The 57,125-nt window shown below is 64.3% G+C and carries 52 protein-coding genes and 2 pseudogenes (1 of these 54 running past the window's edge); 21 read left to right on the plus strand and 33 right to left on the minus strand.

Annotated features, from left to right (window positions below):
- Positions 1-306: 306 nt before the first annotated feature.
- From AC0L27_RS34600 to AC0L27_RS34615, 4 genes are all read right to left on the minus strand, one after another.
- A complete protein-coding gene (locus AC0L27_RS34600; RefSeq protein ID WP_275171214.1) occupies positions 307-564 on the minus strand; it encodes a hypothetical protein in 258 nt (85 codons plus the stop codon).
- Positions 565-675: 111 nt separating this feature from the next.
- The gene (locus AC0L27_RS34605; RefSeq protein WP_354209807.1) at positions 676-867 is read right to left on the minus strand and encodes a hypothetical protein; all 192 of its coding nucleotides are present in this window, start codon (positions 865-867) and stop codon (positions 676-678) included.
- A gap of 170 nt (positions 868-1,037) precedes the next feature.
- On the minus strand, positions 1,038-1,214 hold the full coding sequence (locus AC0L27_RS34610) for a hypothetical protein (RefSeq protein ID WP_007590638.1): 177 nt from the start codon (positions 1,212-1,214) through the stop codon (positions 1,038-1,040).
- A 105-nt stretch (positions 1,215-1,319) separates the two neighbouring features.
- On the minus strand, positions 1,320-3,056 hold the full coding sequence (locus tag AC0L27_RS34615) for an adenylate/guanylate cyclase domain-containing protein (RefSeq protein ID WP_354209809.1): 1,737 nt from the start codon (positions 3,054-3,056) through the stop codon (positions 1,320-1,322).
- Between the two features lie 322 nt (positions 3,057-3,378).
- Here AC0L27_RS34615 and AC0L27_RS34620 point away from each other — a divergent pair, with 322 nt between their 5' ends.
- Positions 3,379-5,568 (plus strand): lytic transglycosylase domain-containing protein, encoded by a 2,190-nt coding sequence (locus tag AC0L27_RS34620; RefSeq protein WP_354209810.1) that lies wholly within the window; start codon positions 3,379-3,381, stop codon positions 5,566-5,568.
- A gap of 92 nt (positions 5,569-5,660) precedes the next feature.
- Here AC0L27_RS34620 and AC0L27_RS34625 read toward each other — a convergent pair whose 3' ends face one another.
- From AC0L27_RS34625 to AC0L27_RS34635, 3 genes are read right to left on the minus strand one after another with little or no spacing between them, the layout of a single operon-like run.
- Entirely contained in the window at positions 5,661-5,960 is a 300-nt protein-coding gene (locus tag AC0L27_RS34625) for a hypothetical protein (RefSeq protein ID WP_354209811.1), read from the minus strand.
- Between the two features lie 57 nt (positions 5,961-6,017).
- Positions 6,018-6,206, minus strand: a complete 189-nt coding sequence (locus tag AC0L27_RS34630) for a hypothetical protein (RefSeq protein ID WP_007590634.1) — start codon at positions 6,204-6,206, stop codon at positions 6,018-6,020.
- On the minus strand, positions 6,203-6,574 hold the full coding sequence (locus tag AC0L27_RS34635) for a hypothetical protein (protein WP_275171219.1): 372 nt from the start codon (positions 6,572-6,574) through the stop codon (positions 6,203-6,205). Before AC0L27_RS34635 ends, AC0L27_RS34630 begins: the two co-directional genes overlap by 4 nt.
- A 727-nt stretch (positions 6,575-7,301) precedes the next feature.
- On the opposite strand from AC0L27_RS34635, the gene AC0L27_RS34640 reads away from it, so the two are divergent.
- The 3 genes from AC0L27_RS34640 to AC0L27_RS34650 all read left to right on the plus strand — a co-directional run bounded on the left by AC0L27_RS34640 (position 7,302) and on the right by AC0L27_RS34650 (position 10,877).
- Positions 7,302-9,737, plus strand: coding sequence for a PAS domain S-box protein (locus AC0L27_RS34640; protein ID WP_354209812.1), 2,436 nt, complete (start codon positions 7,302-7,304; stop codon positions 9,735-9,737).
- The gene (locus AC0L27_RS34645; protein ID WP_354209813.1) at positions 9,734-10,405 is read left to right on the plus strand and encodes a response regulator transcription factor; all 672 of its coding nucleotides are present in this window, start codon (positions 9,734-9,736) and stop codon (positions 10,403-10,405) included. The genes AC0L27_RS34640 and AC0L27_RS34645 overlap by 4 nt, the downstream gene beginning before the upstream one ends.
- Positions 10,406-10,490: 85 nt before the next feature.
- Entirely contained in the window at positions 10,491-10,877 is a 387-nt protein-coding gene (locus AC0L27_RS34650) for a response regulator transcription factor (protein ID WP_354209814.1), read from the plus strand.
- 31 nt (positions 10,878-10,908) lie between these two features.
- Here the strand turns inward: AC0L27_RS34650 and AC0L27_RS34655 are convergent, their stop codons facing one another.
- The 16 genes from AC0L27_RS34655 to eno form a co-directional block, all read right to left on the minus strand.
- Positions 10,909-11,877, minus strand: a complete 969-nt coding sequence (locus AC0L27_RS34655) for a tripartite tricarboxylate transporter substrate binding protein BugD (RefSeq protein ID WP_354209815.1) — start codon at positions 11,875-11,877, stop codon at positions 10,909-10,911.
- A gap of 87 nt (positions 11,878-11,964) precedes the next feature.
- Positions 11,965-13,206, minus strand: coding sequence for a threonine synthase (locus AC0L27_RS34660; RefSeq protein ID WP_354209816.1), 1,242 nt, complete (start codon positions 13,204-13,206; stop codon positions 11,965-11,967).
- Positions 13,207-13,329: 123 nt separating this feature from the next.
- Complete coding sequence (gene lpdA, locus AC0L27_RS34665) at positions 13,330-14,748, minus strand: dihydrolipoyl dehydrogenase (protein WP_354209817.1); 1,419 nt, start codon at positions 14,746-14,748, stop codon at positions 13,330-13,332.
- 17 nt (positions 14,749-14,765) lie between these two features.
- Positions 14,766-14,972 carry a hypothetical protein gene (locus tag AC0L27_RS34670; protein ID WP_275171225.1) on the minus strand — a complete coding sequence of 69 codons (207 nt, stop codon included), beginning with the start codon at positions 14,970-14,972 and terminating at the stop codon, positions 14,766-14,768.
- A gap of 48 nt (positions 14,973-15,020) precedes the next feature.
- The gene (locus tag AC0L27_RS34675; RefSeq protein WP_354209818.1) at positions 15,021-16,370 is read right to left on the minus strand and encodes a pyruvate dehydrogenase complex dihydrolipoamide acetyltransferase; all 1,350 of its coding nucleotides are present in this window, start codon (positions 16,368-16,370) and stop codon (positions 15,021-15,023) included.
- Positions 16,371-16,432: 62 nt separating this feature from the next.
- Positions 16,433-16,885, minus strand: a complete 453-nt coding sequence (locus tag AC0L27_RS34680) for a nucleoside deaminase (protein ID WP_275171227.1) — start codon at positions 16,883-16,885, stop codon at positions 16,433-16,435.
- 2 nt (positions 16,886-16,887) lie between these two features.
- Positions 16,888-17,190, minus strand: coding sequence for a DUF5076 domain-containing protein (locus AC0L27_RS34685; protein ID WP_007590623.1), 303 nt, complete (start codon positions 17,188-17,190; stop codon positions 16,888-16,890).
- Positions 17,191-17,193: 3 nt separating this feature from the next.
- Positions 17,194-18,582 carry a pyruvate dehydrogenase complex E1 component subunit beta gene (locus AC0L27_RS34690; protein ID WP_354209819.1) on the minus strand — a complete coding sequence of 463 codons (1,389 nt, stop codon included), beginning with the start codon at positions 18,580-18,582 and terminating at the stop codon, positions 17,194-17,196.
- Between the two features lie 29 nt (positions 18,583-18,611).
- Positions 18,612-19,634: a pyruvate dehydrogenase (acetyl-transferring) E1 component subunit alpha gene (gene pdhA, locus AC0L27_RS34695; RefSeq protein ID WP_354209820.1), complete on the minus strand. Its 1,023-nt coding sequence runs from the start codon at positions 19,632-19,634 to the stop codon at positions 18,612-18,614.
- Between the two features lie 272 nt (positions 19,635-19,906).
- Positions 19,907-21,424 carry an aldehyde dehydrogenase gene (gene adh, locus AC0L27_RS34700; RefSeq protein WP_354255361.1) on the minus strand — a complete coding sequence of 506 codons (1,518 nt, stop codon included), beginning with the start codon at positions 21,422-21,424 and terminating at the stop codon, positions 19,907-19,909.
- A 295-nt stretch (positions 21,425-21,719) separates the two neighbouring features.
- Entirely contained in the window at positions 21,720-22,682 is a 963-nt protein-coding gene (locus tag AC0L27_RS34705; RefSeq protein ID WP_354209822.1) for a helix-turn-helix domain-containing protein, read from the minus strand.
- A 148-nt stretch (positions 22,683-22,830) separates the two neighbouring features.
- The gene (locus tag AC0L27_RS34710) at positions 22,831-23,148 is read right to left on the minus strand and encodes an FtsB family cell division protein (protein WP_007590617.1); all 318 of its coding nucleotides are present in this window, start codon (positions 23,146-23,148) and stop codon (positions 22,831-22,833) included.
- A 238-nt stretch (positions 23,149-23,386) separates the two neighbouring features.
- A complete protein-coding gene (locus AC0L27_RS34715) occupies positions 23,387-23,938 on the minus strand; it encodes an NADPH-dependent FMN reductase (RefSeq protein ID WP_354209823.1) in 552 nt (183 codons plus the stop codon).
- A gap of 177 nt (positions 23,939-24,115) precedes the next feature.
- Entirely contained in the window at positions 24,116-25,114 is a 999-nt protein-coding gene (locus AC0L27_RS34720) for an MBL fold metallo-hydrolase (protein WP_354059132.1), read from the minus strand.
- 116 nt (positions 25,115-25,230) lie between these two features.
- A complete protein-coding gene (locus tag AC0L27_RS34725) occupies positions 25,231-26,364 on the minus strand; it encodes a zinc-binding dehydrogenase (RefSeq protein WP_354059130.1) in 1,134 nt (377 codons plus the stop codon).
- Between the two features lie 34 nt (positions 26,365-26,398).
- Complete coding sequence (eno, locus tag AC0L27_RS34730) at positions 26,399-27,682, minus strand: phosphopyruvate hydratase (RefSeq protein ID WP_473322229.1); 1,284 nt, start codon at positions 27,680-27,682, stop codon at positions 26,399-26,401.
- Between the two features lie 124 nt (positions 27,683-27,806).
- Between eno and queF the strand changes: the two genes are divergently transcribed.
- Together queF and AC0L27_RS34740 are read left to right on the plus strand one after the other, a co-directional pair.
- Positions 27,807-28,295 carry a preQ(1) synthase gene (gene queF, locus AC0L27_RS34735; RefSeq protein ID WP_275171235.1) on the plus strand — a complete coding sequence of 163 codons (489 nt, stop codon included), beginning with the start codon at positions 27,807-27,809 and terminating at the stop codon, positions 28,293-28,295.
- 15 nt (positions 28,296-28,310) lie between these two features.
- A complete protein-coding gene (locus tag AC0L27_RS34740) occupies positions 28,311-29,108 on the plus strand; it encodes a substrate-binding domain-containing protein (RefSeq protein WP_354209824.1) in 798 nt (265 codons plus the stop codon).
- A 13-nt stretch (positions 29,109-29,121) separates the two neighbouring features.
- Here the strand turns inward: AC0L27_RS34740 and glsA are convergent, their stop codons facing one another.
- From glsA to tpiA, 7 genes are all read right to left on the minus strand, one after another.
- Positions 29,122-30,996: a glutaminase A gene (glsA, locus tag AC0L27_RS34745; RefSeq protein WP_354209825.1), complete on the minus strand. Its 1,875-nt coding sequence runs from the start codon at positions 30,994-30,996 to the stop codon at positions 29,122-29,124.
- 104 nt (positions 30,997-31,100) lie between these two features.
- Positions 31,101-32,306, minus strand: a complete 1,206-nt coding sequence (locus AC0L27_RS34750) for an MFS transporter (protein ID WP_473322238.1) — start codon at positions 32,304-32,306, stop codon at positions 31,101-31,103.
- On the minus strand, positions 32,306-33,169 hold the full coding sequence (gene kdsA / locus AC0L27_RS34755; RefSeq protein ID WP_275171238.1) for a 3-deoxy-8-phosphooctulonate synthase: 864 nt from the start codon (positions 33,167-33,169) through the stop codon (positions 32,306-32,308). The genes AC0L27_RS34750 and kdsA overlap by 1 nt, the downstream gene beginning before the upstream one ends.
- Positions 33,170-33,293: 124 nt before the next feature.
- Complete coding sequence (locus tag AC0L27_RS34760; protein ID WP_275171239.1) at positions 33,294-33,620, minus strand: NIPSNAP family protein; 327 nt, start codon at positions 33,618-33,620, stop codon at positions 33,294-33,296.
- Between the two features lie 259 nt (positions 33,621-33,879).
- A complete protein-coding gene (locus AC0L27_RS34765) occupies positions 33,880-35,511 on the minus strand; it encodes a CTP synthase (RefSeq protein ID WP_007590604.1) in 1,632 nt (543 codons plus the stop codon).
- A gap of 166 nt (positions 35,512-35,677) precedes the next feature.
- Positions 35,678-36,064 carry a preprotein translocase subunit SecG gene (gene secG / locus AC0L27_RS34770; RefSeq protein ID WP_007590603.1) on the minus strand — a complete coding sequence of 129 codons (387 nt, stop codon included), beginning with the start codon at positions 36,062-36,064 and terminating at the stop codon, positions 35,678-35,680.
- 141 nt (positions 36,065-36,205) lie between these two features.
- Positions 36,206-36,961 (minus strand): triose-phosphate isomerase, encoded by a 756-nt coding sequence (gene tpiA, locus AC0L27_RS34775; protein WP_354059115.1) that lies wholly within the window; start codon positions 36,959-36,961, stop codon positions 36,206-36,208.
- A 222-nt stretch (positions 36,962-37,183) separates the two neighbouring features.
- On the opposite strand from tpiA, the gene AC0L27_RS34780 reads away from it, so the two are divergent.
- The 8 genes and pseudogenes from AC0L27_RS34780 (at position 37,184) to AC0L27_RS34815 (ending at position 47,145) form a co-directional block, all read left to right on the plus strand.
- Complete coding sequence (locus tag AC0L27_RS34780) at positions 37,184-39,082, plus strand: SurA N-terminal domain-containing protein (protein ID WP_354209828.1); 1,899 nt, start codon at positions 37,184-37,186, stop codon at positions 39,080-39,082.
- A gap of 14 nt (positions 39,083-39,096) precedes the next feature.
- Positions 39,097-40,110, plus strand: coding sequence for an anthranilate phosphoribosyltransferase (trpD, locus tag AC0L27_RS34785; RefSeq protein WP_275171242.1), 1,014 nt, complete (start codon positions 39,097-39,099; stop codon positions 40,108-40,110).
- A 7-nt stretch (positions 40,111-40,117) separates the two neighbouring features.
- On the plus strand, positions 40,118-40,936 hold the full coding sequence (gene trpC, locus AC0L27_RS34790) for an indole-3-glycerol phosphate synthase TrpC (RefSeq protein ID WP_275171243.1): 819 nt from the start codon (positions 40,118-40,120) through the stop codon (positions 40,934-40,936).
- Positions 40,936-41,448: a cyclic pyranopterin monophosphate synthase MoaC gene (gene moaC / locus AC0L27_RS34795; protein ID WP_275171244.1), complete on the plus strand. Its 513-nt coding sequence runs from the start codon at positions 40,936-40,938 to the stop codon at positions 41,446-41,448. The genes trpC and moaC overlap by 1 nt, the downstream gene beginning before the upstream one ends.
- A 247-nt stretch (positions 41,449-41,695) precedes the next feature.
- Positions 41,696-44,428 (plus strand): bifunctional diguanylate cyclase/phosphodiesterase, encoded by a 2,733-nt coding sequence (locus AC0L27_RS34800; protein WP_354209830.1) that lies wholly within the window; start codon positions 41,696-41,698, stop codon positions 44,426-44,428.
- Positions 44,429-44,516: 88 nt separating this feature from the next.
- The gene (locus tag AC0L27_RS34805; RefSeq protein WP_473322253.1) at positions 44,517-45,131 is read left to right on the plus strand and encodes a TetR/AcrR family transcriptional regulator; all 615 of its coding nucleotides are present in this window, start codon (positions 44,517-44,519) and stop codon (positions 45,129-45,131) included.
- Between the two features lie 81 nt (positions 45,132-45,212).
- The gene (locus AC0L27_RS34810; protein WP_473322245.1) at positions 45,213-46,064 is read left to right on the plus strand and encodes a DMT family transporter; all 852 of its coding nucleotides are present in this window, start codon (positions 45,213-45,215) and stop codon (positions 46,062-46,064) included.
- A 344-nt stretch (positions 46,065-46,408) separates the two neighbouring features.
- Positions 46,409-47,145, plus strand: a pseudogene (locus tag AC0L27_RS34815) (SDR family oxidoreductase).
- A 92-nt stretch (positions 47,146-47,237) separates the two neighbouring features.
- Here the strand turns inward: AC0L27_RS34815 and AC0L27_RS34820 are convergent.
- Entirely contained in the window at positions 47,238-48,575 is a 1,338-nt protein-coding gene (locus tag AC0L27_RS34820; protein WP_354059104.1) for a S41 family peptidase, read from the minus strand.
- Between the two features lie 304 nt (positions 48,576-48,879).
- Here AC0L27_RS34820 and AC0L27_RS34825 point away from each other — a divergent pair, with 304 nt between their 5' ends.
- The 7 genes from AC0L27_RS34825 (at position 48,880) to AC0L27_RS34855 (ending at position 55,394) form a co-directional block, all read left to right on the plus strand.
- The gene (locus AC0L27_RS34825; RefSeq protein ID WP_354059102.1) at positions 48,880-50,013 is read left to right on the plus strand and encodes an alpha-hydroxy acid oxidase; all 1,134 of its coding nucleotides are present in this window, start codon (positions 48,880-48,882) and stop codon (positions 50,011-50,013) included.
- Positions 50,014-50,021: 8 nt separating this feature from the next.
- A complete protein-coding gene (locus tag AC0L27_RS34830; protein ID WP_275171250.1) occupies positions 50,022-50,654 on the plus strand; it encodes an HAD family hydrolase in 633 nt (210 codons plus the stop codon).
- Between the two features lie 169 nt (positions 50,655-50,823).
- The gene (locus AC0L27_RS34835; protein WP_275171251.1) at positions 50,824-51,015 is read left to right on the plus strand and encodes a hypothetical protein; all 192 of its coding nucleotides are present in this window, start codon (positions 50,824-50,826) and stop codon (positions 51,013-51,015) included.
- 228 nt (positions 51,016-51,243) lie between these two features.
- Complete coding sequence (locus AC0L27_RS34840) at positions 51,244-52,455, plus strand: molybdopterin molybdotransferase MoeA (RefSeq protein ID WP_354059099.1); 1,212 nt, start codon at positions 51,244-51,246, stop codon at positions 52,453-52,455.
- A 176-nt stretch (positions 52,456-52,631) separates the two neighbouring features.
- Positions 52,632-53,333, plus strand: coding sequence for a transcriptional repressor LexA (lexA, locus tag AC0L27_RS34845; RefSeq protein WP_106945054.1), 702 nt, complete (start codon positions 52,632-52,634; stop codon positions 53,331-53,333).
- Positions 53,334-53,794: 461 nt separating this feature from the next.
- Complete coding sequence (locus AC0L27_RS34850) at positions 53,795-54,229, plus strand: hypothetical protein (RefSeq protein ID WP_354209836.1); 435 nt, start codon at positions 53,795-53,797, stop codon at positions 54,227-54,229.
- Between the two features lie 223 nt (positions 54,230-54,452).
- Positions 54,453-55,394 (plus strand): GAF domain-containing protein, encoded by a 942-nt coding sequence (locus tag AC0L27_RS34855; RefSeq protein WP_473322246.1) that lies wholly within the window; start codon positions 54,453-54,455, stop codon positions 55,392-55,394.
- A 9-nt stretch (positions 55,395-55,403) separates the two neighbouring features.
- Here AC0L27_RS34855 and AC0L27_RS34860 read toward each other — a convergent pair.
- Together AC0L27_RS34860 and AC0L27_RS34865 are read right to left on the minus strand one after the other, a co-directional pair.
- A pseudogene (locus AC0L27_RS34860) lies at positions 55,404-56,480 on the minus strand (ComEC/Rec2 family competence protein); the annotation flags it as partial.
- A gap of 32 nt (positions 56,481-56,512) precedes the next feature.
- Positions 56,513-57,125 carry the 3' portion of a tyrosine-type recombinase/integrase gene (locus tag AC0L27_RS34865; protein ID WP_473322247.1) on the minus strand. It continues 521 nt past the right edge of the window, so 613 of the gene's 1,134 nt are visible here — the last part of the coding sequence; its start codon lies off the right edge, out of view; the stop codon is at positions 56,513-56,515.

Below are 57,125 nucleotides of genomic sequence, written 5' to 3' on the forward strand. Positions count from 1 at the left end.
ACCGCAAGCCCGGCTCGCGAACGTGACGACCACAAGATCGCCCCTCAAGGATGAGCCGGGATGAGCGACACATACGCCGTTTCCGAATTTCGGTAAAGCGGAATATTTTTGCAGATGCGCATTGACACTGACGTGTCGAGGATTGGTCAGATGTTTTGCCCGACGGTCAACCGTGACAGCTTCGTGGCGCCTGGCCGTTTGGGTTCGTCGGAAACGGTCTGGACGGCAGTCGCGTTGCGGCGCTGGGTTCCATCATCGCCTTGACTCGACCTCAGCGCCTCACCCTCTTGTCCTTGAACGGGCGGGCTACGCTCGCCCTCTTGCGCGCTGGGCCTGAGCCCAGGCCGTGGTGACGTCCCGCGGCGGGACGTCGACGCGCCGGATCGGCGTCAGCTCGCCGGAGGCGGAGATGATCGCGGTCTCCTCGCGGCGGCAGCGCGGGCACACGAAGCGGACCTCGTTTGGCGAAGCCGACCAGCTCGAACGTTTCACATTGGCCGCCATCGGCCAGGCCGCGCAATGCGAGCATGACACCAGGAACCGACCGGGATCGAGCATACCCATTCCAAAGGACTCCGCGTCCTGCCATCCCTTCAATGATTAATCCATGTGAATCGTTCCGGTGCCAAAACACCGTCAAGGCACCGTCGGCCCCAAATTGGGGGGCGGAGCGGCTCAGTGGGCGCCCTTGAGCGTGCACGACGTGCTGCAGGTGACGGTGTTGCCGTGGTCGCACGCCTTGCAGGCAGCGACGCACTGGTTCATGTCGCGGGGATTGAAGGACGTGTAGTTCCGCATCGCGTAGACCGGGGTCGAGCCGGTGATGTCCTGCTCCTGGTTGCAGGCTGCCGTCATGAGTCCAAACATGATGACCGCAAGGCGCGCATGGGATCGCCCTGTGAGGCACGACAAAACAATCTCGCGAGGCGCGCTGCACCGCAACGTGCAACGGCATTCCCTCAGCGGAGAAGCACAGTAAGCGTCCCCCGCATCTGCATTGAGGATGCGCGCCAAGTGTTAAGAACGGATTGCCGGCGTCAGGCCGCAGCTTTGCTCGCGATGGCCTGCCGCATGTCCACCGCCAATTGGCGGTACTGCTCCGATAGCTTCAGATAAAACTCGCGCTTGGTGCTGTCGGTGGCAAGCCTGGCGATCAGCTCGCATTCGGCGGTGAGCGTCTCGAAGCGTTCGAGCCTGTTCTCAAGTTCTGTCATCGGCGTGTCCCCATCAAACGCCTCAAGGACACCAAACCTAAGCCCGGGAAATAGGTCACGGCGAACATCGTTATCAAGTAGAATCAATTTTTCCCGCGGAGCTGGCTATTTCTGCTCAAGCCGCCACGCGCCGTCCCAGCCCTCGCCCGGCGGATTGGCCTCGAACTGCGCAATGCGCGCGAGCAGCGCGCGCGAGGGGCCGTCGCCGGGGACGGCTTCGAGTGCTGCGTTGAAAGCGGCACGGGCCTCGTCGAAGCGACGGGCGCGATAGGCGGCGAGGCCCTCGGCGTAGTGCGAACGCAGGCTCTTATGTGCGGCAGTGAGCGCGCCTGCCCGGCCCATCACCTCGAAGATCGTTTGCGGCGCGCTCTGGCCGGCGACCGCAAGACGGTCGACCTCGCGCAATTCGAGCTGCGAGCCGATCGCATCCGCCGTTGCCTGCGAGATGAGGATACGCGTGCCATAGGTCTTGTTGACGGCCTCCAGCCGCGAGGCGAGGTTCACGGCATCGCCCATCACGGTGAAGCTCATCATCAGCTCGGAGCCGATGCTGCCGGTCAGGACCTCGCCGGTCGCGATGCCAATCCGCAAATCGCACAATGCCGGCATGGCGCGGATGCCGAGCAGATCCGGCAATTGCTTCTGCAGCGCGGGCACCTGATCAGCCATGTCGATGGCGGCAAGGCCTGCGAGCAACGCCGGCTCGTCCTCCTCGATGAAGGGCGGGCCCCAATAGGCCATGATGGCGTCGCCGATATATTTGTCGATGATGCCGCGGTTGCTCCTGATCGGACCGGACATCATCGTGAAATAGTGGTTCATCACCCTGACCAGGCCGCGCGGGGTCATGCCCTCGCTCATCGCGGTGAAGCCGCTCATGTCGCAGAACATGATGGTCATGACCCGGCGCTGGCCGTCGATGGCGACCTCCGGCCGGTCGATCAGGCCCTGCACGACCTTGGGATCGATGTAGCGGCCAAAGGTCTCGCGGATGCGCTCGTTATGCCTGAGCTGTTCGGTCATGCGGTTGAAGGCTGCGGCCAGCTCGCCGATCTCGTCCTGGGTGGAGACGGTGATGGTCTTGTCGAAGCGGCCGGCCTCGACCTCGCGGGTGCCGGCGAGCAGCAGCCGCACCGGGCGCGTAATGCCGCTGGACACCAGGAGCGCAAAGGCAAATCCGAGCACCGCTGCCAGCAAGGTCACGACTCCCGACACGATAATCGCCTGGTATTGCCGACTGATCACCTGCGACGTCGAGAAGAAGACCTGCGTCAGCATGTCGCCGCGGATCGCGTCGACCTTCCCGTTGAACGCATCGCGCATCGAGTCGAGCTGTTCCAGCGTGCCGCGGGCCTCGGCCATGTCCTTGGCCTCGATCTGCTTGAGCAGTTTCGTATTGCCCTCGTCCAGATTGCGCCGCAGCTCGGTGACAGCGCTCTCGATACGAACGTCGAGCCGTGCCAGCGCGGCGTTGTCGGAAGAGGTCCTGGGGTCGTCGATGATGGCGTTGATGAGCTTGCGCGCGGTCTCGGCCTCCTCCTCGAACTTGCGGTCCAATGCTTCGAAGTCGCGAAGCCGCGCCGCGTAGGCCTCCTCGTCCGACGCCGATCCCATCCTGGTCATGACCATTCGCCGCAGCGCCAGCGCCCGCTCCAGCGAGCGGATATTGGCGCGGGCGAGATGGCTGTACGCCGGGATGTAACGGTTGGTCAGCTCGTCCAGGAGGACGCCGACCTGGCTCGACATCACCATCGACAGGATCGAGGTGACCAGCATCAGGACGATCAATCCGAGGGCGATGCCGACGATTTTGCGCCGGATCGACTGATTGAAAAGGGGCATGGGTGTGAGGCAATGGGCTGCAGGAATGGCTATGGACCCCAATACACCGTATTTGGACCAGGGAACACGCACAATCAGGCCGCTGTGGCGCCAAGGAGCCGCCCGCAACCACCGCGCGAGCCAGAATGGTTAACAGAGGTTAAGAGCCTTCTCTATCCGCCGTTGCACAAGTTCCCTCGCTCCATCCGTATTTCGCCGCATTGTTGGAACAGCTTGAGGATGCGAAACGACGTCGTGTCACCGTTTTTGACGCCGTTTTGATTCTCGAGCCGCATGTCGTCGCGGACTTTGGTTTGTACTGGTTTCGCAGGGGGACCACGGAATGAACCAGTGCCTACGCTCGCTCGCGTGTGTCGTTGCCGTGGCCGCCTTGGCCTTCATCCCTACCGAGCTGGCAGCGAAGAGCAGTCACAAATCATCCGCGCCGAAGAAGACGCATGAGGCGAAAGCCGGCAAGCAGCGCCACGCCTCCACCGGCAAAGCGCGGCACGGCAAGCATGCCGAGGCCAAGCGCAAGTCGAAGAAGCAGGACGACGCGCCATCGGACAAGCCGGCGGCCCCGCCGCTGACCGGCGACCTCGCCGCGCTGAAGGATGCCATTGATCTTGCGCGGAAGGGCAAGACCGAAGACGCAAGTGCGGCGCGCGACCGCATTGCCGACCCAGCCGGACAGAAACTCGCCGACTGGTTCATGCTGCGCCATTCCGAGAGCACGGCGAATTTCAAGCGCTACGCCGCCTTCCTCGCCGCCAATCCGGACTGGCCGAGCAGCGCGCTGCTCCGCCGCCGGGCCGAGGCGCGGCTGTGGCAGGAGAAAGCCGACGCGGCGACCGTGCACAAATTCACGATGGACCGGCCGACCAGCGCCAAGGGCAAGTTCGCGCTCGCCCGCGTGCTGATGACTGAGGGCGACAGCGACAGGGCCGCGCGTCTGGTGCGCGAGGCCTGGCGCACGGACGAATTGTCCGAGCGCAGCGAGGAAGATTCCTACGAAGCGTTCCGCGATCTCCTGACCGCCGAGGATCATCGCGCCCGCATGGACAAGCGTCTCGGCGCCAAGGACTATTCGGGGGCGCGGCGCGCAGCCAAGCGGCTCGGCGAGGATGCGCTCGCGATCGTCAAGGCCTGCGCCGCCGTCACCGGCAAGGCCAGCAAGGCCAAGGATTATCTCGAGGACGTCTCAGCCGAGGCGCGCCGCGACCTCGGCTATGTGCTGTGCCGCGCGCAATGGCATCTCCAGAATGACCGCATCGACGACGCTGCCGAGGTGATCCTGGCCGCCGCACCCGATATGATGGCGGCGCAAGACACCGACGCCTGGTGGCGCGAGCGCCGCCTGCTCGCCCGAAAGCTGCTCGACCAGGGCAAGTTCAAAACCGCCTATGATTTGGTGCGCTCGGCGGCCGTGCCCGCGATGGAAGTCTATCGCGTCGACTATCACTTCATGTGCGGCTGGATCGCGCTGCGCTATCTCCAGGATCCCAAGGCGGCGATGACGCACTTCGCCGCGATCGACGAAGGCTCGGCCAACCCGATCGCGCTGTCGCGCGCGCATTATTGGCGCGGCCGCACGGCCGAGGCGATGAACGCAACCGCCGATGCGCGCCTGAGCTATCAGGCCGCGGCGCGCTATCCGACCGCCTATTACGGCCAGCTCGCCCGCGCCAGGCTCGGTCTCGACCGCATCGAGCTGCGCGCGCCCTCGCCCGTGCTGGCAGCAGTCGATACGCTGCCCACGGACGAGCGCGTACGTGCCGCCGACATGCTGTACGGCGTCGGTGAGCGCGACATGGTGTTTTACTACGCCGAGGATTTCGCCAGGGAGAGTACCGACGTGGCGGCACTCGAAGCGCTCGGCGAGCTCGCCGGCCGGCGCAACGATGCGCGCGTGATGCTGGAGGTCGGCAAGTCGGCGCTGGCGCGCGGGCTCGCGCTCGATCACTACGCCTTCCCGACCATCGGCATCCCTGAACATAAGCAGGTCGCGCCGGCGATCGAGCCCAGCGTGATCTATTCGGTGGCGCGCACCGAAAGCTCGTTCGACCAGCGCGACAAATCGGCCGCCAACGCAGTCGGGTTGATGCAGGTGACCCCGGAAGCGGGCCGCGACACCGCAAAGCGCTTCGGCCTGACCTACGACTGGGACAAGATGGTCTCCGATCCCGTCTACAACACGCAGATGGGCGCGGCCGAGCTCAGCGCGCTGATGTCGGAATACCGCGGCAACCAGATCATGACCTTCGCCGGCTACAATGCCGGCCGGGGCCGCGTGCGCGAATGGGTGCAGGCGCGCGGCGACCCCAGGGATCCCAAGGTCGATCCGGTCGACTGGGTCGAGCGCATCCCGCTGTCGGAGACGCGCAACTACGTCCAGCGCGTGATCGAGAACGTGTTGGTCTATCGTGCGAGGTTTGAGGCCAGCAGCGTCGTCGCGGCGAAGTCCGAACAGCGCGTTACGACGCCGAACGTGGGCGCGATGCCGACGGCATCGGCCGCAGCCGCCGCGCCCTAGCTTCGCGACGCCGGGGCTGGACGCGGCGTGAAGCTGGATGCAGTGACTGCGACCGACCTCTCTGCGCGGGGTCCGCATCGTTTGGCGAGCCGTCACCTCCTTCCGTGGTCAGAGGGTTCGTACGCGCGCAGAAATGCTTCCGTCAGCGAGCGCGAGAGCGCGCCCGTCTGCAGTATCCAGTTCCAGCTCGACACCGTGATCGCTTCGAGCGAACTGCGGTAAGGCCAGAGCATTTCCGCCGTTGTCTGCTGATATCGACGGTAGCAATCATAGTCGCAGTACCGCCGCTCAGCGGGCACATGGCGGACGTAACTCGCGCCCAGCGGCTGCGCGCACGCGCTGCAGGTACCGCCGTGGCGAGGCCCTTCCTGATTGACGAGCATGAATCTCATCGCGATGTCCTCTCACCCGGACGGCAGATCCACCGCCCGTTTCGCTCTCCTCTCCGCTCAAGACGCCGCTCGTGTGCGCCCCTCGATCAGCGGCGCAGCTTCGCCATGAAGCGCGTAACACTCGTAGCCGCAGTAGGGCAGCAGCGTCTTCGCATCGCGCAGATAGCCGCCGCTGATCTCCTCGCAGCACCAGAGGCAGAACGTTTTGCGGAAAGGGGTCCTGCCGTTCACCAATATGAACCTCATGTGGCACCTCCGAGCGCAAAGCAGTAGACTGTGTCGACGAGAGAGGCGGACGGCGGCGGCGCGCAAAGATGGTTGCGGCCGTCGGGATTATCCCTGTTTCGCTCGACCTTCTGAGGCGGAATGAGGATGTATTTCCCGTCTTCCCGGCGCAGCGCGTAGATGCTCCCCTCGACTCGCCGTATCTCGGTCGGGTAGCAGTCGGCGTTGTTGCAGCAAGTCAGCACCGGATTGTCCGGCATGTGCCAACTCGAATAGAACTGCTCGTGCAGCAGCAGATCCCGAGGCGGATGACGACGATGTGCGCCATCCTGTCCGGCCTCGTCCGCCTCCGCTCCCGTCATCAACGAAAGCGGCAGCGTGATCGCCAAGAGGAGCTTGCAACTACGGTTCAACGCGCAGCCTCCCGATACAGAATTGCCGAACGCAGCGGATCCGGTGACTGGTGCTTACGCCGCCTGGGACCGAAACAGCCATCGGCGATCGCGTTCGCGGCGCGCCCTGAAGCGATCGAGACATTTCCGGGAGCAAAGCGGCGCTCGCCAGGAATAATACCGGATCAGGCCGAACTTCCCGCTGCAGACGGCGCAGCTTTTTGCGGCGGAAGGGCGCTCGGAGTGTTCGGGCTTATCGCACATGACCTCTCCTCCTGGCCTCTGATGGGCGCCTCTGGCGGTCGAGGATCCCCACGGGCGCTGATGCACAATCATCACGTTCGTCGACGAAATGCGGCTTCTCAATCGTGACCAGCCACATCATCGGCAAGCTGGCCTCTTGAGTGCACGACGCCGCGCTACTCGACTGTTCATGCGTCGCGATCGACACCACTGGATTGCCGGTGAGACTAGTCCCCATGTGACGGGCCGCTCAATTGTACGGAGGTAAATGCAGCGTATGACTAGGATTGCGCGACCTATACATAGGTTTGTCCGGTGATTTACCGGAGTTTCGTCCGCTCGCAACGAGACGGCGCAACGCTGGCAAGCTGCACGGAGCCCGCGAACTTTCGATGCGGAATCCTGCTTTGATCAGGGAATTGCCCCTGCTGTCGCAAAGTGCTCTACTCGCCCCTGCCCCACGCGGGCCGGGACGCTTGCGATGATGCCTGGCCAGATCGCAAAACTAGGGAATTCGGCCGCGCAATTCCTGCTCGGCGGCCTTGCGGCGCTTCGATCTCTCGGCAATGCGGCGAAAGACGAGCCCGCGACTGGAGAAGGCTGGCGGCAGGACAATGCCGACCTGCGCGACGCCGTGAAGCAATGGCGACAAGTGTTCGAGCACAATCCGGTCATGTATTTCATGGTCGATCCGGCCGGAACGGTGCTCAACGTGAATACATTTGGCGCCGCGCAACTGGGCTACACGGCGGCCGAGTTGACCGGCCAATCTGTGCTGAACGTCTTTTTCGAAGAGGACCGCGATTTCGTTCGTCGCTGTGTCGGGCTGTGCCTGGAAACCGTGGACCAGTCGCACACCTGGGAGATTCGCAAGATCCGGAAGGACGGCTCGGTTCTCTGGGTCCGTGAGAACGCCAAGGCCATGCGGCGCGGCGACGGCACGCCGATCGTGCTGGTCGCCTGCGAAAACATCACCCAACGCAAGGAGGCGGAGGATGCGCTGCGGCAGAGCGAGGCCTACCTTGCCCAAGCGCAGGAGTTGAGCCGCACCGGCAGCTTCGGCCTGAGCCTGGCAACCCGCGAGGCCGTCTGGTCCAGGGAGACCTTTCGCATCTTCCAGCGTGACCCGCAGGTCAAACCGACGCTCGATTTTGTTTTCCAGCGCATCCATCCGGAAGATCGCAATGCGGTCAGCAAGACCCTTGATCGGGCCTTCCGTGACGTCGGCGATTTCGACCATGAATATCGCCTGCTGATGCCCGATGGATCGATCAAATATCTCCATTCCGTGGCACGCGCGGTGAGACATGGATCCGGCCACATCGAGTTTGTCGGAGCGGTCACTGACGTCACTACGGCAAAGGAAACCGAACAGCGACTGCGTCGCAGCGAAGCCTATCTGACCGAAGCCCAGCGCCTCAGCCACACGAGCAGCTGGGCCTGGGACGTGCGCCGTCAGGAATTCGCTTACCGATCGGCCGAACTCTATCGCCTGTTCGGATTTAACCCGGACCAGATTGATCTGTCGGCGCAGGCTTTCCAACAACGGATCCTCGCCGAAGACTTTAAGCGGATCGTCGACGTGGAACGTCAGGCAATCCGGCAAAAGCAGCCTTTCGAAGTTGATTTTCGGATTGTGCGTCCGGACGGTTCGGTACGACACGTCCATACGGAGGGGCATCCCGTCGTCGGCGGCGACGGCGATGTGACGGAGATCATCGGCACCCACGTCGATGTCACTGAGCAGTTTGCCGCAAGACAAGCGCTGCAAAAAGCCTTTGACGAGCTCAAGCTGTCCGAGCAGCGATTTCGCGACTATGCCGAAACCGCCTCGGACTGGTTTTGGGAGAGCGGGCCGGACCACCGTATCACACGGATTTCGGAACATGCCGACACGGCCGGTCCCGTGCCCACGGGCGTGATCGGCCTCGCCCGTTGGGACATTCCGCCCGACGCCGAGCTCGAGCCAGAGAAGTGGGAGCGGCATCGCGCCACGCTCGATGCCCACCTTCCGTTTCGCGACCTGGTCTACCGAAGCAAGGATCGCAACGGATCTCCGATCTACGTGCGCACCAGCGGCAAGCCCTTGCACGACGCGAACGGCAACTTTCTCGGCTATCGTGGCGTCAGCAGCGACGTGACGGCGGCCATCCGCGCCGAGCAGGCCGAGGAAGCACTGCGCAAGGCGCAAGCCGAGCTTGCTCACGTTACGCGCGTCACGATGCTCGGCGAACTTACGGCCTCGATCGCCCACGAGATCAATCAGCCCTTGGCCGCCGTGATCTCCAATGCGGATGCCTGCATCGGATGGCTCGATCGCGAACCGGCCGACCTGAATGCCGCGCGCCGTTCCGTGGAATGGATCGTCGAGGACGCCAATCGCGCCAGCGAGGTGATCCGCCGGATCAGAGCGCTTGCGAAAAAGACCGAGATCGAGATGGCTCCGGTCGACATGAACCAGCTCGTCAGGGAGACCGTGGCGCTCGTCCGGCGCGAGCTTGCCACCCATGCCGTGTCGGTGCGAATGGAGCTGGCGTCCGCTCTGCCCAGAGTCTGCGGCGACCGGATCCAGCTCCAGCAGGTGCTGATCAACCTGGTCATGAACGGGATTGAAGCCATGCACGCCAATGCGGAACGCCCGCGCGAGCTTGCGATCCGCTCCAGCCAGGTGAGCGAGCACGGCGAAGGTCGCATGCTCTTGACCGTGACAGATCGCGGGGTCGGCCTTGGCAACAGCGCGACGGAGCGCATCTTCACACCGTTCTTCACGACAAAGCCGAGCGGGCTGGGGATGGGACTGTCGATCTGCCGATCGATCATCGAGGCTCATGCGGGCCGGCTCTCGGCCCTCCCCAATGACGGAAGCGGAGCAACATTCCAGATTGCCCTGCCGTTGCCGATCGAGGACACGTCGTGACCGACATTCCCAAGGCGGCGACGGTGCAGACGAGTTCCGACGATCCGATCGTCTTGATCGTCGACGACGATCCATCGATGCGCCGTGCGCTCACCAACCTCTTTCAATCCGTCGGTCTCAAGGTCGAGGCTTTCGGCTCCGCGGCGGAGATCATGGAAGCCAAGCCACCAGCGGTCCCCAGCTGCCTTGTGCTCGACATCCGCCTGCCGGGCTCAAGCGGCTTTGACCTGCAGTCGGACCTAGCGAAGGCGAACATTCACACGCCCATTATCTTCATCACCGGTCATGGTGATATTCCGATGACCGTCAGGGCCATGAAGAGCGGCGCGATCGATTTTCTGACCAAGCCGGTGCGCGACCAGGACATGCTGGATGCGGTCCGGGCCGCGATCGAACGGGATCGCAAGCGACGCAATGCAGAGGAGTCGGTCGCGGGAGTGCGGTCCCGCTTCGAGGTTTTGAGCGCGCGCCAGCGCGACATCCTCACTCTGGTGGCATCCGGCCTGATGAACAAGCAGGTCGCTGCCGAGCTTGGATTGGCCGAGATTACCGTCAAGATCTATCGTGGGCAGATCATGCGGAAAATGGGCGCCAAGTCGTTGGCCGATCTCGTCAGAATGGTGGAGGCGCTCGGAATCTCACGCCCGGGCGGAAAGGTGCAAACCTAAGTATGCTTTTCAAGCTCGCTCCAAGGGCTCACTTTCGCCAAGTGCGGCACCGTGATCGGCGGCTCCCCGATCAGGAGCGATCATCTTGTCAATCCCGTTGGCCATTTCCGTCATTGACGATGATCGATCGGTCCGCGTTGCGACCAATAATCTGCTGACGTCGCGGGGATACACGGTCAACATCTTTCGCTCCGCTGACGAATTTCTTCAATCGGCCGAACTGAAGACGACGTCCTGCGTGATCGCGGATGTGCAGATGTCGTTGATGGGCGGCCTTGAGCTCTTGACGCACATGCGCAGCCTTGGTCACCACACGCCCTTCATCTTCATGACGGCTTTTCCCGACGATGCCGTGCGCGACCGCGCGCTGAAAGCGGGCGCTATCTGCTTTCTCGCGAAGCCGTTCTCCACGCCCGCTCTGCTTGAATGTCTGCGGATGGCCCTGTCCGGCTCCGATCAAACCGAGACATGATACGCCGGCGCCGAGCCCTGCGACACGGCGCTCAATCCACCTTGATGTTCGCCGCCTTGATCATCGGCCACCACTTCGCGATCTCAGCCTTCTGGCGGGTGCCGAGGGCCTCGGGCGTGAGCTGATCCTGGGGTGTCATCTCCAGCCCCTGGCTTTCCAGCTGCTTCTTCACGCCGGGATCGTTCAGTGCTTCCACGGCCGCGGCATTGAGTTTGGCGACGATCGCCTTCGGCGTGCCCTTCGGCACCCACATGCCGGACCAGAGCGTCATGTTGAACCCCTTCAGGCCCGCCTCCTCCGCCGTTGGGATGTCGGGCGCCGACGCGAGGCGCTTGTCATCGGTGATGGCGTAGGCGCGAATGGTGCCGGCGCGGACCTGGTTGATGGAGTTCGAGGTCTGGTCGACGATGACGTCGATCTGGCCGGCGATGAGATCGTTCAGCGCGGGCGCGGTGCCGCGATACGGTACGTATTGCAGCTTGAGGCCGCTGACGCTCTCGAAATAGACCCCGGCGATGTGGCTACCCGAGCCCGCGCCCGCGGTGCCCGCGGTCGGCGGCGACGGCCGCGATTTCAGCCAATCCAGCAGCTCCTTCAGCGAGGTCGCGGGCACCGCGTTCTTGCTGACGACGATCATCGGATTGCTCGGCAGCAGCACCACCGGCTCCAGGTCCGCGACCAGGTCGTAATTGAGCTTGTAGACGGCGCCGTTGGCGACGTGGGTGCCGAGATGGCCGAACGAGATCGTGTAGCCGTCGGGGGCCGAATGCAGGGCACGGCCGACGCCGATCGAGCCGCCCGCGCCAGTGACGTTCTCGATCACCAGCGGCTGGCCGAGCGCCGTGCGCATCCGCTCAGCGAGCACACGCGCCATCGCATCCGACGGCCCGCCGGCGGCAAAGGGCACGATGATGGTGATCGGACGCGAGGGATAGTCGTCGGCGCGCGCGGCGCCCGCAACAGTGAGAATAGCAAACAGCGCAGCCCAGGCGGCTTTCATTGTCTTCTCCCCAGCAATGTCATTGTTGTTTTTGTCTCTTCCCGCGTACGGGAAGAGGGATCGTTCGTGAAGAGGCGAATTGACGCGCTAGAACTGCGAATAGTCGATCGGCTTGTGGCGATCGAGCGTGCGGTCGACCTTCGGCAACGGGTATTTCAGGCCGGTGGCGCAGTTGAACAGCATGACGCGATCGGACTTGCTGACGCGGCCGTCGGCGAGGCTGTCCTTGTAGGCAGCGTAGGTTGCAGCGCCTTCGGGGCAAAGTAGCAGCCCCTCCTCGCGCGCGACCTCGTTCAGCGCGGCAGAGATCTTGTCATCGTCGACCGCAATGGCAAAGCCCTTGCTCTCGCGCACCGCGCGCAGGATGAGGAAGTCGCCGATCGCCTGCGGCACGCGGATGCCTGACGCGATGGTGTGGGCGTCCTCCCAGCGTGTCGCATGCTCGGTACCGGCTTCGTACGCACGCACCATCGGCGCGCAGCCCGAGGCCTGCACCGCGACCATGCGCGGGCGCTTGCTGCCGATGAAGCCGATCTTCTCGAGCTCGTCGAAGGCCTTCCACATCCCGATCAGGCCGGTGCCGCCGCCGGTCGGATAGAAGATCACGTCGGGTACGTCCCAGCCGAGCTGCTCGGCGAGTTCGAGGCCCATCGTCTTCTTGCCTTCGATGCGGTACGGCTCCTTCAAGGTCGAGGTGTCGAACCAGCCGACTTTCGCCTTGCCCTCGCCGACGATCTTGCCGCAATCGTCGATATAGCCGTTGACGCGGTAGACGGTCGCGCCCTGCAGCTCGATCTCGCTGACGTTCACCTCCGGCGTATCGGCCGGGCAGAAGATCGTGGTCTTGATGCCGCAGGAAGTCGCGTAGGCCGCGAGCGCCGCGCCGGCATTGCCGTTGGTCGGCATCGCCATGTGCTTGATGCCGAGCGCCTTGCCCATCGACACCGCCATCACGAGGCCACGCGCCTTGAACGAGCCGGTCGGCAGCCGCCCCTCGTCCTTAACGATGATCTCGCCGCCGCCGAGTTTGGCACCAAGCTTCGGCAGGCGGATCAGCGGCGTCGTGACCTCGCCGAGCGAGACGATGTCCTTGCATTTGCGCACGGGAAGCAGCTCGCGGTAACGCCACATGTCGGCGGGGCGTTGGGCGAGCGCATCCTTGGTCAGCACCTTCTTCACGCCCGCGAGGTCGTAGCGGACCAAAAGGGGCTTGCCGGCCTTGGAGAGGTTGTGGACCTGATCGGCCGCGTAGTGATCGCCCTCCATCGCGCATTCGAGATGGGTGACGAAGGTCGGGCGTTCGATGGTGAGGTTGTCGTTGTCGTGCATGGGGTGGTTTCCTTCTTGTTTTACAGGTCTACTGCTCGTCATGGCGAGCGTAGCGAAGCAATCCAGACTGCCGCTGCGGAAAGACTCTGGATTGCTTCGCTGCGCTCGCAATGACGGCGGCGATCAAATGTTCAGCACCCGTCCATACGCATCCAGCACGGCTTCCTTCATCATCTCCGACAGGGTCGGATGCGGGAACACGGTGTGCATCAGCTCTTCTTCCGTTGTCTCCAGATTCATGGCGACGACGTAGCCCTGGATCAGCTCGGTCACCTCAGCGCCCACCATGTGGGCGCCGAGCAGCTGGCCGGTCTTCTTGTCGAAGATCACCTTGACCATGCCCTGGTCCTCGCCGAGCGCGATCGCCTTGCCGTTGCCGACGAAGGGGAAGCGGCCGACGCGGATCTCGCGGCCGCTCTCCTTGGCCTTGGCTTCGGTCAGACCGACCGATGCGACCTGCGGGTTGCAATAGGTGCAGCCGGGGATCATCAGCTTGTCCATAGGGTGCGGATGCAGACCCTTGATGGCCTCGACGCAGATCACGCCCTCATGCTCGGCCTTGTGGGCCAGCATCGGGGGACCCGCGACGTCGCCGATGGCGTAGATGCCGGGAATGTTGGTCTTGCCGTAGCCGTCGATCACGATGCAGCCGCGGTCGGTTTTGACGCCGAGCTTTTCGAGACCGAGATTCTCGATGTTGCCGACGACGCCAACCGCCGAGATCACGCGCTCGAACTCGGCGGTCTGCTTCGCCTTGCCGTCGTCGAGCGTCGCGACCACGCTATCGCTCTTCTTCTCGAGCTTCGTCACGCCCGTGTTGGTGAGGATCTTGATGCCCTGCTTCTCGAGGCGCTTGCGGGCAAGACCGGCAATCTCGGCGTCCTCGACCGGCAGTATCTGCGGCAGCACCTCGACCACCGTGACATCGGAGCCCATCGTCTTGAAGAAAGATGCGAACTCGATCCCGATCGCGCCCGAGCCCATCACCAGCAGCGATTTCGGCATCCGCTCCGGGACCATCGCTTCGAAGTAGGTCCAGATCAGCTTCTTGTCGGGTTCGAGGCCCGGCAGCACCCGCGGTCGCGCGCCAGTCGCGACGATGATGTGCTTGGCCTGATAAGCGCCCTCGCCGAGCGCACCCTTGGGCCCTTCGACGTCGGACTTCTTCACCGTGACCTTGCCAGGCGCGTCGATCGAGGCTGCGCCCCAGATCACGCTGACCTTGTTCTTCTTCATCAGGAAGCCGACGCCGTCATTCAGCCGCTTGGAAACGCCGCGCGAGCGCTGCACCACCGCCTTCGGATCGAACGAGACGTTGTCCGCCGACAGGCCGTAGTCCTTGGCGTGCTGCATGTAGTGGTAGATCTCGGCGGAGCGCAGCAGCGCCTTGGTCGGGATGCAGCCCCAGTTCAGGCAGATGCCGCCGAGATAGGATTTCTCGACGATCGCCACCTTGAAGCCGAGCTGGGCGGCCCGGATCGCGGTGACATAGCCGCCGGGACCGGAGCCGATGATGATGATGTCGAAGGATGTATCGGCCATGGCGGCTCCCGTTCAACTCAAGAGGCGCCGCGGGCGCGGCGCTTGATCAGAAAAGACCTCACCAGCCATTCGAGCGTCGTCACCAAAGCCATCACGGCCAAGGCAATCAGCACGATCGGCTGGGCGATGTTCCGTGCCAATTGTTCGCCGGCAAAGAACGCGGAGTAAAGAAAATCGAGCCCAATCGGGTTGAGCGCGACGACTGTTCCAAGCAGCAGCGACATCCATGGCCAGCGGGTACGGACATGCAACGTTGCCCCCTCTACCCCGGGTCACACCATCATCATGACGGGGTTTTCGATCAGCTGCTTGAAGGCACCGATCAGCTCGGCGCCGAGCGCGCCGTCGATGGCGCGGTGATCGCAGGACAGGGTCACGCTCATCATGTTCGCGATCTCGATCTTGCCGCCGCGGACCACAGGCCGCTCCTCGCTGGTGCCGACCGCGAGGATGGTCGCATGCGGCGGATTGATCACGGCGGTGAAGTGGCTGATGCCGAACATGCCGAGGTTCGAGACGGCCGTCGTGCCGCCCTGGTACTCTTCGGGCTTCAGCTTGCGCGAGCGGGCGCGTGTCGCAAAATCCTTCATCTCGTTGGAGATGGTCGACAGCGTCTTGGTCTCGGCCTTGCGGATAATCGGCGTGATCAGGCCGCCGGGCATCGCCACCGCGACGCCGACGTCGGAATGGTGGTGCTTGACCATGCCGGATTCGGTCCAGCTCACATTGCAATTCGGGATCTTCTGCAGCGCCACCGCCATCGCCTTGATGACGAAGTCGTTGACCGAGATCTTGTAGAGCGGCTTCTTCTCCTTGTCCTTGGGAGCAGCCGCATTGATCTCCTCGCGCGCGGCAAGCAGCTTGCCGATGTCGCAGTCGATGGTGAGGTAGAAGTGCGGGACGTTCTGGATCGACGCGGTTAAACGTTGGGCAATGGTGCGGCGCATGCCGTCATGCGGGACGACCTCGTAGGAGCCCGGCTCGAACAGCGACAGGATCTGCTTGTCCGACATGGTCGGCGCGGTCGAGGGCGCGCCTGACGGCGCCGCCGCGGGTGCCTTCAGGCCCTTGCCAGACTTGGCCTGCTCGACGTCGCGAGCGACCACGCGGCCATGCGGGCCAGTGCCTGTCACCATTGACACATCAAGGCCGGATTCCTTGGCGAGACGTCGCGCGAGCGGCGATGAGAACACGCGGCCGGCATGGCCGTTGCTTTGCGCAGCCGGTGCTGCGGCCTGCGGCGCTGGTGCGGCGGCGGGCGCCGGCGCGGCCTTGGGTGCAGCAGGCGCGGGAGCCGGTGCAGCCGCGGGAGCTTCAGCAGCTTTCGGAGGCGCGGCCGAAGCGCTGGGCTTGGCGGCACCTGCCGCTTTCACGTCCTCGCCCTCGCCGGCCAGCACCGCGATCACGTCGTTGACCGGGACATCCTGCGTGCCCTCGGGCACGAGGATCCTGGCGATCGTGCCCTCGTCGATCGCCTCGACCTCCATGGTCGCCTTGTCGGTCTCGATCTCGGCGATGACGTCGCCGGATTTGACCTTGTCGCCTTCCTTCTTCAGCCACTTGGCGAGGTTGCCCTTCTCCATCGTCGGCGAAAGAGCGGGCATCAGGATGTTGATGGGCATGCTGACCTCACGAAGAACTTCTCAAAACGTCGGCCCCGGGAGCGAGGACGAACAGACCAGGTTTAGTTGCCGATGTCGCCCTGCCACAGGCGCTCATTGGCAGGATTGGAACGCCAGTTCTTCATCATGGTGATGGAGCGGTCGTCCGCAAGATCGATCCAGGGGATGCCGAACTTGTCGAGGATGTCCTTGGAGCCCGGGAAGGTGACGGATTCCCCGATGACCACCAGTTGGACCTTGAACAGAGCGAGCGCGCCGGCGCACATCGAGCACGGCGACAGCGTGGTGTACATGACGGTGTCGTGGAACGAGATCACGCCGGCCTCGCGCAGGCAGCTCATCTCGCCGTGCAGGATGACGTTCTTTTCCTGCACGCGGTTGTTGTGGCCGCGGGCGATCACTTTGTTCTCGCGGGTCAGCACGGCGCCGATCGGCAGGCCGCCTTGCGCGATCGAGGCTTCCGCCTCGCGGATCGCCTCCAGCATGAAATCGAAATGATAGGATTCGATCGCCACGGTCAGTGCCCCTTCCCGCGCGGCGTCGTGGTGCCGGTGTCGGTGGGACGCTCGATCTCGGCCTGGAACATCTCGATGATCCGGTTCAGCGCGTCCTCCTCGGTGTATTCGCTCTCGCGCGCATAGGCACGCGCGGCGTGACGGGCGAGATCGACGAGCAGCAGCCCCCACATGTCGGGCTCGTCGAAGGCCCGCTGGAACGCCATCGACAGCCCGCCGTCCAGCACGAACACGCGCAGGATCTCGACCGCGTCATCGCGGACGAGGACGTCGGGTGGCAATGGCTGCTCTTTCGGACCCGCCATGCTCTACCTGTAGCAGACGGCTTTGGCGGCCTCGACCACTTCGGCAGCCGAAGGCAGCGCGAGCTTTTCCAGGTTCGCGGCATAAGGCATCGGCACGTCCTTGCCGGAGACGCGGGCGACCGGCGCATCCAGATAATCGAAGGCATGCTCCATGATCCGCGCGGCGATTTCGGCGCCGACACCGCTCTGGGCCCAGCCCTCTTCCACCGTGACGGCACGTCCCGTCTTCTTGACGGAATTGACGATGGTCTCGGTATCCATCGGACGCAGCGTGCGCAGGTCGATCACTTCGGCCTCGATGCCATCCTTGGCGAGTTCGTCGGCGGCCTTCAGCGCGTAGCTCATGCCGTTCGACCACGAGATGATCGTGACATGGCTGCCGGAACGCACGATGCGCGCCTTGCCGATCGGAATCACGAAATCGTCGAGCTTCGGCACCTCGCCAGTGTGGCCGTAGAGCATTTCGTTCTCGAGGAAGATCACCGGATTGGGATCGCGGATCGCAGCCTTGAGCAGGCCTTTGTAATCAGCGGCCGAGAACGGCGCGACGACCTTGAGGCCCGGGACGTTCGAATACCAGGACGAATAATCCTGGCTGTGCTGGGCGGCCACGCGGGAAGCGGCGCCGTTGGGCCCGCGGAACACGATCGAGCAGCCCATCTGGCCGCCGGACATATAAAGCGTCTTGGCCGCGGAGTTGATGATCTGGTCGATTGCCTGCATGGCAAAGTTGAAGGTCATGAACTCCACGATCGGCTTCAATCCGCTCATCGCGGCGCCGACCCCGATGCCGGCAAAGCCGTGCTCGGTAATCGGTGTGTCGATGACGCGCTTGGCGCCGAATTCCTGAAGCAGCCCCTGCGTCACCTTGTAGGCGCCTTGGTATTCGGCGACCTCTTCGCCCATCACGAAGACGTCTGCGTCGCGGCGCATCTCTTCGGCCATGGCATCGCGCAGGGCTTCGCGGATGGTCTGCGTCACCATCTCGGTGCCGGCGGGCACTTCCGGGTCGGGCTCTGCGACGGCCTTCGGTGCGGGCGCAGCTTTGGGAGCTGGAGCCTCGGTCTTCGCGGCGGCAGGGGCTGCGGACTCGGCGGCCTTCTGCTGCTGGGCAGGCGCCGGTGCCTTGGCGAGATCGGCGGCACTCTCGCCATCGGCGAGAATCGTCGCGATCGGCGTGTTCACGGCAACGTCGGCGGTGCCCTCGGGGATCAGGATCTTGCCGAGCGTACCTTCATCGGTCGCCTCGACCTCCATGGTCGCCTTGTCGGTCTCGATCTCGGCGATGACATCGCCGGACTTGATCGTCTCACCCTCTTTTTTCAGCCATTTGGAGAGGTTGCCCTTCTCCATCGTGGGCGACAACGCGGGCATCAGCACTTGAATTGGCATATCGACTCCAAGAGAAAGCTTGCGCGCGTTCAGCGGTAAATATCAGTCCAGAGCTCGGCGGCGTCCGGCTCGGAATCATGCTGGGCGAAATCGGCGGATGCGTTGACGATGTCGCGCACCTCGGCGTCGATCGCCTTCAGATCCTGCTCGCTGACCTTGGCGGCCAACAGGCGGTTGCGCACCTGCTCGATCGGATCCTGGTCGTGGCGGACTTTTTCGACCTCCTCGCGCGTTCTGTACTTTGCGGGATCGGACATCGAGTGGCCGCGATAACGATAGGTCTGCATCTCCAGGATGAAGGGTCCCTTGCCGGCGCGGCACCACGCCGCCGCCTCGTCGCCGGCAGCCTTGACGGCGCGAACGTCCATGCCGTCGACCTGCTGGCCGGGAATGTTGAAGGAGGCGCCGCGCTTGGAGAAATCCTGCTGCGCCGAGGCGCGCGAGACCGAAGTGCCCATGGCGTAGCGGTTGTTCTCGATGACGTAGATCACCGGCAGCTTCCAGAGCTCCGCCATGTTGAAGCTCTCATAGACCTGGCCCTGGTTGGCCGCGCCGTCGCCGAAATAGGTAACGCTGACATTGTCGTTGTCGCGATAGTGATTGGCGAAAGCGAGCCCGGTGCCGAGCGAGACCTGGGCGCCGACGATGCCGTGGCCACCGTAAAAGTGCTTCTCCTTGCTGAACATGTGCATGGAGCCGCCCTTGCCCTTGGAATAGCCGCCACGACGACCCGTGAGCTCGGCCATGACGCCGTTGGCCTCCATGCCGGTGGCGAGCATATGGCCGTGATCGCGATAGCCGGTGATGACCTGATCGCCCGGCTTCAGGGCCATCTGCATCCCGACCACCACGGCCTCCTGGCCGATATAAAGGTGACAGAAGCCGCCGATCGCGCCCATGCCGTAGAGCTGGCCGGCCTTTTCCTCGAACCGCCGGATCAGGAGCATGTCGCGGAGCGCCTTGAGCTCCTGCTCTCTGGTGAATTCCGGGGGCGAACCGCCGTCGGTCTTGTCTTGTGCAGTGCTTGCGGCGGCTTTCTTGGGTGCGGCCATGGGAATTCCGGGTCAGAGAAAACTTCAGCCCTCTCTAACCCAAGTCAAACGCCCTTGGAAAGCACCGCGGCGGCATGGCACGACTTTCATTATGCCGCACTGCAACGTGATCGTAATATTGCAAAATCTTTGACGCGGATCGGGCAACAAATCGACACGGTCGCCGCACTCGCAGATTCGTGGCCGGGTCAAGCAACGTTGAGCCAAACGCGGTCCCGACATTTGGAATGGGCGGCGCAGAACAGCGCCGCCCTCTCCGCCCGGCCGCCCGATCAGAAGAAGCCGAGCTTCTTCGGGCTGTAGCTGACCAGCAGATTCTTGGTCTGCTGGTAGTGATCAAGCATCATCTTGTGGGTCTCGCGCCCGACACCCGATTGCTTGTAGCCGCCGAACGCCGCATGCGCGGGATAGGCATGGTAGCAGTTGGTCCAGACCCGGCCAGCCTGGATCGCCCGGCCGAAGCGATAGCAGCGGTTGGCGTCGCGGCTCCAGACGCCGGCCCCCAAGCCGTAGAGCGTGTCGTTGGCGATCTCGAGCGCCTCTTCGTCGCTCTTGAAGGTCGTGACCGAAACGACGGGGCCGAAGATCTCCTCCTGGAAGACGCGCATCTTGTTGTGGCCCTCGAACACGGTCGGCTGGACGTAGAAGCCGCCGGCGAGATCGCCGCCGAGCTCGGCGCGTCCGCCGCCGGCCAGCACCTTTGCTCCCTCCTGTCTGCCGATATCGATGTAGGAGAGGATTTTTGCGAGCTGCTCGCCGGAAGCCTGCGCACCGATCATGGTGTCGGCAGCGCGCGGATCACCCTGCTTGATCGCGGCGACGCGCTTCAGCGCCCGCTCCATGAAGCGGTCGTAGATGTCGGCGTGGACCAGCGCCCGGCTCGGACAGGTGCAGACCTCGCCCTGGTTCAGCGCGAACATGACGAAACCTTCAATCGCCTTGTCGAAGAAGTCGTCGTCTTCGGCGATGACGTCGCTGAAGAAGATGTTGGGCGACTTGCCGCCGAGCTCAAGCGTGACGGGAATGAGGTTCTGGCTGGCATATTGCATGATCAGCCGGCCCGTCGAGGTCTCGCCGGTGAAGGCGATCTTGGCGATGCGCGGGCTCGACGCGAGCGGCTTGCCGGCCTCCAGGCCAAAACCGTTGACGATGTTGAGGACGCCGGGCGGCAGCAGATCGCCGATGATTTCGGCCCAGACCATGATCGAGGCCGGGGTCTGCTCGGCCGGTTTGAGCACGATACAATTGCCTGCGGCGAGCGCGGGCGCGAGCTTCCAGCAGGCCATCAGCAGCGGGAAGTTCCAGGGAATGATCTGGCCGACCACGCCGAGCGGCTCGTGGAAATGGTAGGCGACGGTGTCGTGATCGATCTCGGAGAGGCTGCCTTCCTGGCCGCGGATGGCACCGGCGAAATAACGGAAGTGGTCGATCGCCAGCGGCAGGTCGGCGGCGCGGGTCTCGCGGATCGGCTTGCCGTTGTCCCAGGTCTCGGCGATGGCGAGACGCTCGAGATTGTCTTCCATGCGGTCGGCGATCCGGTTCAGGATCGCGGCGCGCTCGGCGACGCTGGTGCGGCCCCAGGCGGCCTTCGCGGCATGCGCTGCGTCGAGCGCTGCCTCGACGTCCTGCGCATCGGAGCGCGCGATCTTGCAGACGATCTGGCCTGTCACCGGCGAGGCGTTGTCAAAATACTTGCCGGAGATCGGCGCGACGAATTTGCCGCCGATGAAATTGTCGTAGCGTTCGGCGAAGGGAATTTTGGTGACGCTGAGGAATTCTACCTTGTTCATTGATCACTCCCGATGTTTGCTGTTTGCGCAATTCGTCGCGTGGTCGCGACTTGCGCCAACGATGTCGCGGGAGGCGACTTCTGTCAGCCCTGATAGGAGCGATCACTGAGCCGACCTGTCGCAGTTCTGCGACAGGTGACGAGGCTGCACGTCGTGCCGCCGCACATACTGACCTCATCCTGAGGAGCGCGCTCTTGCGCGGGTCTCGAAAGGATGGCTGGGGATGACAGCAGGGCCTCTTGTGGTTCGAGAGGACCGCTTCGCGGTCTCCTCACCATGAGGATCTACCAGCAGCTCAATGCGCGTTCAGCTCGAACCGCTTGAGCTTCCTGTGCAGCGTAGCGCGGCTGACGCCGAGGGCCTTGGCGGCCGCCGAGACATTGCCGCCCGCGCGCAGGAGCGCCCGCTGCAACACTGCGCGCTGACCGCCGGCAAGATGGTCGCGCGCGGTGTCGCCGCCAAGGAGATCGGCGGCGGGCATCGGCTGCAACGCCCGGCCGGGCGCAATCCCGAGTCCCGCTCGGGCGGACCGGGTCGCGCCGATCACGAGATCGTCCGCATCGACCGCAACGAGGCCGCCGCACTGGCCGTCCGCACCTTGCGCCAGCACGATCCGGGCATGGGCGAAGGCCCTGCGAAACAGATCGGCCTCGATACGCTTGGCCGCCTCGCCGGCCGCGAGCGCGATCAGACTGGAAAACACGTCGGTACGGTCGGCGCGGCAGGAGGAGACGTCGAGCACGCCCGCGAACGCAGCCTCATGGTCGTAGATCGGAACGGCGGTGCAGCTCAGAAGCGTGTTGCGGGTGAAGAAATGCTGGTCGCGGTCGATCGTCAGCGGACGTTGCTCGACGAGGCAGGTGCCGATGCCATTGGTGCCCTCATGCTCCTCGCTCCAGAGCGCGCCGGTCCAGAGTCCCCAGGACTGAAATGTGGCGTCGTCCGCCGGGGTGCCGCGGCGATCGACCGGCACGCCTTCGCCGTCGGCGAGTAGCACGCAGCAGCCGCTGGCGCCGACCGCCTGGTAGAGCCGGTCCATCGCACCTCGCGCAGCGGCAAGCAGCGGCGCGATGCGCTCGCGCGCGCGGTGCAGCTCGGCTTCGCTTAGCCGGTTCGGCGAGCTGCGGCCTGCGGGATCGAGACGATGCAATCTGGACGAACGGCGCCACGAGGCCACGAGCGACGAGCGTGCCGCCTGGCCTGACGTGATGGCGGCCTCGACACGGGCCGCGTGATGCCGGGGGAATTGCCCATTCATCACTGTTTCCTCCGGGTGGCAATTTAGAGCGTGCCGGCACGGCCCGGTTGATCTGCGTCAACCCAGGCCATGGCGCTGCAAGCCATGAGCCGGTTGCGGCGCTGCCGTCAAGACGGCAGTCCGGTTCCAGGCCTTCAAGGAAGAACTGTCAGTTCGCCGGGATCGTCCGGACGAGATCGCGCGGATTGACGTAGTCGAGCTGGAAACGCGCCCGCTCGTCCAGCATGTCGGGGTCGATCTTCGCGGAGCGCAGCAACGAAACGCGTTGCTCGCTCCTGGCGCGCTCGCGCTTGAGCTGGGCCAGCTCGCTGGTCAGCGCCACGATCTCCTGGTCGAGCTCCTGACGGGCGTTGAGGCCGTATTTGCCGGTATAAGCGTTGACGCCGAAATAGCCGACGATGGCGGCCGCCATCGCATAGAGGGCAAGACCGGTCAGGATCGATTTCAGCCGCGCGCGGGAGACCATCCTGGGAAGATGGGACAGGTTGGTTAAGGGCGTGCTAATTTCGGGCGGCTGGGCCCCGCGCGCGACGCTAGTGGACCCTCATGGTGAGAAGGCGCAAAGCGCCGTCTCGCGGACGATGCTTCGCATCGCCGCGAGAACCATGAAGGCCCGCAATTTCCCGGAGCCATCCTTCGAGACGAACGCTTCGCGTTCTCCTCAAGGATGAGGGCCGTAAGCTGCGGCTGCGGGCGATTTAGCCTCAGCCGTGATGCTTCGCCACGTGCACCGCAAACGCGTCGATATAGGCCTGGAGTACGGGCTTCAGGGACTCCTTGGTCAGATTGCCGTCGGCATCGAAGGCATCGCCCACCCCGTTCAGATAGGCCTCGGGCTGCTGCATAATCGGGCCGGAAATCCCCGGCAGGATGTTCTGCAGCGTCTTGGCGGCGCTGACGCCGCCGAGCGGGCCCGGCGAGTTCGCGATGATGCCGACCGGCTTGCCGTTGAACGAGCTCTTCCCATAGGGCCGCGAGGCGACGTCGATGGCGTTCTTCAGCACGCCCGGGATCGCGCGATTGTATTCCGGCGTGACGAAGATGACGCCGTCTGACTGCTGGAGTTTTTCGCGGAAGGACAACCAGTCGGCCGGCGGCGCGCCCTCGAGGTCCTGGTTGAAGAACGAGATGCCGGCCGGCGTGACGACCTCGAGCTTGAGCGAGGCCGGCGCGAGCTTGGCGAGCGCATTGGCGATCTTCAGCGAAAAGCTGTCCTTGCGCAGGCTGCCGGCGATCGTGACGATATTGTAGGCCATGGAGTGTCCTCGAAATCTTCAGCGGGAGTGCCGGGTCGGCACTTAAGCGATCCCGAGTGATGGATGCAAGTGCATGGAACCGGTCGGATTTGGAAACGCTGCGTTTCTGAACGGTCGCCCCAACAATCAGGCCGCCAAGTGGCGGCCTGATTCCTTGGTACAAATCTGCAAATCGGCTCAGATCGTCGGATTCCATGCCGACGGGATCAGGCGATATTTGGCGCCGTCCTTCTCGACATGGCCGACCGAGGGGAAGGTGAAGTGGAAGCCGATCACGGTCGCCTTCTCGGCCGCCGCCATGTCGTAGAATTTGTGGCGGGTCTCCTGCGCCAGCGCAGCATCGGTGTCGAACACCACATGCCAGTCCGGATTGCGCAGGAAGAACTCCGGGATGTTGGTGACGTCGGACTGGATCAGCACCTTGGCATCGCCAGAGGCGACCGCGAACGAGGTGTGCCCGGGGGTGTGGCCGGGCGTCGCGATCGACGTGATGCCCGGCGCGACCTCCTTGCCCCACTCGTACTTCGTGACCTTGGATTCGAGGCCAGCAAAGGTCTTCTTCACGTTGGCGAAGTAGTTCTTCATCATCCCGTTCGACTCGGCCTTGGCGGCGTTGTCCTCGCTGGTCCAGAACTCCCAGTCCTTGCCGGGCACCATGATCTCCGCATTGGGGAAGGCAAGCGCGCCGTCGGCGAGACGAATGCCGTTGGTGTGGTCGGGATGCAGATGCGAGAGCAGCACGACGTCGATGCTCTTGGGGTCGACGCCGGCGGCCTGGAGGTTCTGCAGCGTGCGGCCGACCGCACCCTTGCTGGGCTCGAGATTGGCGACACCGTTGCCGGTATCGATCAGCACGAGCTTGGAGCCGGTGTTGATGAGCTGCGGGTTGAACGGCACCGTGACCATGCCCTTCGGCATGTAGGCCGCCTCGCCCGCGGCCAGCGCTTCCTCCTTCGGCGCGTTGACGACGAACTTGTCCGGCATCGGGAACGTGCGCGCACCGTCATTGATCGAGGTGCACTCGTAGCTGCCGACCTTGTAGCGGTAGAAGCCAGGCGCCTGTGTGCCGGCTTGCGGCACCGAGGCATTGGCGGCGGTCGGCCCAAAGCCGGTCACGGCAGCCGCACCGAAGGCGGCGGCGCCTGCAAGCAAATGGCGGCGATTAAGATCGGTCATGAGGTCCCCTTCTGAGCGCCCCGCGGTTTTCCCGCGTGCAAATGGCGGCGGAATAATCCCCGGCTCCGCTCAGAAGGCAAGACCTTCTTTGGGTGACGTGCCGTCGCACATCACGATTATTTATTTGGGTTGATGAGGAATTTTTCGCCGGTGGCGCGTTTCGCATAGACCGCGATATTGGCGGGATCGAGCGCCTCGGAAAGCGACACCACCTTGGTGTAGTGGCTGGCAAACGTGGTCTTCAGTTCGTCGACCACGCGCTGGCGCAGCCTGGCCCCGTCCGCCTGCCCGATCTTCATCAGGAACGGAAACAGCAGCCAGCCACCGACGCCCCAGGCCATGCCGAAGCCGCGCGGCAGCTCGATCGGGCGGACGTCGAGCGCGCCATAGACATAGACCTGCTTGTGCACGTTGGAGCCGTAGCGGCTGTATTCCTTCGCGGTCTTGTTGATCGCGACTTCCATGCAGTTGAGGATGTCGCCGGCGAGCTTGCCGCCGCCGATGGCGTCGAAGGCGATGGTGGCGCCGGTCTCGACCAGCGCGTTGGTGAGATCGCCCAGGAAGCTCGGTGCGGTGGAATCGACGACGTATTTGGCGCCGATCTTGTGCAGGATGTCGGCCTGTTCCTTGCTGCGCACGATGTTGACCAGCGGGATGCCGTCCTTGATGCAGATCTTGTTCAGCATCTGGCCGAGATTGGAGGCGGCCGCAGTGTGCACCAACGCCTTGTGACCCTCGCGCCGCATGGTCTCGGTCATGCCGAGCGCAGTCAGCGGATTGACGAAGCAGGAAGCGCCTTCGGCCGGCGTGGTGCCTTCCGGCAGCGGCAGGCACTCGCGCACTTTCAGCGTGCGATACTGCGTATACATCGCGCCGCCAATCATGGCGACGGTCTTGCCCATCAGCGCCTTCGCGGCATCCGAGGAGCCGGTCCTGATCACGACTCCCGCGCCTTCGTTACCGACCGGCATGGACTCGTCGAGCCGGCCTGCCATCGCCCGCATCGCGCCTTCCGGCACCTTCGCGGTGATGATGGGAGCGCCCTTGTCGCCGGAAGCCTTCGCAGTGCTCATATCGGCCGCGCCGATCAGGAGCCCGAGGTCGGACGGATTGATCGGAGCGGCCTCGACGCGAACGACGACCTCGTCCGCGGCGGGTTCGGGGGTCGGCACGTCGAGCAGCGAGATCTCGAGCTCGCCGCTCTTCTTGATCAGCGAACGCAATTGCAGGCCGTTTTTGCCGTCGCTCATGTCGATCCTCCCCTGTTTTTGTCCGAGAGCTGGCTTATGCCAGCGCCTTCAGTGCCGCCTTGCCGCCGTAGAGCGCCTGCTTGCCGAGCTGCTGCTCGATGCGCAGGAGCTGGTTGTATTTGGCGGTGCGATCGGAGCGTGCAAGGGAGCCGGTCTTGATCTGTCCGCAATTGGTGGCGACCGCGAGGTCGGCGATGGTGGAATCCTCGGTCTCGCCGGAGCGGTGCGACATCACCGAGGTGTAGCCGGCCTTGTGCGCCATCTCGACGGCGGCGAGCGTCTCGGTCAGCGTGCCGATCTGGTTGACCTTGATCAGGATCGAGTTGGCCCGTCCGGCCTTGATGCCTTCGGCGAGCCGCTTGACGTTGGTGACGAAGAGATCGTCGCCGACGAGTTGGCACTTCTTGCCGACGAGGTCGGTCAACTCCTTCCAGCCGTCCATGTCGTCTTCCGACATGCCGTCCTCGATGGTCACGATCGGATAGCGCGCGACGAGGTCAGCAAGGTACTTGGCCTGCTCGGAAATCGAGCAGGTCTTGCCCTCGCCTTCGTAAACATACTTGCCGTCCTTGAAGAACTCGGTCGAGGCGCAGTCGAGGCCCATCACGATGTCGGAGCCCGCCTTGTAGCCGGCCTTGCCGATCGCGTTCATGACGAATTCGAGCGCGGCGTCCGCCGATGGCAGGTTCGGGGCAAAGCCGCCCTCGTCGCCGACATTGGTGTTGTGGCCGGCCTTCTTCAGCTCCGACTTCAGGGTATGGAAGACCTCGGCGCCGTAGCGCAGGCCCTCGGCGAACGACGACGCACCGACGGGCAGGATCATGAACTCCTGGAAGTCGATGGGGTTGTCGGCATGCATGCCGCCATTGATGATGTTCATCATCGGCACCGGCAAGAGACGCGCCGAGGTGCCGCCGACGTAACGGTAGAGCGGCATGTCGAGCGAGTTCGCGGCCGCCTTGGCGCAGGCGAGCGAGACGCCGAGGATGGCGTTGGCGCCCAGCCGGCTCTTGTTCGCGGTGCCGTCGAGGTCGATCATGATCTGGTCGAGCTGGGCCTGCTGCTCGACATCGAGGCCGCTCAGGGCCTCGAAGATCTCGCCGTTGACGGCGCCGACCGCCTTGGTGACGCCTTTGCCGAGATAACGGGCTTTGTCACCGTCGCGCAGTTCCACCGCCTCGTGGGCGCCGGTGGAAGCGCCGGACGGCACGGCAGCACGGCCGAGCGCACCATCTTCCAGCACGACGTCGACCTCGACGGTGGGATTGCCCCGGCTATCCAGGATTTCGCGTCCGATGATGTCGATGATGGCGGTCATGAGGGCCTCTTTTCGGGGGACTAAGCAGTCAGTTGGGGTGCTTCTACCGCAATGCATCGAAGCGGAAAAGGCCGGGTGACGGCCGCACGATGATTGGCTAAGAGGGCGCCAAGGAGGCGGCCTGATGTCGAAAAAGCCAAGCAAATCGAAGAACTCAAGCTCGGATTCACCTGCCCTGCAGCTTGGCCGCGCGGTGGAATGGCCGGATGCGCCCGAGAAAGCAAAGCTCGACCGCGTGCCGAATCCGCAAGGAGGCACCGATTATCTGGTGCGCTTCACCGTGCCGGAATTCACCTCGCTCTGCCCGGTCACGGGACAGCCGGATTTCGCGCATCTGATGATCGACTACGCCCCCGGCCAATGGCTGCTGGAGTCGAAGTCGCTCAAACTCTACATCGCGAGCTTCCGCAATCACGGCGCCTTCCACGAGGACTGCACCGTGATGATCGGCAAGCGCATCGCGAGCGAGATCAAGCCGAAGTTCCTGCGCATCGGCGGCTACTGGTATCCGCGCGGCGGCATCCCGATCGACGTGTTCTGGCAGACCGGCCGCGCGCCGAAGGGCCTGTGGGTGCCCGAACAGGGCGTCGCACCCTATCGCGGGCGGGGCTAGTTGGACCGAACGCCGATGGAATCGACTGCAGCAACATTCCGAAATCTTGGATTGGGCCTTCTGGGCATGCTGTGGCTGACCGGCGCGGCCGAGGCTGCCGAAGTCCGGGTGATGATCTCGGGCGGCCTGACGGCTGCCTACAAGGTGCTCGTGCCGGAGTTTGAGAAGGCCACCGGCAACAAGGTGCTGACCGAATATGGGCCCTCGATGGGGACCACGACCAACGCTATCCCGGTCCGGCTGGAGCGCGGCGAGGCGGCCGATGTCCTGATCATGGTGGGCTACGCCCTCACCGATCTCGCCAGCAAGGGCAAGGTCGTTGCCGGCAGCCAGGTCGACCTGACGAGATCGCCGATCGGGGTCGCCGTGAAATCGGGCGCGCCGAAGCCGGACATCAGCTCGGTGGAAGCGGTCAAGCGCGCGTTGCTCGCGGCGAAGACGATCGCCTATTCCGACAGCGCCAGCGGCGTCTATGTCTCGACCGAAATGTTTGGAAAGCTCGGCATTGCCGATGTCATGAAGGACAACGCCCGCAAGATTCCGGCCACGCCGGTCGGCGAGATCGTCGCCCACGGCGATGCCGAGCTCGGCTTTCAGCAGATCAGCGAGCTGAAGCCCGTGAAGGGCATCGATATCGTCGGGCCGCTGCCGAACGAATTGCAGCAGATCACGATCTTCTCAGCCGGCATCGCAAGCGTTTCCAAAGAGCCCGAGGCCGGCCGGGCCTTGATCAAGTTCCTTGCCTCCCCGGCAGCCCGCGACGCGATCATCGCGAGCGGCATGGAGCCGATCGCGGCCGGTGGAGCGAACTAAAACCCTCTCGCATCTAGTACGCGCTCAGCAGATCGACCTTCGCATTCGCCAGCACCAGACGCCGCGCCAAGATGGCAGCGAGATTGCGCATGATTTTGAGCGAGGTCTCGGGATGCACGCGACGATAATCGGCAAAGCTGCCGAGCGGCAATTCGAGGCAGGCCACCGGCGTGTCGGCGAAGACGTCGGCGCTGCGGCTTCCCTCCAGGATCGCCATCTCACCGAAAGCCATGCCGGGGCCGAGTGAAGCCAGCCGCACGCCGCTGCGCAGCTTTACACTGACCATGCCGCTCTGAAGGAAGAACAGCGAATTGGCGGGCTCGCCGGCGGCGATGATGCGCTGGCCGGCCGCGTAGTGCCGCGTGGTCGACAGCTTGACGATGGCGGCGATCTCGTCGGCATCGAGCTCGGCCAGCAGTGCCTGCTCGCCGAGATGCGCGCTCTCTTTCACGTCGGTGAAGCCGCCGAAGCGGTAGATCACCTGATCCTCGGCCCATTCGATCGCATCGTCCAGGAGTGCAAAACGCCGTAACCGGCGCGGCTCGGACGTGCGCGCCGAGATCGCCGTCCACACGGCCGAGGTCTCTTCGAAGCCCGACAGGATCGTGATGATGCCGGCATTGCCGAGCGCCGCCAGCGTCTCGCCCAGAAGCTCAGCGCCCGCTGCGGTGATATCGGGGACGCGACGAAAATCGATGATCAGGAGCGGCGCATTCGGCGGCTCGCTGGTGAGCCGTCGCGTGACATAGTCGATGGTGCCGAAATTCATGGCGCCGACCAGCTCGAGCACGCGGATGTCGCTGTGGCGCTCGTCGAGAATCTGCTGCTCGCGCGGCGGGCGGCTGCGGCGCGAGGAGATGCCGTAGACGTCGTAATCCGCCATGATGCTGGTGCGGACGTCGGCATTGCGGTTGAGCATGTGCAGGTCGAACCGCGCCGACAGCGCTTCGCACACTTTCAGGCCGCGCGCGCTGTTGAAGTGGTTATCCAGCAGCGGCGAGAAAGTGCCGAGCCCGAGTTGCGAGGGTAGCGCCGCGACGATACCGCCGCCGACGCCGCTCTTGGCGGGGATGCCGACCCGGTAGGTCCACTCACCGGCATAGTCGTACATGCCCGAGCTCGTCATCACCGACAACGTGCGCGCGACGATGTGCGGAGTGATCACCTGCACGCCCGTCACCGGATTGATGCCGCGATTGGCGAGCGTGGCCGCCATCACCGCCAGATCGCGCGCAGTGACCAGGATCGCGCATTGACGGAAATAGACGTCGAGCACGGCGTCGACGTCGTCTGGCAGCACGGCGTAATTGCGCAACAGCCAGGCAATGGCCCGGTTGCGGTTGCCGGTCGCAGTCTCCGACGCGTGCACGGCGTCGTCGACGCCAAGCTCGCGGCCGGCGAACTGGCTGAGCTTCGAGCGGACGCGCTCGAAGGCGCCCCTCCCGTCCACCTCGTAGATGAGGCCCGAACAGGCGATGGCGCCGGCATTGACCATCGGGTTGAAAGGACGGTTGTCGTTGGTAAGCCGGATCGAATTGAAAGCTTCGCCGCTCGGCTCGACGCCGATGGTGGCTGCGACCCGCTCTTCGCCGACCATCTCCAGCGCCAGTGCGAACACGAAGGCCTTCGAGACCGATTGGATCGTGAACGGCACCGCGCTGTCGCCGACCTCGTAGATATGGCCGTCGATGGTGACGAGCGCGATGCCGAAATGGTCGGGGTTGGCGCGCTTCAGCTCGGGAATATAGTCGGCAAGCTCGCCCGAATTGTCGGCCTGGAATTCTTCGTAACAAGCGGTCAGGAAGCGCCGGAGCGGGGGCTTGGTGGGATATCCCGTCGATCGGGTCACGCTGGCTGCGCTGGGCGAGCGGCTGGTCTGGGCGTCCACGATCTCACACCTCGATTTGCCCAAAATCGAAGCAATTCGTGTGCCATGTATACGGGACCGACGGTGTCGTGGTGGGGCCGATCCCCTTCAGGGACCGAATAGCCTCAGCGCGCGTCGGACGGCGCGCGCTGTTTCAGCAGGCGCGCGCAGACAAAGCCCAATACCACCATGATCGCGGCGCTCACGAGCAGCGTCGGCACCTTGCCGCCATGCTGCAGGCCAAGGCCATAGGCGAGCGGCCCGACCGTCTGCCCCATGAAGAAGAAGAACGAATGCAGCGATAGCGCGGTCGCGCGTGCCTCGACCGAGAGCTCGCTGGCAAACATCTGCAGGCAGCCATGGGCGATATAGAAGCCCCATCCCATCACGACAAGATTGAGCGCCTGCACTTCCCAGCGCGGGCCGAAGCCGACGAGAACGAGTTGCGAGGCCACCAGCGTCATGCCCGCGATCATCATTCCCTTCATGCCCAGCCATGGCAGCAGGCGCGACACCGTCAGCGTGTAGAACAAGCCGCCGACTGCAAAGCCCGCGATGACGAAACCGGCGATCGAGAGCGAGGTCTGACCGAGCTCGAACAGGAACGATGCGATGTAGGGAAACAGGCCGAGCACGCAGCAGCCTTCGATGAACACCGCCGAATAACAGACATAAGCGTTCGGGTTGGTGAAGATGGTGCGATAGCCGGCCTTCAGCGCCGACAGGCTCGTCTTCGGCGGATGCTTGACCTTGGCGCCACGAAAACCGGCGGCGACTGCGATCGACGCAACGATCACGAGCCCGCCGAGCACTGCCAGCACGCCGCGCCAGCCGAGGAAATCGCCGATCAGGCCGGAGGCCGAGGCGCCGAGCAGATTGCCCGTCATCGCGCCGGCAAGCGTGCGGCTGATCGCGATCTGGCGTTTCTCCGGACCGACGAGATCGCTGGTCAGGCTGAGCGCCACGGGAAACACGCCGCCGGAGCCGATGCCGGCGAGGATACGGGTCGCGAACAGAACCGAGAACGAGCTCGAGAGCGCCCCCAGGATGTTGGCAAGGCCGAGCAGCGCGAGGCAGCCGATCATCAGCCGCGTCTTGCCGAACAGATCGGCGGCGGCGCCGACGATCGGCTGGATGATGGAGAAGGTGAAGGCGAACACCGCGGCAAAGCCGGCAGCGGTCGCGATGCTGACGCCAAAGTCCTCGGCGACGTGCGGCAGCACCGGATCGAGCGCGCGCGCGGAGAGCGCCGCGGCAAAGCTTGCACCGGAGATGACGTAGAGCGCGGCCGGCAGGCCGTGATCGTGCGGCCGCGCCTCGCCTTGCTGCATCAGCGCGGGTCGGCTTTGGTCGAATCTTTGGCGAGCGCGTCGAACGCCATCAGCCTTCGGATCAGCCCTTCGAAGTCGCGCAGCGGCACCATGTTGGGTCCGTCGGACGGCGCGCTATCGGGGTCGGGATGAGTCTCGATGAAGACACCGGCAACACCGACAGCGACGGCTGCGCGTGCGAGCACCGGCACGAATTCGCGCTCGCCTCCGGAAGACGTCCCCTTCCCGCCCGGCTGCTGCACCGAGTGAGTGGCGTCGAAGATCACGGGTGCGCCGGTGGTGCGCGCCAGGATCGGCAAGGCGCGCATGTCGGAGACTAGGGTGTTGTAGCCGAAGGACGCGCCGCGTTCGGTCACGAGCACATTGGGATTGTTCGCGCTCGTGATCTTGGACACGACATTGGCCATGTCCCAGGGCGCGAGAAACTGACCCTTCTTGACGTTGACGACCTTGCCGGTTGCGGCGGCCGCCAGCAGCAGATCGGTCTGGCGACACAGGAAGGCGGGGATCTGCAGGATGTCCACCGCCTGCGCCACCTCGGCGCATTGCGCGGCGTCATGCACGTCGGTCAGAACCGGCAGGCCGAGCGACGATCGGATTTCGGCGAAGATCGGCAGCGACTGGGCAAGCCCGAGCCCACGCGCGGCCGACGCGCTGGTGCGATTGGCCTTGTCGAACGAGGTCTTGTAGACGAGGCCGATCTGCAGCCGCGCGGCGATCTCCTTCAGCGCCGAGGCGACCTCCAGCGCATGCTGGCGGCTTTCGAGCTGACACGGTCCGGCAATGATCGAGATCGGCAGATCGTTGCCGAATTTGACCTTGCCAATAGTGACGACCGGCGCCGCTGACGTCGAAGAGCTCAAGGCAAATCCCTCGCTTCGGCGCGACCATAGCCGCGATGAAGGGCGGATCAACCCCATTCGGCCTGGGCTCCCAGAATATCAGGGTTGCGCCAGGCTCCCCGCGACGCCCTCGCGCCGGCCGTCTCTACTTCACCGCCGAGAAGGCGGTCGGCGCCAGGATCTGGCTGACGATGTTGCCGACGATCTGGCCGTCCGCCTCGCTCTCGGCGCGCGCTTTCATCCAGTCTGGATCGCTCATGAAGCCGGCCCACTTCTTCTCGCGCTCGGCGAGCGACTCCCAGGCCAGGAAGTAGGTCAACTCCTGGTTGGATTCGCCGATCAGCGTGGTGAAGAAACCGGCTTGGCGAATGCCGTGCTTTTCCCAGATCTTCAGCGTCGCCGTCTCGAACCGCTTCAGCAGCGCCGGCAAACGGCCGGGCACGCAGCGATAGATGCGCATTTCGTAGATCATTCTTGTTTCCTCCCTGAACAGGTCCGGCGGTTATAACGGCTGGCCCTGACGGTGTCTTGAGGCCCGCTCGACCGCCCCCCGTGGCGTTCCGCGCATGGCTCTGCCCCCCTGCTGAACGTGCGCCGGCCGCCGTCTACAAGCTGACGCGCCGGCCGCAGATGAAGCTCGTTACGGGATCGCTTGCGCCTGATAGGTCAATGCCGCTCGCGGCGGAGCGGATGCATCTTGCACGTGACTGCACCGCCACGTGCTGAGCCGATTACACCAGGCGGCTCTGCACCATCGCCGCGCGAATGAACGACGCGAACAGCGGATGCGGCTCGAAGGGGCGCGACTTCAGTTCGGGGTGGAATTGGACGCCGATGAACCAGGGGTGATCCTCGTACTCGACGATCTCCGGCAGCACGCCGTCGGGCGACAGGCCCGAGAATTTCAGCCCGTGCTGCTCGAGGCGATCCTTGTAGGCGGTGTTGACCTCGTAGCGATGGCGGTGGCGCTCGGAAATCTCGGTCGCGCCGCCGTAAACCTCCGAGACGCGGCTGCCGCGATTGAGCGCCGCGGGATAGGCGCCCAAGCGCATCGTGCCGCCGAGATCGCCAGCGTTGGTGCGCTTCTCAAGCTCGTTGCCGCGCAGCCATTCCGTCATCAGGCCGACCAAGGGCTCCTTGGTCGGGCCGAACTCGGTGGAGTTGGCCTCCTCGATCCCGACGAGATTTCGCGCGGCCTCGATCACCGCCATCTGCATGCCGAAGCAGATGCCGAAATACGGGACGTCGCGCTCGCGCGCGAACTGCGCCGCGCGGATCTTGCCTTCGGCACCGCGCTGGCCGAAGCCGCCGGGCACCAGAATGCCGTTGACGTGTTCGAGGAACGGCGCGGGATCTTCCTTCTCGAAGATCTCGCTTTCGATCCAGTCGAGATTGACCTTCACCTTGTTGGCGATGCCGCCATGCGAGAGCGCCTCGATCAGCGACTTATACGCATCCTTCATGCCGGTATACTTACCGACGATGGCGATGGTGACGTTGCCCTCGGGATTGCGGATGCGCTCATTGATCTGCTGCCAGCTGCGCAGCTCCGGCGGAATCCGCGAACCGATGCCGAAGGCGGCAAGCACTTCGTCGTCGAGGCCTGCGGCATGGTAAGCCTGAGGGACAGCGTAGATGCTGTCGGCGTCGCGCGCCTCGATGACGGCGCTCTCGCGCACGTTACAGAACAGCCCGAGCTTGCGCCGTTCCTCCTTCGGGATCTCGCGATCGGTACGGCAGAGCAGGATGTCCGGCTGGATGCCGATCGAGCGCAGCTCCTTGACGGAGTGCTGCGTCGGTTTTGTCTTCAGCTCACCGGCGCTGGGGATGTAAGGCAGCAGCGTCAGATGAATGTAGATGGCGTGATCGCGCGGCAGCTCGTTCTTGAGCTGGCGGATCGCCTCGAAGAACGGCAGCCCCTCGATGTCGCCGACGGTGCCGCCGATCTCGACCAGCACGAAGTCGTAATCATCGTTGCCGTCGAGGACGAAGTCCTTGATGGCGTTGGTGACATGCGGAACCACCTGGATGGTCGCGCCGAGATAATCGCCGCGCCGCTCCTTGGAGATGATGTCCTGGTAGATGCGCCCGGTCGTGATGTTGTCGGCCTTGGTCGCAGGCCGCCCGGTGAAGCGCTCGTAGTGACCGAGATCGAGGTCGGTCTCCGCGCCGTCATCGGTCACGAACACTTCGCCGTGCTGATACGGCGACATCGTTCCGGGATCGAGATTGAGATAGGGGTCGAGCTTGCGGAGGCGGACCTTGTAACCCCGGGCTTGCAACAGGGCACCGAGTGCCGCTGAAGCCAGACCCTTGCCGAGCGAAGAAACCACGCCGCCGGTGATGAATATGTACCGCGCCATGGGGCTTAACCTCTAATCCCTCGAATTCGATTCGCCAAAGCGATTCGTATTCCGCCCCAAACATTTTGCGGGGCTGTGGGTGAGCCAGAACTAAGAGTGGTGACAGAGCCTTGATGGGGATTGTTGATGCAGGACGGTAGAAGCCGCCCTGCATGGCCCCCCTGCTTTATTGCGAACGCGGTACCTGCGGGCCGCTCGGTGCCGGAGCCTGCTGCTGCTCGTCGGCCTTCTTCAGCGAATCCAGGATGCCGCCGGAGGTCGGCGGCGCGATCGGTCCGCCACCGGCCGGCTGGGTCTGCGACGCCGGGGCGCCGATGATCGACGACGGCTTGCGGTCGTAGCCGGCATACCAGGACAGGAACAGGCTGGTGAGAAAGAAGCCGACGGCCAGGATCGCGGTGGTCCGCGTCAGAAGGTTCGCGGTGCCGCGGCTCGACATGAAGCCGGCGCCACCTCCCATGCCGAGGCCCCCGCCTTCCGACTTCTGGAGCAGGACGGCGCCGATCATGACGGTGACGATCATGAGGTGAATGACGATGACAACAGTCTGCATAGTGTCCTTCCGTCACAAGCCGACAGCGCCGAGACGGCGGCCAATCGTGCTTCGCGGGGTTTTCCTGAAGTTGCGCGGTGTTACACGATCAGCCGGGGCATTGCCACCCCCGATCGGGCGGGTCGTAAGGTTTGGAGCTAGCTAGGGACAGCCCTGCGCAATCACAAGGAAGTCGGCCGCCTTCAGGCTGGCCCCGCCGACTAGCGCGCCATTGACGTTCTTCACGGCCATCAGCTCGGCCGCGTTCGAGGGCTTGACCGAGCCGCCATAGAGGATCCGCATCCCGGCGCCGTCGGCCTTGAACCTGGAGGTCAGGAATTCCCGGATAAAGCCATGAATCTGCTCGACATCCCGGGACGTCGGGGTCAGGCCGGTGCCGATTGCCCAGACCGGTTCATACGCCACCACTAGATTGGCGGCGGTCGAACCATCCGGCAGCGAGCCGTTGAGCTGGCCGCGCAGGATATCGAGGGTCTGGCCGGCGTCGCGCTGGCCCTGCGTCTCGCCGATGCAGACGATCGCCGTCACCCCGGCGCGCCAGGCGGCCTCAGCCTTCTGCCGGATCAGGGCATCGCCTTCGCCATGGTCGGCACGGCGCTCGGAATGGCCGACGATGATCGCGGTCGCACCCGAATCCGCCAGCATTTCAGCGGCGATGTCGCCGGTATGGGCGCCGGAGGCCTTGGGGTGGCAATCCTGGGCCCCCACCGCGACCTTCTTGCCGCGTGCCTTCTCGGCAAAGGCTGCGATCAGGGTCGCCGGCGGGCAAACCAGCAGGTCGGCTTTGCCGGCCACCTCTGCCGCGCCATTGAGCATGGCGTCGAATTCGGCAGTCGAGGCCTTCAGGCCGTTCATTTTCCAGTTGCCGGCGATCAGGGGGCGGATGGCATCGGTCATGTCAAATTCCAGCAAATTCGGTTTGTGCATGCGCTAGCAGAGGTCCCGTGGCAGTTCCAGAGACCAGGGGCTTTTAACCGCAGGGATCGAAAGCCTGCCGGACCCGAGGTTGCGGGGGGAAAGCCACCACTTTATGATGATTGATCAATTTGGTGACGCGCTTTTGCGGAATCTGCATTAAGACGCGCTCCCGTTCCCCTCCTGCCAAACAAGTTGGACCAAATGCTTCGAGGAATGCGCAAGGCCTCATCAAACTGGCTCGGCAAGACCATTATGGCCATTGTGATGGGCGTGCTGATCATCAGTTTCGGCGTTTGGGGCATTGCCGACATCTTCAAGGGCTTTGGGCAATCCACCGTAGCCAAGGTCGGCGGCACCGAAATTTCGCTGAACGAGTTCCGCCAGATTTACACCGATCGCCTGCAGCAGATCAGCCGCCAGTTCGGCCGGCCGCTGTCGCCTGAACAGGCGCGCGCCTTCGGCCTCGACCGTCAGGTGCTCCAGCAGACGATCGCGGAAGCCGCCCTCGACGAAGAGGCGCGCCGGCTCGGGCTCGGCCAGTCCGACGACCAGATCCGCCAGCTCATCATGAACGACCCGAACTTCAAGGGCGTCGGCGGCAACTTCGATTCGAACCGCTTCCAGTCCGTGATCCGCAATTTCGGCTATACCGAGCAGCGCTACGTCTCGGAGCAGCGCAAGGTCTCGCTGCGTCGGCAGATCACCGGCACGATCGGTGCCGGCCTCGAGCCGCCGAAGGCGATGCTCGACGTGCTGACGCGCTTCCAGAACGAGCAGCGCGCCATTGAATTCGTCAGGCTCGACGCAGCCCAGGCAGGCACCATCGACGCGCCCTCGCCCGAGGCGCTCGCCGCCTATTTCGAGGATCACAAGGTCCAGTTCCGCGCGCCCGAATATCGCAAGATCGCGTTCGTCGTGGTCTCGCCGGAGGAGATCGGCAAGTGGAGCGAGGTGTCGGACGAGGACGCCAAGAAAGCGTTCGACCAGCGCAAGGATCGGCTCGGCACGCCGGAGAAGCGCCAGATCCAGCAGATCGTATTCCCCAACGCCGCCGAGGCGCAGACCGCACGCGAGCGGCTCACCAGCGGGACGTCGTTCGAGGACCTCGGCAAGGAGCGCGGACTGAGCGCGTCCGACGTCGATCTCGGGCTCGTGACCAAATCCTCGCTCGATCCCGCGGTTGGAGACGCCGTCTTCGCGCTTCCCGCCGGTGAAATCAGCCAGCCGATCCAGGGCCGTCTCGGCACGTCGATCGTCAAGGTCGACAAGATCGAGCCGGGCACTGAGGCGAACTACGCGAGCGTTGCCGCCGACATCAAGCGCGAGATCGCCACCGAGCGTGCGCGCGTCAAGGTCGCCGATCTCCGCGACAAGATGGAAGACGAACGCGGCGGGGGTGCCAGCGTGATCGACGCGGCGCAGAAGCTCGGGCTCACCGCCGTAACCATCGACGCCGTCGACCGTTCCGGCCGCGCCCCGAGCGGCCAGCCGGTCTCCGGCATTCCGCAGGGCCTCGACGTGGTGTCGCAGGCCTTCAACACCGATGTCGGCGTCGACAATGACTCGATCTCTTTCAAGGGCGGCTATGTCTGGTACGACGTGCTTGCCATCACGCCGTCGCGCGACCGCAATCTCGATGAGGTCCGCGACCAGGTCGAGGCGCGCTGGCGCCAGGACCAGATCGCGACCAAGCTGAAGGCCAAGGCGACCGAGATGGTGCAGAAGCTCGAATCCGGCGGCAAGCTCGCCGACGAAGCAGCCGCGATCGGCGCCAAGGTCGAGACCGCCACCGGCTTCAAGCGCGACGACTCGCCCGCCAGCGTTCCCGCAACGGTCGTGTCGGCCGCCTTCCGCGTCGCCAAGGACGGCGTCGGGCAGACGGCAGTGACAGGCGGCACCGAGGTGATCGTGTTCCGCGTCACCGAGATCATCGATCCCACGGTCGATGCCGCTTCCGAGGCTGTCAAGAAGCTGAAGGACAGTCTCGACCGCGCGCAGACCGAGGAGCAGGTCGCGTCCTACGTGAACAAGCTTGAAACAGACATCGGAACCAGCATCAATCAGGCCGCCTTCGCGCAGGTGACCGGCGCGAACCAGTGAGTTGAAAGCACGCGATGGACGACCTGAAATCGATCATTGGAAAAGTGGCGACCGGCGCCAGCCTGTCGCGTGACGAAGCGGCCTCCGCCTTCGACGCCATGATGTCCGGCGAGGCTACGCCATCGCAAATGGGCGGCCTCCTGATGGCGCTGCGGGTGCGCGGCGAGACCGTGGACGAGATCACCGGCGCGGTCTCGGCCATGCGCTCCAAGATGCTCACGGTCGATGCGCCCGCGGATGCGGTCGACATTGTCGGCACTGGCGGCGACGGCTCCGGCTCGGTCAATGTCTCGACCTGCGCCTCCTTCATCGTTTCGGGCGCCGGTCTGCCGGTGGCCAAGCATGGCAACCGCGCGCTGTCGTCGCGCTCGGGCGCCGCCGACGTGCTGGCTTCGCTCGGGGTGAAGATCGATCTGAGGCCGGAGCAGGTCGGCCGCTGCGTGCGCGAATGCGGCATCGGCTTCATGTTCGCTCCCTCCCATCATCCCGCCATGAAGAACGTCGGCCCGACCCGGGTGGAGCTTGCGACACGCACGATCTTCAACCTGCTCGGTCCGTTGTCCAATCCGGCCGGCGTGAAGCGGCAGATGGTCGGCGTGTTCTCCCGGCAATGGGTGCAGCCGCTGGCGCAAGTGCTCAAGAACCTTGGCTCCGAATCCGCCTGGGTCGTGCACGGTTCCGACGGCCTCGACGAAATCACCCTCACCGGCCCGACCTTCGTCTCCGCGCTCCACAATGGCGAGATCCGGAATTTCGAGGTGACGCCGGAGGACGCGGGCCTGCCGCGCTGCGACGCCGGTGAACTCAAAGGCGGCGACGCCGACGCCAACGCGATCGCCTTGCAGGGCGTGCTCGACGGCAAGCCGAGCCCCTACCGTGACGTCGCGTTGATCAACGCCGCTGCCGCATTGGTCGTAGCGGGGCGTGCCAGGGATCTCAAGGAAGGTGTCGTGATCGGCGCAAAATCGCTCGACAGCGGCGCGGCGAGCGCGCGGCTGAAACATCTGATCGCGGTCTCGAACGGCTGAGCCTGACATGTCGGACATCTTGACCAAGATCGAAGCCTACAAGCGCGAGGAAATCGCGGCGGCCAAGCGCGCGCAGCCGCTGTCGGCGGTGGAAGCGAAGGCCAGGGCGCAAGCAGCACCGCGCGGCTTCGTTCGCGCGATCAGGGCCAAGCACGCCAATGGCGACTACGCGCTGATCGCGGAGGTCAAGAAGGCCTCGCCGTCAAAGGGCCTGATCCGCGCCGATTTCGATCCGCCGCTGCTTGCCCGTGCCTATGAGGCCGGTGGCGCCGCCTGCCTGTCGGTGCTGACGGACACGCCCTCGTTCCAGGGCCATCTCGACTTCATGGTGGCGGCCCGCGCGGCAGCGTCACTGCCGGTGCTGCGCAAGGATTTCATGTTCGACACCTATCAGGTAGCGGAGGCCCGCGCGCACGGCGCCGACTGCATCCTGATCATCATGGCGGCGCTCGATGATGCCACGGCCAAAGAGCTCGAGGATGCCGCCATCGCCTATGGCATGGACGTGCTGATCGAGATCCACGACCGCGCCGAGCTCGACCGCGCGCTGAAGCTGCGTTCGCCGATGATCGGCGTCAACAATCGCAATTTACGCACCTTCGAAACCACGCTTGCGACCAGCGAAACATTGGCGCCGCTGATCCCCGGCGACCGGCTGATGGTCGGCGAGAGCGGCATCTTTACGCCCGCCGATCTGGCCCGCCTCGAGCGCGTCGGCATGTCGACCTTCCTGGTCGGCGAGAGCCTGATGCGGCAAGCCGACGTTACCGCTGCGACGCGCACGCTGCTGGCGCGCGAGACCGCGCGCGCCACAGGCACGAACTGATGGCGCGTAAGCCCGCAAAGGCCAAACCGACCAAGACCGGCCCTGCCCTCACCCATATTGGCGCCTCCGGCGAGGCGCGGATGGTTGACGTGTCGGACAAGCCCGCGAGCGAGCGGCTCGCGGTCGCGGAAGGACGCGTCGTCATGAGCAGGGCGACGCTTGACCTGATCCTGTCCGGCAACGCCAAGAAGGGCGACGTGCTCGGCACCGCCCGCATCGCCGGCATCATGGCCGCCAAGCGCACCTCGGAGCTGATCCCGCTCTGCCATCCGCTCGCGTTGTCGAAGGTAACGGTCGAGATCGAGCCCGACGCAACGCTGCCTGGCTGCCTCGTCCGCGCCAGCGTGAAGGTCACGGGCCCGACCGGCGTCGAGATGGAAGCGCTCACCGCCGTCTCGGTCGCCTGCCTCACCATCTACGACATGATCAAGGCGGTGGAACGCGGCGTGCGCATCGAAGGCATCCACCTGGTCGAGAAGCTCGGCGGCAAATCCGGCCATTACCGCGTCTGATTGCCGCTGCTACTTCAGCGACGCGCTGATCGAGCCGAATTTTGCATTGAGCTTGCCGCGCGGGCCGTTCACCACGGATGATCGCAAGCCCGATGCCGGCGCGCCCGCATATTGATTGCTTTTGCGAGCCTCCGTTCACGGCGCATTAACCCAGCTTGCTAACTTCGCCTCCACTCCGTTCCCGTAAACCAACGGATGTTTCAGGGGTCAAGGATTGACCCTGACGTGTGCACGACAACGATCGATCATGATGACGGGATTCGGCAGTCGCCTTTTTGACCAGGCCTTCGTGCGCAGCGGACCGATCCGCTGGCTGGTGGTGGGCGGCACGCTGCTGATCGCGGCCATCGCCGTGGGCGCGACGCTGATGGCGGAGAATTTCCGCGAACGTGCGCTGCGCAACGCGGGCCGCGAGCTGGAAAACACCGTGCTGATGTTGGCCCATCATTTCGACCAGCAACTGCAGGATTTCGCGGTCATCCAGAAGGATTTCGTCGACTACGTCCGCGCGAGCGGCATCACCAATGCGGCGGACTATCGCAAACGCCTCGCCGGCCACGACCTCCACCGGATGCTGCGTTCGAAGATCGAGGCACTGCCCTACATAGGCGGCGTCAATATCATCGATGCCGAAGGCAATTTGATCAATTCGTCGTCGGCATGGCCCGCCCCGAGCGTGAACGTTGCCGATCGCGCCTATTTTCGCACCTTCCGGTACGATCCCGACGCTCCCGACGTTCTGATCGAACCACTTTACAGTCGCATCTCCGGCGCCTGGACGATCCTGATCGTGCGCAAGGTCGTGGGACCGAACGGCGAATTCATGGGTGTGGTCGGACGCGGCATCGAGCCGGCAAATTTCGAAAAATTCTTCGAGTCCGCCGTGCTCGGCGAAAGTGCGACGATCTCGATGCTGCACCGGGACGGCACCATGCTCGCCCGTTATCCCCATTCCAGCGAATTGATGGGGCGCAATTTCAAGAACGGCCCGTTCGCACATCAAAAGGTTTTCGGGCTCGACCATTTTGCCGGCCGCTTCATCAGCCCCGTCGACGGTGAGGACCGGCTGATTTCCTCACACGCCCTGCCTCACTTCCCGATCCTGATGATGGCCACCACGACGCGCGCGACGGCACTGACGGATTGGCGCGAGCAGATCGGCATCCTGATCTCGGTCGCCGCCTCTTCCGCGCTCGCCATCGCGGGCGTGCTGATCGCGATCGTACGCAAGCTCCTGGAGCAGCATCGTCTTTCGCGGGAACGGTTGACGCTGGAAATGCAGCGTCTCGACCGCGCCGTCAACAACATGACTCAGGGTCTGCTGCTGTTCGACGCCGCGCAGCAGCTCGTGATCTGCAATCAGCGCTACATCGAGATGTACGGGCTGTCGGCCGAAATCGTGAGACCCGGCTGCAGCTTCCACGACATCATTGCGCACCGCAAAGCCACCGGCTCGTTCACCGGCGATCTGGACCAGTATGTCGCACGGGTCCTGCGCGACGTCCATCTGCGCAATTCCATGGTGGTCGACACCTCCGACGGCCGCTCGATCCAGATCGTCAACGAACCGCTCACGGACGGCGGCTGGGTGGCGACGCATGAGGACATCACGGAGCGCCGGCGTATCGAGGAGCGCATCACCCATCTCGCTCACTACGACGCGCTGACCGACCTGCCCAACCGCACCATGTTCCACGAGCATCTGCGTCAGGAACTCGATCTCGTCGCCGGGGGCGAACAACTCGCGGTGCACTACATCGACATCGACGAGTTCAAGGGCGTCAACGACGCGCTCGGGCATCTCGTCGGTGACGAGCTTCTGAAGTCGGTTGCGCAGAGCCTCCAACGGTGTGCGGGTCCGGCGGACTTCGTGGCGCGGCTCGGCGGCGACGAATTCGCCATCGTCCAGAGCGCGGTGACATCGCTGGATCAGGTCAACGAGCTCGTCGCGCGCGTGTTCGAAGCCATCCGCGCGCCGTTCGACTGCATGGGACATCATCTTGCCACCGACGCCAGCATCGGCATCGCGCTGGCGCCGGAACATGGAACGGCGCTGGACCAGATCCTGAAGAACGCGGACATGGCGATGTACGCCGCCAAAGCCGCCGGGCGCCGCACCTATCGCTTTTTCGAGCCAGAGATGGACGCCAAGGTCCACGAGCGGCGGCAGCTCGAGATCGACCTGCGCCACGCCATCGCCCAAGGCGGGCGCGAAGGCGGCCTCGAGGTGTACTACCAGCCCTGCCTCAGCCTGAAGGACGACCGCATCACCGGCTGCGAGGCGCTGGTGCGCTGGCGCCATCCCGAGCGCGGCATGGTCTCGCCGGCCGAGTTCATTCCGATTGCCGAGGACACCGGCCTGATCAACGAAATCGGCGAATGGGTGCTGGCGACCGCCTGCCGGGACGCGGCGAACTGGCCTGACGACATCCGCCTCGCCGTCAACGTCTCGCCGGTGCAGTTCAAGAGCGGCACGCTGGCGCTGAAGATCATGGCAGCGCTTGCCGCCTCCAATCTGCCGGCGAGCCGGCTCGAGCTCGAGATCACCGAGGCGGTGCTGATCCGCGACGACGACACCGCGCTTGCGGTCCTGCATCAACTCCGCGCCATCGGCGTCCGCATCGCGCTGGACGATTTCGGCACCGGCTACTCCTCGCTGAGCTATCTGCATCGCTTCCCGTTCGACAAGATCAAGATCGACCGCTGCTTCGTCAACGACATCGCCGGCCCCGACGGCTCCGCCAGCATCGTGCAGGCCGTCGTCAATCTCGCGGCCGCCCGCCGCATGACCACCACGGCCGAGGGTGTCGAGACCGAGGAGCAGCAGCGTCTGCTGCGCGCACTCGGCTGCTCCGAGATGCAGGGCTATCTGTTCAGCGCCGCGAAACCCGCCGACAAGGTGCTGGAGCTGTTCGCAGCTCATCGCAGCCGTCTCGCCCAGCGCGGCGGCAACGAAAGCCGCCGCCGCGAGGCAAGCTAGGGATCTACCACCACACACGCGGGAACGTCAGCTCACGGGACAAGGGTGCCCACTTGGAATTATCGACCAATTGGTCTATATATCGGTAATGCGTCGCCAAATCCCTGTGCAGTTGCCCCGTGGCCGTCCCCGAAGTTTCGACGTGGAAGCCGCGGTCGAGCGGGCGATGGGCGTGTTCTGGTCGCGCGGTTATCACGCAACGGCCCTACCGGACCTTCTTCGTGCGACGAAGCTCTCGCGCGGCAGCCTTTATGCGGCTTTCGGGGACAAGCACTCGCTGTTCTTGCGTGCGCTTGATCGCTACATCGCCGATGCCCTGACACGCATGGATGTCGAACTCGACCCCCGCAGAGATCCGGTCGACGGCCTGCGCGCCTACCTCGCCGGCTACGTTGACCGAACGAGCGGCGCCAATGGCCGACGCGGATGCCTGCTGGTGGCCACAGCCATGGAGCTGGCTGGCCGTGACGCCGAAGTTGACCGCCGCATCGGGAGCTTTTTCAATGCCATGGAGGCCAGGGTGGCTGATGCACTGTCCCGTGCGAAGGCGGCGGGCAAGCTGGCCGATGCCGTCGAGCATTCAAGTGCCGCGAAAATTCTCGTCTGTTTCGTCGAGGGGCTGCGCGTCGTCGGCAAGGCGGCATCGACGCGGATCACGTCACAAGCCACCGCTGACGCTCTCCTCGACCGCTTCATCAGGTAGACAACCGTTTTATCAGGTTCGGCCGCTTCCGCTGCTGGCGCGTCGAAATATAGACCGAACGGTCTTGAAAGGAAGAATGTCATGTCGGCCATCCAGATCGTCTGTGCGGTGGCCGTCCCCCTGCTCTGGGGTTACCAGTTCGTGGCCATCAAAGTGGGCGTTACGGAGTTTCCCCCTCTCTTCTTCCTCGCGCTGCGCTTTTTGGCCATCGCGCTGCTGCTCACTCCCTTCGTCAAACGGCCCACGCGTCGGCAGCTCGGCCCGATCGCAGCAATTTCGCTTTTCCTCGGTGGGCTGAACTTCGGTCTCTTCTATGTCGGCCTCGGGCTCGGCTCGGGCAGCATGTCGGCCGTCGCCTATCAACTCGCCACGCCCTTCACGGTCCTGTTAGCTTGGCCGCTGCTCGCGGAGAGGCCATCTCTCACCACTTCCGCTGGAGTAGTGCTTGCATTCGTCGGTGTGGTCATGTTGGCGGCGGAGCCCGGCGTGTCCGCAAAAACGCTTCCACTGCTGCTCGTGGTCGGGGCAGCCTTTGCATTCGCGATATCCAACGTCTTGACGAAACGCTACGGGCCTTTTGATCCCCTGATGTTGATGGGGTGGTCCTCGCTGCTCACGGTGCCGCAAGTCATGGTGATGTCGCTGCTCCTTGAACATGGACAACTCGCGAGCCTCGTTACTGCGGATGGACGTGGTTGGCTGGCGCTCGCCTACACGATTTTTATCGGGGGAATTGTCGGGTTTGGCCTATGGTTCTGGCTGATCGGGCGTTGCTCCATGGGCCGCGTCGTGCCCTTCGGTTTGCTGCTTCCAGTGTTCGCCTTGACGTCCAGCGTGATGTTCCTTGGCGAACACATGACTTCAAAGTTGATTTTCGGCGGGCTGCTCGCGATCTCCGGCGTCGCCATCACACAGTTGAGACCGAGCGCTTGATTGATTTGAACGGCCATAGCTCTTGAGCTGTCGGCCCGTGAGGACTTGACCGTGGTGACCCGCCAAGCTATCCCGCCCTCGCAGCTCCTCTGGCGCTGCCGTAGGCGTTACCGTCATCCAACGCGTCCTTTGTCGAGAGGATCCCAGCTGGGAGATCTCGATTCACGAGACGCCACGGTCATGCCATCACTCTCCCAGCTTGCGGACGCTTTCCCGTTCAAGACGTCATTTCCGGCACGGCTTATCCGCGCCTGGATGTTGCTGTCGCGCCGGGATTGCTCGCCGGCAGGGTTTTCCTGGATTGCCGTGGCCTTCACCTCCACAGAAAGGCAGCAACCATGAAGATGACCGGCAACACGATCCTCATTACCGGCGCCACCAGCGGCATCGGCCGCGCATTGGCCGAGGCTTTCCACGACCGCGGCAATCGCGTCATCGTTACCGGGCGACGGCAGTCCTTGCTCGATCAGATCACCGCTGAACGCCCGGGCCTGATCGGCCTGACGCTTGACCTCGCCGATCCCTCAAGCCTGCCGCGCTTCTCGGCCGAAATCCGAGCAAGCTTTCCCAGGCTCAACGTGCTGATCGCCAACGCTGGCATCTCGCGGCCGGAGGACATGACGGCAGACGGCTGGGACGCCGCGGACGCGGAAGCCATCGTCGCGACCAACATTCTGGGCGTGCTGCGCGTCACCGCGGCGATCCTGCCGCTCCTGAAAGGGCAACCGAACGCGACGATCATGGCGACCAGCTCGAACCTCGCCTTCGTGCCCGCGCTGACTTCCCGGCCTACTGTGCCAGCAAGACGTTCCTGCACTCCTGGCTTCAGTCGCTGCGGCGTCAGCTTCGCAAGATCCCCGTCGAAGTGCTGGAGCTCGCACCGCCCTATGTGCGGACCGAACTCACCGGCTCGCAACAGGCGAGCGATACGCGCGCGATGCCGCTTCCCGCCTATATCGCTGAGGTCATGCAATTGCTGGAGTCGCGGGTCCATCCCGGCGGCGAGGTGCTGGTCGCGCGCGATCGCGCCCGGCACTGGTCGAGCGCGACGGCCGCTACGAGGCCACCTTCGCGGCTATGAACCCGAGCTGACACAGCGTCCCGAAACAAGTTCGCCCGGGAACGGCTATCCATTCCCGGGCGATCAATACCTTACCGTCGCGAGGGCCTAGGCTAGTTCGGCACCGCAGCCTTCAGCGCCGGCTTGGCGGCGACGGCATTTGCGGTTTGGCCGTGCAGGAAGTCGTAGGCCGTATGCAGGGCCTTGTCGTCTTTCGCTTCCGGCGGGACATAGGACTGCGATCCGGTCTGCTCGGTGCCATCGGCCGCCTGGAGATGGCCGCGCATCTGGGACTCCGCCATGGTGTCCATCCGGCCCTTCAGCTCGGGCGGCACGTCCTGGAGGATCTCGATGTCGGGCGCGATGCCCTGGGCCTGGATCGAGCGGCCCGAGGGTGTGTAGTAGCGCGCCGTGGTCAGCGCCAGCGCGCCGTTGCCGGTGCCGAGCGGAATGATGGTCTGCACCGAGCCCTTGCCGAACGAGCGCGTACCGATCAGCGTGGCGCGCTTGTGGTCATGCAGCGCGCCGGCCACGATCTCCGAGGCCGAGGCCGAGCCGCCATTGACCAGAACCACCAGCGGCTTGCCCTTGGTGAGGTCGCCACCATGCGCGGTGAAGCGCTGGGTCTCTTCCGGATTGCGGCCGCGGGTCGAGACGACCTCGCCACGCTGCAGGAACGCGCTCGACACCGACACGGCCTGGTCGAGCAATCCGCCCGGATTGTTGCGCAGGTCCATCACGTAGCCCACCAGCTTCTCCGGCGGAACGTCCTTGGAGATCGATGCGATCGCCTTCTTCAGGCCATCGGTGGTCTGCTCGTTGAACGAGGTGACGCGGATATAGCCGATATCGCCATTCTCGACGTGGAAGCGCACTGGGCGCACATGGATGATCTCGCGCTTGATCGCGACGTCGAGCGGGGCGTCGGCCCCCTTGCGCACGATCGTGAGCTTGGTCTGGGTCTCGACCGGCCCCTTCATCTTGTTGACGGCCTGCTCGAGCGTCATGCCCTGCACGGCATCGCCATCGATCTTGCTGATGAGGTCGCCCGACATGATGCCGGCCTTGGACGCCGGCGTGTCGTCGATCGGCGAGACGACCTTGACCAGCCCCTCCTCCATCGTGACCTCGATACCGAGCCCGCCGAACTCGCCGGAGGTGGTCTCCTGCATCTCGGTCCAGGCCTTGTCGTTCATGTAGCGCGAGTGCGGATCGAGCGAGGTCACCATGCCGGTGATCGCGCCTTCGATCAGCTTGGCATTGTCGGGCTTCTCGACATAGCTCGCCTTCACCCGCTCGAACACTTCGCCGAACAAATTGAGTTTGGAATAGGCGTCATCCGCCCTCGCTGCCGCCCGTGCCGCCCATACGCCGCCATGCGGACTGGCTACCAAAAGGGTCAGACACGCTCCAGTGAGCGCGCCCAGTGGAAACAGCAGGGTTTTCCGCATGGATAGGCTGGCCTTTTTGCTTCGCGGTTCGGTGGGGCTGGGGAGCCGCCATCCAAATGGCGATCCAGCCTGCTTCTCACAATACCATTCCGGTTTCTTCAAGGCCGGGATGCCACGCCGGCGGGTACCCCGTAAAAATCCCTTCGTCCGGACCTAAACTTTCGGCAACGTTGCAGGACCCGGTATGAGCGCAGCGGGACGGCCGGCCGGCCCACGCCTTGCAGCCATGCCATTTTAGGATGGTTTTGGCGACGCGGACGGGTTAGGCGATGAGGTAAGGCTTCAAATTCTCGGGAGGATAACAATGAACGAAGCACCCCGCATCCAAGCGGAAAGGAACGTCGAGCTCGGCGCCAGCACCGAGCCGTTCCAGAATCTGCATGAATTCATCCGGAAAGCGCGTTCCAACCTCAACCAGAATGCCTGGGATTATATCGTCGGCGCAGCCGAGACCGAGACCACGATGCGTCGCAACCGCATGGCGCTGGACGAGATCGCCTTCCGCCCGCGCGTGCTGCGCGATGTCCGCAAGGTCACAGGTTCGGTCGAGCAGTTCGGCCGCAAGATGCGCCTGCCGGTGGTGCTCGCCCCCGTCGGCGCGCTCGAGATCTTCGACCCGGATGGTGCGGCGAGCGTAGCGCGCGCCTGCGGCACTTTCGGTGCAGCGCACATGCTCAGTTCGGTGTCCGAGCCCGGCCTCGAAAAGACCGCCGAAGCTGCGCCCGACGCCCTGCGCCTCTACCAGCTCTATGTGCGCGGCGACGACGCGTTCGTCGCCGACGTCGTCAGCCGGGCCGAGAAGAATGCCTATGCCGCCTTCTGCCTGACCGTCGACACCGCTCATTACAGCCGTCGCGAACGTGACATCGCCAAGCGCTACGTTCGCGAGAGCCGCCTGCGCGCCACCGGCGGCGATTACCAGAAGGGTCTGGAGTGGCGGACGGTGAAGATGATCAAGGACAAGTTCAAGATCCCGCTGATCCTCAAAGGCATCGCGACGCCGGAGGACGCGCTGATCGCGATCGATCACGGCGTCGAATGGATTTACGTCTCCAACCATGGCGGCCGTCAGCTCGATCACGGTCGCGGCGCCATGCATGTTCTGCCCGAGATTGTCGACGCCGTGAACGGCCGCGCCAAGATCATGGTCGATGGCGGTGTCTGTCGCGGCACCGACATCGTCAAGGCGATCGCGGCGGGCGCCGACCTCGTCGGCATCGGCCGGCTGCAATGCTGGGCGCTGGCGGCGGCCGGCGAAGCCGGCGTGGCGCGCATGCTGGAGCTGCTCGAGGACGAAGTGCTGCGCTGCCTCGGCCTCTTGGGTGCAACCTCGTTCGCCGAGGTCAACAAATCCTGCCTTCATCAGGCGACCGCAACCAACGCGCCCAGCGTGTTCAGCGCGTTTCCGCTGTTCGACCACGAGCCATATCGATACTGAATGAAAGGGTGCAGGTGACATCGCTCTCTCCCGGCAGCGCGGATGCGCTTCTGTTCGATCTCGGCCGCGTGGTGCTCGATATCGATTTCTCCAAGGCCATCGCCTGCTGGTCGGGACATGCCGGCTGCAAGCCCGAATCCCTCGTCGCGCGCTATGTGCGGGACAGCGAAGCCTATCGGTTGCACGAGATGGGGAAGATCAGCGATGAGGACTATTTCGCCTCATTGCGAGCCTCGCTCGGAATCGGCATTTCGGACGCGCAGTTCCTGGAAGGCTGGAACGCGATTTTCGCCGGCGAAATGCCTGACATCGCCGAGCTGCTGCCGCGGGCAGCGAAGCAGATGCCGCTCTACGCTTTCTCCAATACCAACCGGCCGCACGTGGACCATTTCTCAAGGGAATATGCCGACCTCCTCGGCCATTTCCGCGAGCTCTATTTGTCGTCCAGCATCGGCTTGCGCAAACCGGATGCGGAGGCCTTCGACCACGTCGTTGCAGCGATCGGCGTACCCGCCGGGCGCATCGTGTTCTTCGACGATCTTGCCGAAAACATCGAGGGAGCGCGGGCGCGCGGCTTGACGGCCGTGCATGTGACTTCGCCGCGTGACGTCGGGAACGCATTGAAGGCATTGGGCATTTGACGAGGAGCCCTTGTCGCGAAACCCACGGCGGCACGGCCCGACGGGACCAATTTTGAAGGAATTGAGGAACCCGATCACTTTGTGCATTTTTGTACAGAGTTCCGGGAACGGAATACCGCCTTCCGGACTCTTAGAGTCCGTTGGGACTTCTACGGACGGATGCATCATCGTGCTGGGCAAAACCTACCTCACCAAGCAAGCCTCTCTTCTTCTTGAATTCGCCAGGACAACTTCAGATTCGGACCTTTCCGCCAAGCTTGTGAGCAAGGCCGCCGACCTGAAATCCCAAGCCGATCCGCTACCCGACAAGGATCAAGGACCCAAGGCGCCCGACGTAACTCCCGGGCAGGCAGGGAGCTGATCGATACAGGCCGGGGGGCGCACGTCGTTCTCGTCTTACCATGACCACTATCCTGCCGATCTGTAACCTCCTTCGGATCATGGCGCGACGCGCTTGATCCCGGCTTCCGGAACAACATGAAGCGGCGGGAATGACTGCGCCCGTTCAGCCGTTTTTGCCTCCGCGCCCGCGCTCGGCTAGAAGACTTGCGGAACATTCGCCCGAACGTGCCGAGCAGGAGTTTTCGCCGTGGCCTTGATGCCGGTTTCTGACGCGCTTGCCGCAGTGCTGGCGGGTGCAGAGCCGCTGCCGGAAGACATGATTTCCCTCGACGAGGCCTACCATCGCGTGCTCGCGCGTGACGTCGCGGCGCGACGTACGCAGCCGCCGCAGGCGATGTCCGCGATGGACGGCTACGCGGTGCGCGCGGCCGATGCCGCGACGATCGATTCGGAGCTCACCGTCATCGGCGAAGTCGCGGCAGGCCGACCGTTCGCGGGGACGGTCGGCGCCGGCGAGGCCGTGCGGATCTTCACCGGCGGCGTCGTTCCCGGTGGCGCGGACGCCGTCGTGATCCAGGAGGACACGGTCGCCGCCGGCAAGCGTATCACGATCAAGGAAGCCGCGATCGCCGGACGGCACATCCGTCCCGCCGGCGTCGATTTCCGCGAGGGCGACGTGCTCCTGCGCAAGGGAAGCCGTCTCACCGAGCGCGACCTCGCGCTCGCCGCCGGGATGAACCATCCGCACCTTGCCGTTTTCAGGCGTCCGAAGGTCGCGATTCTCGCCACCGGCGACGAGCTGGTGATGCCGGGCACCACGCCCGGTCACGGCCAGATCGTCTATTCCAACGGCTACGCCCTGCACGCACTCGCCCGCAGGGAGGGCGCCGAGACCATCGACCTCGGTATTGCCGCCGACACGCTGGAGGCCACCACCGCCGGCATCCGCCGCGCCCGCGAGAGCGGCGCCGACATCCTGATCACGACCGGCGGCGCATCGGTCGGCGACCACGATCTGGTCCAGCAGGCACTGAGGGACGAAGGCATCGCGATGGCGTTCTGGAAAATCGCGATGCGGCCAGGCAAGCCGATGATGCACGGTCGGCTCGGCACAATGGGTGTGATCGGCCTGCCGGGCAATCCCGTGTCGTCCTACGTGTGCGCTTTCCTGTTCCTGGTGCCTCTGATTCGCGCCCTGTCTGGCCGTTCTGTGATTCACCATCGCCGTGAAAGCGCCGTGCTCGGCCGCGACGTCGGCGCCAACGACCAGCGCGAGGACTATCTGCGCGCGCATCTGGAGGAGCGTGACGACGGCACACGCGTCGTTCTTCCCGTCAACCATCAGGATTCTTCGCTGCTTGCGAATCTCGCTGCAGCACAGGTACTTCTCGTGCGCGCTCCGTTTGCGCCGAAGGCCGAAGCCGGCACGGCTTGCGAAGTATTGCGGCTCCCCGTCTGAGCGCCTCGGCAACGCGCGTTCCGCGAACTTTGCTCTGTTCACGGTAAATTAAGCAGTTGCGGAACATGTATCGAACATATAGTGTCCGTTCATGATTTGTTTCGAGCATGTAGCGGCATATAGCCGAATTCAGCGTCTCGGAATCGGACGACATCAACCGGGGGACTTTGGTCGAGATGTTAACGCGCAAACAATACGAGCTTCTGCGGTTCATCAGTGAACGTCTGAAGGAAAGTGGCGTGCCGCCTTCCTTCGACGAGATGAAGGATGCGCTCGACCTGCGCTCGAAGTCGGGCATCCATCGCCTGATCACGGCGCTCGAGGAGCGTGGCTTCATCCGACGCCTGCCCAACCGCGCCCGTGCGATTGAAGTCATTAAGCTGCCGGAGCTCCAGGCAGCCGCAGGCAGCCGGCGCGGCTTCACGCCGAGCGTCATCGAGGGCAATCTCGGCAAGGTGCGTGCGAGCTCCAGCCTGCCGGCTGACGAGGGCGAGCGTCCCGTTGCGGTGCCGGTGATGGGCCGCATCGCGGCCGGCACGCCGATCGAGGCGTTGCAGACCCGCAGCCATACCATCAGCGTACCGCCTGACATGCTCGGCTCGGGCGAGCATTACGCGCTCGAAGTGCGCGGCGATTCCATGGTCGAGGCCGGCATTCTTGACGGCGACATGGCACTGATCCAGCGCAACGAGAGCGCCGATACCGGCGACATCGTGGTGGCGCTGATCGACGACGAGGAAGCGACGCTGAAGCGCTTCCGCCGTCGCGGTGCATCGATCGCGCTCGAGCCCGCCAACGCGGCCTATGAGGTCCGCATCCTGCCGCCCAACCGGGTGAAGATTCAGGGCAAGCTGATCGGGCTTTACCGGAAGTACTGATACCGGAAGTGCTTCATACCGGAAGTGCTTGGCGCCTCGCGCGCTTCCACCGGCATCGCCGGTCAGAGATTGGAGCGGATCATCGTCCGCTCCGGCTGGATAGTCGTTCTGGTTCTGCACAGACTATCCGGCCCCTCCTCCGGGGCTGGCTCCTCACGACGCCAACGAAACAGCACGGCTTCAAACAGCACCGCTTCGCGGCTCAAGTGTTCGAGGAAACACCGGCCAGCGATCAAGTTCGACCGCTGCAGCCAAGCCGGCAATATTCGCGCATGCGCCTCCCGAATGCATCGCAACGGGCTTTGTTCCTATTGAATTCGGGAAAGATAATGTGATCGCGGCTTGCAGAAGCCAGCCGCAGATTTGCCCATAACCAAGCAGAGCGTTCGTGCTTCCACTCTGATAGAGGCCTGCGCCTCGATAAGAGACGCGGGTAGCTATCCCAGCATGAGGAGCACCCGATGTGTGACTACAGCCTGCATGCCGTCGCGTCGCGCCCCGCCGAAGTCGGCGAGACGATCGTCACGACAAGCTTCCGCGGCACCTCGACGCGCGGCTTCGCCTCCGCAGCCGATCCGTCTGTTGCCGTCTGCCTGCTGCCAGGAACGGAGCTCGCCTTCGCCGACGACGTCCGCTACGACAATCGCTGGATCTGGACACGCACGATCAATTCCCGCGTGGGTAAGTTCGGCAAGATGGATCCGCACATTCCCGACCGCCATCATGACGCGATCGAATTCCCCGACGGTAAATATGTGCTGGTGACGCAGCTCGTCGAAGGCCAGCGCGCGACCGTGCTGCAGCTGCCGGTAACTCAGTCGGTCGCCGAGCGCGAGCACAAGGTGCAGATTATCGCCGACCGGCAGCCGACCGTCACGCACCTGCCGATCGGCTGACACAGCCGCCTCCGGCTACGAGGTCGGGGGTCAGGATTGAATTGCCATCGCCGGCCGCGGCCGGCGAGATGGTGTGGCTTGCGTCCGCGAAATCCAATCGGATGGACCAAGCCGTTGCACCTCTCCGCCGCACGAAGTTTGAGCCGCCCTGCCTGAAGTTTGAACGTCCGCTTCGCAGCCAAATGACCGATGCTGTCAGGGCTTGAGACGGCGGACACGCTCGATGAAAACCTTCCTTCGCGTCGTTGAACTCTGGGTGCCCGATCGGACGCGCATGCGGCTGGAGTTTGGTGGCGGCCTCTACGACGAAGGGCTGTCCGCGTTCAAGGCCGTCAGCGAAGAGCTGCACTTCGGGTATGACGAGGGACTTCCGGGCAAGGCTTGGGCCGCGGGCCACCCCGTGATCCTCACCAAATTCGCCAACTCCTATTTCAAACGGACCGATCAGGCGCTCGCGGCCGGCCTCACCTGCGGCGTCGCGGTGCCGGTGTTTGCGGGTGAATTCCTGCAAGCCGTCATGGTGCTATTCTGCGGCGACGACGAAGCGCATGTCGGGGCGATCGAGCTTTGGCACAACGACCCAGATGCCTCCCACGAGATGGGGCTCGTCGATGGCTATTGTGGCACCGCCGACATGTTCGAATTCAACTCCCGCCACACTAAATTTCCTCGCGGCTTTGGCCTGCCTGGCCGCACCTGGAAGGCGGGGCTGCCGCTGATCATCAAGGACCTGCACGACGCCAGGAGTTTTCTGCGCTGGGAGGACGCAGCCAAGGTCGGGATCAATTGCGGCGTCGGCGTGCCCTATCGGACCGGCACGGACCAGACCTGGGTCCTGACATTCCTCTCCGCGCAGGCCACGCCGATTGCGCGACGCTTCGAGATCTGGATCCCGAACGAGACCCACTCGGCACTGGTGTTCCGCGCCGGCGATTGCAGCGCGCAGACCGACCTTGCCGCGCTCTATGCGGAAAAATCCATTGCCAGAGGCGAAGGCAGCATCGGCGGGGCCTGGGCGACCGGCATGCCCGCGCTCAACAATGAGCTCGCGCATGACGGCTCGGTCGCCGGTTTCGAAGCCTGCACAGCCGGACTGAGCCGGATGGTGGCCCTGCCGGTCATCGGCAATTCCAGGCTCGACGCCGTGCTGGCCTGGTACTTGTAACCGATCCGATCAATCGTCGGCCTGCAAGTCGGTCTCCGCCGGCGTTGCGTCCTTGGTGCGGGGCGCGGTCGTCTTAGGCGCAAGGCTGCCGTCGAAATCACCCTCGCCGGCGCCGGTCGGTAACCAGGGGCGGCTCGTGCCTCTCGCCCTCACCGCCTGAACCACAAAACCCTCACCACGCTGCGTCAGCGCCAGCGCGCTCTGGCTGGCGAGCCGCTGCCGATCGACCACCATCGCCGCGCAATCGGGCGGCGCGGGACGTGTCGTCACCACCAGCGCGGCCCGACTGCAATCGTCCGCGAGAGCGTCGACGCGCAGTGCCAGCGCGACCAGCCTCCCGTCGGCCAGTGGCGTCACGCAGCCGGATTCGTCACAGGACACGCCATCGGCCAGCGAGGCTCGGCCGGCATCGCGCGGATCCGCGTCGGCAGCGAGCCATTCCTTGAGCAGAAAGCTGTCCTTGCTCGTCCTGATCAGGTGCAGATGTCCGTCCCTGCCCCGCACGGCGACGCTCGCGCCATCCCCGGCAATCAGGATGTCGGGCTGCCGGGACGACAGTCCCCAGAGGATCGCTGCCAGCAGCACCAGGGCGCCGGACCAGCGTAGCGGCGTGCGCAACAAGCCCAGCGCGATGATTCCCAGGCTCGCCGCGATCAGCGGCGCGATCCCGAACGCCGGGATGCGGCCGACCGCGCCCGGCAAAGCCGCGACCCAGCGCGAGACCGCGACCATCCACTCGATGCCGATCCCCATCAGCCACCAGAACACGTTGTCCAGCCCGAACGGCGCCGCAAGCAGCCCCAACAGTCCCGCCGGCATCACCAGCGCCGAGACCACCGGCATCGCGCCGAGATTGGCGAGCACACCGAACGGCGTGACACGGTGGAAATGGAAAGCGGCGTAGGGTGTGGTCGCAAGTCCCGCAATCAGCGAAGCCATGAACAGCATCGCAATCTCGCGGCCACCCCACATCGCGATGCGCGCGGTCGCCGAATGGTCCGGCGAGGCAAACAAATTCGGCATGCCGATCTGCACCAGCGCCACCAGCCCGAGCGTTGCCGCAAACGACATCTGAAATGTGGAATGCGGATTCCCGGTTCGCTTGTTAATTCAAACGCTTACCCTGCCTCCCGAAGCTTAGTCCGGGACTTTTTCCGGGACTCTGCGAGCCGCTCGACCGCTACGGCAACGTCCTCATCCAGCACATGCGCGTATCTCAGGGTGCTCTTAATGTCCCGGTGATTGAGCGCCTTTTGCACCAGCTTGAGGTTACCGCTGTCGCGAAGAAGCTTGGTTCCGAAGTCGTGCCTGAAGTCGTGGAAACGGAAGTCCTTCAGGCCAGAGCCGGCCCGCAGCCGCTGCCAGGCCGTTTTGGCTCCGGTGTAGGTTAGCGGGTAGCGCTGGCCCCTCACCCGGCCAAGCCGCTTATTGCCGTATACGGCCACATAGGTGAAGCAAAACTCCGGGTGCTGCCCCCGCAGCGGAAACAGGATCTCGCGAACCGCTTCCGTGATCGGGAACACCACCCTCCTCTTGCCCTTCCCGAACCTCACGATCTGCCGGGTCCCGAAGTCCACCTCCGCCCACCGCAGCGTCACACATTCTTTGAGACGCATGCCGCTGGCGCGAACGAAATCAAAGAACGGTGCGTAGTCGAGCCGCATCGCTTCGTCGAGCGCATCGGCCTCCTCACCCTTGAGTTCGCGGACTCGCTCCTCCGGCTCTGCCAGC

The sequence above is a fragment of the Bradyrhizobium sp. Ken51 genome (genome assembly GCF_055807435.1).

What these genes read in the sequence shown, in the direction of transcription:
- AC0L27_RS34720 (WP_354059132.1), bottom strand. Translation starts at nt 25,114, where the DNA reads ATGACCGATCTTAATCGCCGCCATTTGCTTGCAGGCGCCGCCGCCTTC.
- trpC (WP_275171243.1), top strand. Translation starts at nt 40,118, where the DNA reads ATGTCGGACATCTTGACCAAGATCGAAGCCTACAAGCGCGAGGAAATC.
- adh (WP_354255361.1), bottom strand. Translation starts at nt 21,424, where the DNA reads ATGAACAAGGTAGAATTCCTCAGCGTCACCAAAATTCCCTTCGCCGAA.
- AC0L27_RS34690 (WP_354209819.1), bottom strand. Translation starts at nt 18,582, where the DNA reads ATGCCAATTCAAGTGCTGATGCCCGCGTTGTCGCCCACGATGGAGAAG.
- AC0L27_RS34660 (WP_354209816.1), bottom strand. Translation starts at nt 13,206, where the DNA reads ATGCACGACAACGACAACCTCACCATCGAACGCCCGACCTTCGTCACC.
- AC0L27_RS34765 (WP_007590604.1), bottom strand. Translation starts at nt 35,511, where the DNA reads ATGGCGCGGTACATATTCATCACCGGCGGCGTGGTTTCTTCGCTCGGC.
- lexA (WP_106945054.1), top strand. Translation starts at nt 52,632, where the DNA reads ATGTTAACGCGCAAACAATACGAGCTTCTGCGGTTCATCAGTGAACGT.
- AC0L27_RS34750 (WP_473322238.1), bottom strand. Translation starts at nt 32,306, where the DNA reads ATGCAGCAAGGCGAGGCGCGGCCGCACGATCACGGCCTGCCGGCCGCG.
- AC0L27_RS34805 (WP_473322253.1), top strand. Translation starts at nt 44,517, where the DNA reads ATGCGTCGCCAAATCCCTGTGCAGTTGCCCCGTGGCCGTCCCCGAAGT.
- AC0L27_RS34670 (WP_275171225.1), bottom strand. Translation starts at nt 14,972, where the DNA reads ATGTCGCTGCTGCTTGGAACAGTCGTCGCGCTCAACCCGATTGGGCTC.
- AC0L27_RS34675 (WP_354209818.1), bottom strand. Translation starts at nt 16,370, where the DNA reads ATGCCCATCAACATCCTGATGCCCGCTCTTTCGCCGACGATGGAGAAG.
- AC0L27_RS34630 (WP_007590634.1), bottom strand. Translation starts at nt 6,206, where the DNA reads ATGAGGTTCATATTGGTGAACGGCAGGACCCCTTTCCGCAAAACGTTC.
- pdhA (WP_354209820.1), bottom strand. Translation starts at nt 19,634, where the DNA reads ATGGCCGCACCCAAGAAAGCCGCCGCAAGCACTGCACAAGACAAGACC.
- AC0L27_RS34610 (WP_007590638.1), bottom strand. Translation starts at nt 1,214, where the DNA reads ATGACAGAACTTGAGAACAGGCTCGAACGCTTCGAGACGCTCACCGCC.
- AC0L27_RS34685 (WP_007590623.1), bottom strand. Translation starts at nt 17,190, where the DNA reads ATGGCGGGTCCGAAAGAGCAGCCATTGCCACCCGACGTCCTCGTCCGC.
- AC0L27_RS34615 (WP_354209809.1), bottom strand. Translation starts at nt 3,056, where the DNA reads ATGCCCCTTTTCAATCAGTCGATCCGGCGCAAAATCGTCGGCATCGCC.
- AC0L27_RS34715 (WP_354209823.1), bottom strand. Translation starts at nt 23,938, where the DNA reads ATGGCCTACAATATCGTCACGATCGCCGGCAGCCTGCGCAAGGACAGC.
- lpdA (WP_354209817.1), bottom strand. Translation starts at nt 14,748, where the DNA reads ATGGCCGATACATCCTTCGACATCATCATCATCGGCTCCGGTCCCGGC.
- AC0L27_RS34625 (WP_354209811.1), bottom strand. Translation starts at nt 5,960, where the DNA reads ATGAGATTCATGCTCGTCAATCAGGAAGGGCCTCGCCACGGCGGTACC.
- eno (WP_473322229.1), bottom strand. Translation starts at nt 27,682, where the DNA reads ATGACCGCCATCATCGACATCATCGGACGCGAAATCCTGGATAGCCGG.
- secG (WP_007590603.1), bottom strand. Translation starts at nt 36,064, where the DNA reads ATGCAGACTGTTGTCATCGTCATTCACCTCATGATCGTCACCGTCATG.
- tpiA (WP_354059115.1), bottom strand. Translation starts at nt 36,961, where the DNA reads ATGACCGATGCCATCCGCCCCCTGATCGCCGGCAACTGGAAAATGAAC.
- AC0L27_RS34850 (WP_354209836.1), top strand. Translation starts at nt 53,795, where the DNA reads ATGTGTGACTACAGCCTGCATGCCGTCGCGTCGCGCCCCGCCGAAGTC.
- moaC (WP_275171244.1), top strand. Translation starts at nt 40,936, where the DNA reads ATGGCGCGTAAGCCCGCAAAGGCCAAACCGACCAAGACCGGCCCTGCC.
- trpD (WP_275171242.1), top strand. Translation starts at nt 39,097, where the DNA reads ATGGACGACCTGAAATCGATCATTGGAAAAGTGGCGACCGGCGCCAGC.
- AC0L27_RS34800 (WP_354209830.1), top strand. Translation starts at nt 41,696, where the DNA reads ATGATGACGGGATTCGGCAGTCGCCTTTTTGACCAGGCCTTCGTGCGC.
- AC0L27_RS34810 (WP_473322245.1), top strand. Translation starts at nt 45,213, where the DNA reads ATGTCGGCCATCCAGATCGTCTGTGCGGTGGCCGTCCCCCTGCTCTGG.
- AC0L27_RS34620 (WP_354209810.1), top strand. Translation starts at nt 3,379, where the DNA reads ATGAACCAGTGCCTACGCTCGCTCGCGTGTGTCGTTGCCGTGGCCGCC.
- AC0L27_RS34760 (WP_275171239.1), bottom strand. Translation starts at nt 33,620, where the DNA reads ATGATCTACGAAATGCGCATCTATCGCTGCGTGCCCGGCCGTTTGCCG.
- AC0L27_RS34605 (WP_354209807.1), bottom strand. Translation starts at nt 867, where the DNA reads ATGTTTGGACTCATGACGGCAGCCTGCAACCAGGAGCAGGACATCACC.
- AC0L27_RS34640 (WP_354209812.1), top strand. Translation starts at nt 7,302, where the DNA reads ATGATGCCTGGCCAGATCGCAAAACTAGGGAATTCGGCCGCGCAATTC.
- AC0L27_RS34600 (WP_275171214.1), bottom strand. Translation starts at nt 564, where the DNA reads ATGGGTATGCTCGATCCCGGTCGGTTCCTGGTGTCATGCTCGCATTGC.
- AC0L27_RS34780 (WP_354209828.1), top strand. Translation starts at nt 37,184, where the DNA reads ATGCTTCGAGGAATGCGCAAGGCCTCATCAAACTGGCTCGGCAAGACC.
- AC0L27_RS34855 (WP_473322246.1), top strand. Translation starts at nt 54,453, where the DNA reads ATGAAAACCTTCCTTCGCGTCGTTGAACTCTGGGTGCCCGATCGGACG.
- AC0L27_RS34740 (WP_354209824.1), top strand. Translation starts at nt 28,311, where the DNA reads ATGGAATCGACTGCAGCAACATTCCGAAATCTTGGATTGGGCCTTCTG.
- AC0L27_RS34710 (WP_007590617.1), bottom strand. Translation starts at nt 23,148, where the DNA reads ATGGTCTCCCGCGCGCGGCTGAAATCGATCCTGACCGGTCTTGCCCTC.
- AC0L27_RS34820 (WP_354059104.1), bottom strand. Translation starts at nt 48,575, where the DNA reads ATGCGGAAAACCCTGCTGTTTCCACTGGGCGCGCTCACTGGAGCGTGT.
- AC0L27_RS34705 (WP_354209822.1), bottom strand. Translation starts at nt 22,682, where the DNA reads ATGAATGGGCAATTCCCCCGGCATCACGCGGCCCGTGTCGAGGCCGCC.
- AC0L27_RS34655 (WP_354209815.1), bottom strand. Translation starts at nt 11,877, where the DNA reads ATGAAAGCCGCCTGGGCTGCGCTGTTTGCTATTCTCACTGTTGCGGGC.
- AC0L27_RS34825 (WP_354059102.1), top strand. Translation starts at nt 48,880, where the DNA reads ATGAACGAAGCACCCCGCATCCAAGCGGAAAGGAACGTCGAGCTCGGC.
- AC0L27_RS34725 (WP_354059130.1), bottom strand. Translation starts at nt 26,364, where the DNA reads ATGAGCGACGGCAAAAACGGCCTGCAATTGCGTTCGCTGATCAAGAAG.
- queF (WP_275171235.1), top strand. Translation starts at nt 27,807, where the DNA reads ATGTCGAAAAAGCCAAGCAAATCGAAGAACTCAAGCTCGGATTCACCT.